This window comes from Salmonella sp. 32010601201800023SM (genome assembly GCF_017572235.1).
Taxonomy (GTDB): Bacteria; Pseudomonadota; Gammaproteobacteria; order Enterobacterales; family Enterobacteriaceae; genus Salmonella; species Salmonella enterica.
In genome coordinates this window covers 115082-172752 of the sequence record NZ_JAGEQS010000008.1, presented here as the reverse complement: position 1 = coordinate 172752, position 57671 = coordinate 115082, and the positions used below count along the sequence as shown (strand labels likewise).

General features: G+C 53.8%; 49 protein-coding genes and 1 pseudogene (2 of these 50 running past the window's edge). 26 read left to right on the top strand and 24 right to left on the bottom strand.

All coding sequences use genetic code 11. The features are described 5' to 3' along the window. From cydB to J4617_RS20600, 11 genes are all read right to left on the bottom strand, one after another. Positions 1-11, bottom strand: the beginning of a protein-coding gene (gene cydB, locus J4617_RS20650; RefSeq protein ID WP_000568258.1) for a cytochrome d ubiquinol oxidase subunit II. It extends 1129 nt beyond the left edge of the window; only the first 11 of its 1140 coding nucleotides appear in the window; its start codon is at positions 9-11; its stop codon lies off the left edge, out of view. Positions 12-26: 15 nt separating this feature from the next. After that, positions 27-1595, bottom strand: a complete 1569-nt coding sequence (cydA, locus tag J4617_RS20645) for a cytochrome ubiquinol oxidase subunit I (protein WP_000884369.1) — start codon at positions 1593-1595, stop codon at positions 27-29. Positions 1596-3177: 1582 nt separating this feature from the next. Further along, the gene (gene sucD, locus J4617_RS20640) at positions 3178-4047 is read right to left on the bottom strand and encodes a succinate--CoA ligase subunit alpha (protein ID WP_000114631.1); all 870 of its coding nucleotides are present in this window, start codon (positions 4045-4047) and stop codon (positions 3178-3180) included. After that, entirely contained in the window at positions 4047-5213 is a 1167-nt protein-coding gene (sucC, locus tag J4617_RS20635) for an ADP-forming succinate--CoA ligase subunit beta (protein WP_001048590.1), read from the bottom strand. The genes sucD and sucC overlap by 1 nt, the downstream gene beginning before the upstream one ends. Positions 5214-5354: 141 nt before the next feature. Next, positions 5355-6563, bottom strand: a complete 1209-nt coding sequence (gene odhB / locus J4617_RS20630) for a 2-oxoglutarate dehydrogenase complex dihydrolipoyllysine-residue succinyltransferase (RefSeq protein WP_000099858.1) — start codon at positions 6561-6563, stop codon at positions 5355-5357. Positions 6564-6577: 14 nt separating this feature from the next. Further along, positions 6578-9379, bottom strand: coding sequence for a 2-oxoglutarate dehydrogenase E1 component (gene sucA / locus J4617_RS20625; protein ID WP_001181500.1), 2802 nt, complete (start codon positions 9377-9379; stop codon positions 6578-6580). Between the two features lie 523 nt (positions 9380-9902). Further along, positions 9903-10619 (bottom strand): succinate dehydrogenase iron-sulfur subunit SdhB, encoded by a 717-nt coding sequence (sdhB, locus tag J4617_RS20620; RefSeq protein WP_001537859.1) that lies wholly within the window; start codon positions 10617-10619, stop codon positions 9903-9905. A gap of 16 nt (positions 10620-10635) precedes the next feature. Further along, positions 10636-12402, bottom strand: a complete 1767-nt coding sequence (gene sdhA / locus J4617_RS20615; RefSeq protein ID WP_000775561.1) for a succinate dehydrogenase flavoprotein subunit — start codon at positions 12400-12402, stop codon at positions 10636-10638. Continuing rightward, positions 12402-12749: a succinate dehydrogenase membrane anchor subunit gene (gene sdhD, locus J4617_RS20610; RefSeq protein WP_000254356.1), complete on the bottom strand. Its 348-nt coding sequence runs from the start codon at positions 12747-12749 to the stop codon at positions 12402-12404. The genes sdhA and sdhD overlap by 1 nt, the downstream gene beginning before the upstream one ends. Next, positions 12743-13147 carry a succinate dehydrogenase cytochrome b556 subunit gene (gene sdhC / locus J4617_RS20605; protein ID WP_000263340.1) on the bottom strand — a complete coding sequence of 135 codons (405 nt, stop codon included), beginning with the start codon at positions 13145-13147 and terminating at the stop codon, positions 12743-12745. The genes sdhD and sdhC overlap by 7 nt, the downstream gene beginning before the upstream one ends. 393 nt (positions 13148-13540) lie before the next feature. Then, on the bottom strand, positions 13541-13786 hold the full coding sequence (locus J4617_RS20600; protein WP_001539488.1) for a hypothetical protein: 246 nt from the start codon (positions 13784-13786) through the stop codon (positions 13541-13543). A gap of 100 nt (positions 13787-13886) precedes the next feature. Between J4617_RS20600 and J4617_RS20595 the strand changes: the two genes are divergently transcribed. Both J4617_RS20595 and J4617_RS20590 read left to right on the top strand, forming a co-directional pair. Next, positions 13887-15170: a citrate synthase gene (locus tag J4617_RS20595; RefSeq protein WP_000785811.1), complete on the top strand. Its 1284-nt coding sequence runs from the start codon at positions 13887-13889 to the stop codon at positions 15168-15170. A gap of 135 nt (positions 15171-15305) precedes the next feature. Then, a complete protein-coding gene (locus tag J4617_RS20590) occupies positions 15306-16352 on the top strand; it encodes an AbrB family transcriptional regulator (RefSeq protein WP_017465556.1) in 1047 nt (348 codons plus the stop codon). A 54-nt stretch (positions 16353-16406) separates the two neighbouring features. Here J4617_RS20590 and nei read toward each other — a convergent pair whose 3' ends face one another. From nei to ybgI, 5 genes are all read right to left on the bottom strand, one after another. After that, positions 16407-17198, bottom strand: coding sequence for an endonuclease VIII (gene nei / locus J4617_RS20585; protein ID WP_001113962.1), 792 nt, complete (start codon positions 17196-17198; stop codon positions 16407-16409). Between the two features lie 121 nt (positions 17199-17319). Further along, on the bottom strand, positions 17320-18054 hold the full coding sequence (gene pxpA / locus J4617_RS20580) for a 5-oxoprolinase subunit PxpA (protein ID WP_017465557.1): 735 nt from the start codon (positions 18052-18054) through the stop codon (positions 17320-17322). After that, positions 18044-18976, bottom strand: a complete 933-nt coding sequence (pxpC, locus tag J4617_RS20575; protein ID WP_000932044.1) for a 5-oxoprolinase subunit PxpC — start codon at positions 18974-18976, stop codon at positions 18044-18046. The genes pxpA and pxpC overlap by 11 nt, the downstream gene beginning before the upstream one ends. Continuing rightward, positions 18970-19626, bottom strand: coding sequence for a 5-oxoprolinase subunit PxpB (gene pxpB / locus J4617_RS20570; protein WP_001188371.1), 657 nt, complete (start codon positions 19624-19626; stop codon positions 18970-18972). Before pxpB ends, pxpC begins: the two co-directional genes overlap by 7 nt. 15 nt (positions 19627-19641) lie before the next feature. Continuing rightward, on the bottom strand, positions 19642-20385 hold the full coding sequence (gene ybgI / locus J4617_RS20565) for a radiation resistance protein YbgI (protein WP_000798844.1): 744 nt from the start codon (positions 20383-20385) through the stop codon (positions 19642-19644). A gap of 328 nt (positions 20386-20713) precedes the next feature. Between ybgI and J4617_RS20560 the strand changes: the two genes are divergently transcribed. Next, complete coding sequence (locus J4617_RS20560) at positions 20714-22195, top strand: MFS transporter (protein ID WP_017465558.1); 1482 nt, start codon at positions 20714-20716, stop codon at positions 22193-22195. Between the two features lie 38 nt (positions 22196-22233). Here the strand turns inward: J4617_RS20560 and phrB are convergent, their stop codons facing one another. Together phrB and J4617_RS20550 are read right to left on the bottom strand one after the other, a co-directional pair. Then, entirely contained in the window at positions 22234-23655 is a 1422-nt protein-coding gene (gene phrB, locus J4617_RS20555) for a deoxyribodipyrimidine photo-lyase (RefSeq protein WP_017465559.1), read from the bottom strand. Positions 23656-23765: 110 nt separating this feature from the next. Next, the gene (locus J4617_RS20550; RefSeq protein ID WP_000401437.1) at positions 23766-23972 is read right to left on the bottom strand and encodes a YbfA family protein; all 207 of its coding nucleotides are present in this window, start codon (positions 23970-23972) and stop codon (positions 23766-23768) included. A gap of 336 nt (positions 23973-24308) precedes the next feature. On the opposite strand from J4617_RS20550, the gene kdpF reads away from it, so the two are divergent. The 10 genes from kdpF (at position 24309) to J4617_RS20500 (ending at position 36920) form a co-directional block, all read left to right on the top strand. Further along, a complete protein-coding gene (gene kdpF / locus J4617_RS20545) occupies positions 24309-24398 on the top strand; it encodes a K(+)-transporting ATPase subunit F (protein ID WP_001670793.1) in 90 nt (29 codons plus the stop codon). After that, positions 24398-26077 carry a potassium-transporting ATPase subunit KdpA gene (gene kdpA / locus J4617_RS20540; protein WP_000730068.1) on the top strand — a complete coding sequence of 560 codons (1680 nt, stop codon included), beginning with the start codon at positions 24398-24400 and terminating at the stop codon, positions 26075-26077. Before kdpF ends, kdpA begins: the two co-directional genes overlap by 1 nt. 20 nt (positions 26078-26097) lie before the next feature. Continuing rightward, a complete protein-coding gene (gene kdpB / locus J4617_RS20535) occupies positions 26098-28146 on the top strand; it encodes a potassium-transporting ATPase subunit KdpB (protein WP_000088034.1) in 2049 nt (682 codons plus the stop codon). Between the two features lie 8 nt (positions 28147-28154). Then, a complete protein-coding gene (kdpC, locus tag J4617_RS20530) occupies positions 28155-28739 on the top strand; it encodes a potassium-transporting ATPase subunit KdpC (RefSeq protein ID WP_024137244.1) in 585 nt (194 codons plus the stop codon). Beyond that, positions 28736-31420 carry a two-component system sensor histidine kinase KdpD gene (kdpD, locus tag J4617_RS20525; RefSeq protein WP_000997472.1) on the top strand — a complete coding sequence of 895 codons (2685 nt, stop codon included), beginning with the start codon at positions 28736-28738 and terminating at the stop codon, positions 31418-31420. The genes kdpC and kdpD overlap by 4 nt, the downstream gene beginning before the upstream one ends. Then, entirely contained in the window at positions 31417-32094 is a 678-nt protein-coding gene (gene kdpE / locus J4617_RS20520) for a two-component system response regulator KdpE (RefSeq protein WP_001623149.1), read from the top strand. The genes kdpD and kdpE overlap by 4 nt, the downstream gene beginning before the upstream one ends. Before the next feature lie 277 nt (positions 32095-32371). Further along, a complete protein-coding gene (speFL, locus tag J4617_RS20515; protein WP_015632840.1) occupies positions 32372-32476 on the top strand; it encodes a leader peptide SpeFL in 105 nt (34 codons plus the stop codon). A 379-nt stretch (positions 32477-32855) separates the two neighbouring features. Further along, on the top strand, positions 32856-35054 hold the full coding sequence (gene speF / locus J4617_RS20510; RefSeq protein ID WP_001292402.1) for an ornithine decarboxylase SpeF: 2199 nt from the start codon (positions 32856-32858) through the stop codon (positions 35052-35054). After that, positions 35051-36370 carry a putrescine-ornithine antiporter gene (gene potE, locus J4617_RS20505; protein WP_000042658.1) on the top strand — a complete coding sequence of 440 codons (1320 nt, stop codon included), beginning with the start codon at positions 35051-35053 and terminating at the stop codon, positions 36368-36370. Before speF ends, potE begins: the two co-directional genes overlap by 4 nt. A 64-nt stretch (positions 36371-36434) precedes the next feature. Next, on the top strand, positions 36435-36920 hold the full coding sequence (locus J4617_RS20500) for a pyridoxamine 5'-phosphate oxidase family protein (protein WP_000070053.1): 486 nt from the start codon (positions 36435-36437) through the stop codon (positions 36918-36920). 114 nt (positions 36921-37034) lie between these two features. Here J4617_RS20500 and pgm read toward each other — a convergent pair whose 3' ends face one another. After that, complete coding sequence (gene pgm, locus J4617_RS20495) at positions 37035-38675, bottom strand: phosphoglucomutase (alpha-D-glucose-1,6-bisphosphate-dependent) (protein WP_000974387.1); 1641 nt, start codon at positions 38673-38675, stop codon at positions 37035-37037. Positions 38676-38699: 24 nt separating this feature from the next. Beyond that, on the bottom strand, positions 38700-39242 hold the full coding sequence (seqA, locus tag J4617_RS20490; protein ID WP_000848395.1) for a replication initiation negative regulator SeqA: 543 nt from the start codon (positions 39240-39242) through the stop codon (positions 38700-38702). A 184-nt stretch (positions 39243-39426) separates the two neighbouring features. Between seqA and ybfF the strand changes: the two genes are divergently transcribed. The 9 genes and pseudogenes from ybfF to tcuC all read left to right on the top strand — a co-directional run bounded on the left by ybfF (position 39427) and on the right by tcuC (position 47062). Beyond that, entirely contained in the window at positions 39427-40197 is a 771-nt protein-coding gene (gene ybfF, locus J4617_RS20485) for an esterase (RefSeq protein ID WP_000773245.1), read from the top strand. 133 nt (positions 40198-40330) lie between these two features. Continuing rightward, the gene (ybfE, locus tag J4617_RS20480; RefSeq protein WP_001040939.1) at positions 40331-40624 is read left to right on the top strand and encodes a LexA regulated protein; all 294 of its coding nucleotides are present in this window, start codon (positions 40331-40333) and stop codon (positions 40622-40624) included. 150 nt (positions 40625-40774) lie between these two features. Beyond that, the gene (gene fldA / locus J4617_RS20475; RefSeq protein WP_001018621.1) at positions 40775-41305 is read left to right on the top strand and encodes a flavodoxin FldA; all 531 of its coding nucleotides are present in this window, start codon (positions 40775-40777) and stop codon (positions 41303-41305) included. A gap of 203 nt (positions 41306-41508) precedes the next feature. Then, positions 41509-41594, top strand: a pseudogene (locus J4617_RS20470) (ryhB-regulated fur leader peptide). Continuing rightward, complete coding sequence (gene fur / locus J4617_RS20465; protein ID WP_000131699.1) at positions 41587-42039, top strand: ferric iron uptake transcriptional regulator; 453 nt, start codon at positions 41587-41589, stop codon at positions 42037-42039. The pseudogene J4617_RS20470 and the gene fur overlap by 8 nt, the downstream one beginning before the upstream one ends. A 114-nt stretch (positions 42040-42153) precedes the next feature. Then, the gene (gene tcuR, locus J4617_RS20460; RefSeq protein ID WP_000423371.1) at positions 42154-43080 is read left to right on the top strand and encodes a tricarballylate utilization LysR family transcriptional regulator TcuR; all 927 of its coding nucleotides are present in this window, start codon (positions 42154-42156) and stop codon (positions 43078-43080) included. A 97-nt stretch (positions 43081-43177) separates the two neighbouring features. Further along, a complete protein-coding gene (gene tcuA, locus J4617_RS20455) occupies positions 43178-44581 on the top strand; it encodes an FAD-dependent tricarballylate dehydrogenase TcuA (protein ID WP_000228709.1) in 1404 nt (467 codons plus the stop codon). After that, positions 44568-45707: a tricarballylate utilization protein TcuB gene (gene tcuB, locus J4617_RS20450; RefSeq protein WP_017465563.1), complete on the top strand. Its 1140-nt coding sequence runs from the start codon at positions 44568-44570 to the stop codon at positions 45705-45707. The genes tcuA and tcuB overlap by 14 nt, the downstream gene beginning before the upstream one ends. A gap of 50 nt (positions 45708-45757) precedes the next feature. After that, positions 45758-47062, top strand: a complete 1305-nt coding sequence (gene tcuC, locus J4617_RS20445) for a tricarballylate/proton symporter TcuC (RefSeq protein WP_000057014.1) — start codon at positions 45758-45760, stop codon at positions 47060-47062. Between the two features lie 48 nt (positions 47063-47110). On the opposite strand, the gene chiQ is transcribed toward tcuC, so the two are convergent. The 4 genes from chiQ to nagE all read right to left on the bottom strand — a co-directional run bounded on the left by chiQ (position 47111) and on the right by nagE (position 53390). Further along, complete coding sequence (gene chiQ, locus J4617_RS20440; protein WP_000722260.1) at positions 47111-47443, bottom strand: ChiQ/YbfN family lipoprotein; 333 nt, start codon at positions 47441-47443, stop codon at positions 47111-47113. A 49-nt stretch (positions 47444-47492) separates the two neighbouring features. Beyond that, positions 47493-48899: a chitoporin gene (chiP, locus tag J4617_RS20435; protein ID WP_001258803.1), complete on the bottom strand. Its 1407-nt coding sequence runs from the start codon at positions 48897-48899 to the stop codon at positions 47493-47495. Positions 48900-49559: 660 nt separating this feature from the next. After that, complete coding sequence (glnS, locus tag J4617_RS20430; RefSeq protein ID WP_001287181.1) at positions 49560-51227, bottom strand: glutamine--tRNA ligase; 1668 nt, start codon at positions 51225-51227, stop codon at positions 49560-49562. Positions 51228-51437: 210 nt separating this feature from the next. Beyond that, on the bottom strand, positions 51438-53390 hold the full coding sequence (nagE, locus tag J4617_RS20425; RefSeq protein WP_001023068.1) for a PTS N-acetyl glucosamine transporter subunit IIABC: 1953 nt from the start codon (positions 53388-53390) through the stop codon (positions 51438-51440). A 326-nt stretch (positions 53391-53716) separates the two neighbouring features. Between nagE and nagB the strand changes: the two genes are divergently transcribed. The 4 genes in view from nagB to nagD are tightly spaced (at most 59 nt apart) and all read left to right on the top strand, a layout consistent with a single transcriptional unit that may run on beyond the window. After that, positions 53717-54517 carry a glucosamine-6-phosphate deaminase gene (nagB, locus tag J4617_RS20420; RefSeq protein WP_001237059.1) on the top strand — a complete coding sequence of 267 codons (801 nt, stop codon included), beginning with the start codon at positions 53717-53719 and terminating at the stop codon, positions 54515-54517. Positions 54518-54576: 59 nt separating this feature from the next. After that, positions 54577-55731, top strand: coding sequence for an N-acetylglucosamine-6-phosphate deacetylase (nagA, locus tag J4617_RS20415; RefSeq protein ID WP_000271186.1), 1155 nt, complete (start codon positions 54577-54579; stop codon positions 55729-55731). Positions 55732-55735: 4 nt separating this feature from the next. Next, positions 55736-56956 (top strand): DNA-binding transcriptional regulator NagC, encoded by a 1221-nt coding sequence (gene nagC / locus J4617_RS20410; RefSeq protein WP_000187578.1) that lies wholly within the window; start codon positions 55736-55738, stop codon positions 56954-56956. Between the two features lie 46 nt (positions 56957-57002). After that, on the top strand, positions 57003-57671 hold the 5' portion of the coding sequence (gene nagD, locus J4617_RS20405) for a ribonucleotide monophosphatase NagD (protein ID WP_000153143.1). Its footprint extends 84 nt past the window's final position; the window shows 669 of its 753 coding nt (coding positions 1-669); it begins with the start codon at positions 57003-57005; its stop codon lies beyond the right edge, outside the window.

Here is a 57671-nt window from a genome sequence, read left to right as displayed (position 1 = left end):
TAATCGATCATTTGACGACTCCTGTCTTAGCGTGCCGGCTGAGAAGTCACGGTGGACTGCTCAAAGTGATAGCGACCGGTTTTCAGGCTGCTTGGGCCAAGGCGTGCAAATTTGAACATCAGGAACAATTCTGCCACCAGGAACAGGGTATACAGGCCGCAAATCAGGAACATGGAGAACAGCAGATCGCCCACGGTCAGCGATGAGTTCGCCACGGCTGTCGGCAACACTTCGCCGATCGCCCACGGCTGACGACCATACTCGGCGACGAACCAACCTGCTTCAACCGCAATCCACGGCAGTGGAATGCCGTACAGCGCCGCGCGCAGCAGCCATTTTTTCTCACCGATGCGGTTACGAATCACGCTCCAGAAGGAAAGTGCGATGATCGCCAGCAGCAGGAAGCCGCACGCCACCATGATACGGAAAGCGAAGTACAGCGGCGCAACGCGAGGAATGGAATCTTTCGTCGCTTGCTGGATCTGCGCTTCGGTCGCGTCAGTCACATTAGGCGTATAGCGTTTCAGCAGCAGGCCGTAACCGAGATCTTTCTTCATGCTGTTGAACTGGTCGCGAACGGCCTGGTCGGTAGAACCGGCGCGCAGCTGCTCCAGCAGTTCATAAGCTTTCATCCCGTTACGGATACGCTCTTCATGCTGAACCATGAGATCTTTCAGGCCAATAACCGGCGTGTCCACGGAACGCGTAGCGATAATGCCGAGCGCATAAGGAATCTGAATCGCCAGATGGTTTTCCTGTTTGTCCTGGTCAGGAATGCCGAACAGGGTAAAGGAGGCCGGAGCAGGTTGCGTTTCCCATTCTGCTTCAATCGCAGCGAGCTTGGTTTTCTGCACGTCGCCCATTTCGTAACCGGACTCGTCGCCGAGTACGATAACGGACAGTACGGCAGCCATACCGAAGCTGGCAGCAATAGCAAAGGAGCGTTTAGCAAAGGCGAAGTCACGACCTTTCAGCATGTAGTAAGCGCTGATACCGAGGATGAACATCGCGCCGGTGACATAGCCGGACGCCACAGTGTGAACAAATTTCACCTGTGCTACCGGGTTCAGTACCAGTTCAGAGAAGCTCACCATTTCCATACGCATGGTTTCGAAATTGAAATCCGCAGCGATTGGGTTTTGCATCCAGCCGTTCGCTACCAGAATCCACAACGCGGAGAGGTTGGACCCCAGAGCCACCAGCCAGGTGACGCACATATGCTGAACTTTACTCAGACGATCCCAGCCGAAGAAGAACAGACCTACAAAGGTGGATTCGAGGAAGAAGGCCATCAAACCTTCGATGGCCAGCGGCGCACCGAAGATGTCCCCAACATAGTGGGAGTAGTACGACCAGTTTGTCCCGAACTGGAACTCCATGGTCAAACCGGTAGCCACACCCAGAGCAAAGTTGATACCAAACAACTTGCCCCAGAACTTGGTCATATCTTTATAAATCTGTTTGCCGGAAAGGACGTATACCGTTTCCATAATGGCCAGCAGGAACGCCATACCGAGCGTTAGCGGCACAAACAGGAAGTGGTACATCGCGGTCAAGGCAAACTGTAAGCGCGACAGTTCGACTATATCTAACATCATGACTCCTTGCTCATCGCATGAAGACTCCGAGAGTGAACCCCGTTAGAAAGGGTCACACGCATGCCCCAATACAAATTTATTTGCGGCCTTCCATCGTACTATCCCCTCGGGAAGGAAACAGTAATGATGAAAAGTTACAAACATGTTAATAAAAAACCCAAATTGATCCCGCAAATATATTACGCCGTAAAACCCTTACAATAAACAGGTTTTTAGTGGGTCAGATTTGCTTTTTTCGACAGCGATCAATTTATGGCTAATCTATCGCTTTTCAGGGAATTTGATCACGGACAATTTAACCAGTTTTGATGCTCTTTTCCAACATTTAAATATTGATTAAAATCAATTTTTGAAGTTAATGTTAATAATGTTTATTCATTGAATGCATGGTGAATTTTTTGTTAACTTTTTGTTTTTGCAAAGAGTAATTTTAAACCCCCTGTAAAAAGAGGCTTATTCGATAAGGCTAAACATTTTGTGCGTTTTTTACTGCCCCGCATCCCGTAAAAAACATTCCACATTGATGTTCAATTATTGCTAAATAGCTCACAGATTTTTTCTGCAGGTTATCAATACTTATTATTTTATACATTTAGTCTATTTTTATTTTACTTATAATTAACACCGCAAAGAAACTATCTCATTGCACACGCGCCATCATCCCACCGGGATTACCCTGCCCCAACTTCCCTTTCCCGACGACTAACGGCCAGGATCATCTTGCCAGGTTATCGCCTTAATTATCGCTAATAAGCTTTCCAGATAGCCAGAAACAAACATTTTATTCGCTAATTTTTCTTTATTTCAATAACACCGTATTTGCCTCTCTATAATTATTATAGTGAAGATTCTGTTATCACCTTCACAGATTTACCCTCAATATCTACGTCACTCATAGTGATAATTCTGTTTATTCGCAGCCATAAATACCCTTTAAACATGATTAATCACGAACGAATAGTGTCAATAAGTTCTTAATAATTTTTAAAGTTAACCTCTTTTAACCAGCAAAAGTTCATATGATTTATTAAACGATATCTTTAATACTTCAGGGAAATAATGCTGGTACTCTTATGATTAAAATAGCTGTTTTATTCTGCCATTAAACAAGCAGTCTGTGTAAGCGCGATACATCTGAGGAGACGTGTAGTTCGCGCTCAGGCAAACATGCGCGGCCACAGAGTCAAGCGTCAATTTACTATAGAGGTTAGCGTCAACATAGTGTAATGCTGCAATGCGTTTTTTTCATGGCGGAAAGCGCATAATCCGTCTCCAGTGAGGTCGGCAGGTCTTTCACTAAGACAGCATCTGTATTTGCTGCAAAAGAGTTAACCGGCAAACTGAGTAAATTTACTGCCGCTGCCAGACGGTTATTATCAATTATTTTTAGACTCCACCATGTTTTTTTAATGAGGCATCATTTTCCTATAGCTCAATATTTACAAAGCCAATAATTTTATATCCCGGATGCTTCACCCGTACTTTGCCACAAACAATAAAGCCATAAAAAAGGCCACCGTAAAGGTGGCCAACCATGTCGAAAACGGACATTTATCTGTTCCCGCAGGAACAGCGAGTTTTATTTTATAATTGCTTTCAGCGCTTCGCCGATATCGGCCAGACTGCGAACCGTCTTCACGCCAGCAGCTTCCAGCGCGGCGAATTTTTCATCCGCGGTGCCTTTACCACCGGCAATGATGGCGCCAGCGTGGCCCATACGCTTGCCTTTCGGCGCGGTAACACCCGCGATATAGCCAACAACCGGCTTGGTCACGTGGTCTTTAATGTAAGCCGCCGCTTCTTCTTCTGCACTACCGCCGATCTCACCGATCATCACGATCGCTTCAGTCTGCGGATCTTCCTGGAACAGTTTCAGGATATCGATAAAGTTAGAGCCCGGAATCGGGTCGCCGCCGATACCCACGCAGGTGGACTGGCCGAAACCGTAGTCGGTGGTCTGCTTAACCGCTTCGTAGGTCAGCGTGCCGGAACGGGAAACGATACCCACTTTACCCGGCTTATGAATGTGACCCGGCATGATGCCGATTTTGCATTCGCCCGGGGTGATCACACCTGGGCAGTTCGGGCCGATCATGCGCACGCCTGCTTCGTCCAGCTTCACTTTCACGGTCAGCATATCCAGCGTCGGAATACCTTCGGTGATGGTGATAATCAGTTTGATGCCTGCGTCGATCGCTTCCAGAATGGAGTCTTTGCAGAACGGCGCCGGGACGTAGATAACGGATGCGGTCGCACCGGTAGCTTCTACTGCTTCGCGCACGGTGTTGAACACCGGCAGCCCCAGATGCGTGGTGCCGCCTTTGCCCGGCGTTACGCCGCCCACCATCTGCGTACCGTAAGCAATCGCCTGTTCGGAGTGGAAAGTCCCCTGGCTACCGGTGAAGCCCTGGCAGATAACCTTGGTATCTTTATTAATTAAAACGGACATTATTTCCCCTCCACTGCGGCAACAACCTGCTGAGCTGCATCCGTCAGACTTTTCGCTGCAATAATATTCAGGCCACTGTCAGCCAGTTTCTTCGCGCCGAGTTCGGCGTTGTTGCCTTCCAGACGCACCACCACCGGAACGTTCACGCCCACTTCTTCCACCGCGCCGATGATACCGTCGGCAATCAGGTCACAACGGACGATACCGCCGAAGATGTTAACCAGAACCGCTTTCACGTTGTCATCCGAGAGGATAATTTTAAACGCTTCGGTGACGCGCTCTTTGGTTGCGCCGCCGCCCACGTCAAGGAAGTTAGCCGGTTCGCCGCCATGCAGCTTAACGATGTCCATGGTGCCCATCGCCAGACCCGCGCCGTTCACCATGCAACCGATGTTGCCGTCCAGCGCGACGTAGTTCAGTTCCCACTGCGCTGCCTGCGCTTCACGCGGGTCTTCCTGAGACTGGTCACGCATTTCACGCAGATCCGGCTGGCGGAACAGCGCGTTGCCGTCAGCGCCCAGCTTGCCGTCGAGGCAAATCAGATCGCCCTGCTTAGTAATCACCAGCGGGTTGATTTCGATCAGCGCCAGGTCGCGCTCAAGGAAAATGGTTGCCAGACCCATAAAGATTTTGGTGAACTGCTGCACCAGTTTACCTTCCAGACCCAATTTGAACGCCAGTTCCCGTCCCTGATACGGCATCGGGCCGGTCAGCGGATCGAGCGCGACTTTATGGATCAGATGCGGGGTTTCCTCCGCAACTTTTTCGATCTCTACGCCACCTTCGGTAGACGCCATAAAGACCACGCGACGAGAACTACGGTCAACCACCGCGCCGAGGTACAGTTCTTTGCCGATGTCGGTCGCCGCTTCAACCAGAATCTGGTTTACCGGTTGGCCATTAGCGTCTGTTTGATAGGTCACCAGACGTTTGCCCAGCCAGTTTTCCGCGAAGGCGCGAATCTCTTCTTTGCTTTTTACTACCTTCACACCGCCCGCTTTGCCGCGGCCGCCAGCGTGAACCTGACATTTCACTACCCACGGGCCGGCACCGATTTTAGACGCGGCTTCTTCGGCTTCACGCGGAGTAGTACAGGCATAACCCACCGGCGCCGGTAAGCCATAGCGGGCAAAAAGTTGTTTTGCCTGATATTCATGTAAGTTCATGTGTTCTGTCCATCCTTCAGGTAATCGTTATCTTTAGACCTGTAGGCCTGAAAGCTGCGCGCCATCAGGCATTACACCATCGCCGGATGGCGGCGTGAACGCCTTATCCAGCCTACAGGTAGCAGGTGATGCTCTTGCTGACTACACGTCCAACAGCAGACGGGTCGGATCTTCCAGCAACTCTTTGATGGTGACCAGGAAGCCCACGGATTCGCGACCATCGATCAGGCGATGATCGTAAGAGAGCGCCAGGTACATCATCGGCAGGATTTCCACCTTGCCATCCACCGCCATCGGCCTGTCTTTAATAGCATGCATTCCCAGAATCGCGCTCTGCGGCGGGTTGATGATCGGGGTAGACATCAGCGAACCGAATACGCCGCCGTTGGTAATGGTAAAGTTACCACCGGTCAGGTCTTCTACGGTCAGCTTGCCGTCGCGGCCTTTGACAGCCAGTTCTTTAATTTTTTTCTCGATGTCAGCCATGCCCAGCGTATCCACGTCACGCAGGACCGGCGTGACCAGGCCGCGCGGCGTAGACACCGCCATGCTCACATCAAAGTAGTTGTGATACACCACGTCATCGCCGTCGATAGAGGCGTTCACTTCCGGATAACGCTTCAGCGCTTCCACTACCGCTTTCACGTAGAAGGACATAAAGCCCAGGCGGATACCATGACGTTTTTCAAACACTTCGCCATACTGCTTACGCAAATCCATAATCGGCTTCATGTTGACTTCATTGAAGGTCGTCAGCATGGCGGTGGAATTTTTCGCTTCCAGTAGACGCTCGGCCACGCGCTTGCGCAGGCGGGTCATTGGCACGCGTTTTTCGCCGCGCGCGCCCAGAGCGGGTTGTGCTGCAGGTTCAACAGCGGGTGCTTTAGACTCGCCTTTCGCCAGATGTTTTTCCACATCTTCACGGGTCAGACGCCCACCCACACCAGTGCCTTTAATGGCGCTGGCTTCCAGATTGTGTTCAGCCAGCAGGCGACGGATCGCCGGGCTGAGCGCATCGTTGTTTTGTTCTTCCAGCGACGCCTGCTGGCGCTGTGCCGGCGTAGACGCTTTCTCTTCAGATTTCGCGCTGGTCTCTTTACCCGCGCTGTTTCCTTCACGCAGGCGACCCAGGATCTGGCGAGAGGTGACAGTCGTCCCCTCCTCTTCCAGAACCGCATCCAGAATGCCGTCCGCTGATGCCGGTACTTCCAGTACCACTTTGTCAGTTTCGATTTCTACCAGCACTTCGTCACGAACAACCGCATCGCCCGGTTTTTTATGCCAGGTGGCGACGGTCGCGTCCGCTACGGACTCAGGCAGGTCGGGAACAAGAATATCTACGCTACTCATTATTTATCCTTTATTTAATCGACGTTCAGCGCGTCATTAACCAGATCTTGTTGCTGTTTCTGGTGAACGGACATATACCCTACCGCCGGAGAGGCGGAGGCCGGGCGACCTGCATAACGCAGAGCGGCCCCAAACGGAATCACTTCACGGAAATGATGCTGACTGCAGTACCATGCGCCCTGGTTGAGCGGCTCTTCCTGGCACCAGACAAAATCATGGACGTGAGCGTATGGTTGCAGCGCTTCCTGCACCGCTTTATGCGGGAACGGATAGAGCTGTTCGATGCGCACGATAGCGACATCTTTCTGGTCGTTTTTGCGACGTTGTTCCAGCAGGTCGTAATAAACTTTACCAGAACACATTACCACGCGTTTTACGGCTTTAGGGTCCAGCTCGTCAATTTCGCCAATGGCCGGCTGGAAGGAACCGTTCGCCAGTTCATCAAGCGTGGAAACCGCCAGCGGGTGACGCAGCAGCGATTTCGGCGACATCACCACCAGCGGACGACGCATCCCGCGCAGCGCCTGACGGCGCAGCATATGGTAGACCTGCGCCGGGGTGGACGGCACGCAAACCTGCATATTCTGCTCGGCGCAAAGTTGCAGATAACGTTCCAGACGCGCGGAAGAGTGCTCCGGGCCCTGCCCTTCATAGCCATGCGGCAACAGCATCACCAGACCGCACATCCGGCCCCATTTCTGCTCGCCGGAGGAGATGAACTGGTCAATCACTACCTGCGCGCCGTTGGCAAAATCGCCAAACTGCGCTTCCCAGATAGTCAGGGTACGTGGTTCCGCCGTGGCATAACCGTATTCAAAAGCCAGTACCGCTTCTTCAGACAGCACGGAGTCCCAGACTTTAAACTGTCCCTGACCGCTGTGAATATGCTGCAACGGCGTATACGTTGAGCCATTCGTCTGGTTGTGGATCACCGCATGACGATGGAAGAAGGTGCCGCGACCGGAGTCTTCCCCGGACAGGCGCACCGGAATGCCTTCATCGACCAGCGTGGCGTAAGCCAGATTTTCCGCACCGCCCCAGTCAAACAATTTCTCGCCTGCCGCCATTGCCTGACGGTCGCCATAAATTTTCGCCACGCGAGACTGCATTTCAATGGCTTCCGGCACGGTGCTGATACGTTTTGCCAGCTCCTGCAGACGCTTCATTTCTACCTTGTTCGGGTATGCTTCATCCCATTCGTGGTTTAGATACGGCGACCAGGTGAACGAGTGCATATTCATCGGACGCCACTCTTTCACCACGCATTCGCCTGCATCCAGCGCATCGCGATAGAGGTTAACCATTTCGGTGGCATCTTCCAGCGTCGCGACTTTGTCCGCTTCCAGCTTGTCGGCGTAGATTTTACGCGGCGTCGGATGCTTTTTAATTTTCTGGTACATCAGCGGCTGGGTTGCGCTTGGCTCGTCGGCTTCGTTGTGGCCGTGACGGCGGTAGCACACCAGATCGATGAACACATCGCGTTTAAAGGTGTTACGGAAGTCCAGCGCCAGACGGGTCACAAAAGCGACGGCTTCCGGATCGTCCGCGTTGACGTGGAAAATCGGCGCCTGGACCATTTTACCGATATCGGTGCAGTAAGGCGTTGAACGCGCATCCAGTGGGTTAGAGGTGGTGAAGCCCACCTGGTTGTTGATAACGATACGTACCGTACCGCCCACTTCGTAACCGCGCGCTTTCGACATGTTCAGGGTTTCCTGAACCACGCCCTGGCCGGTCACCGCGGCGTCGCCGTGAATAGTGATCGGCAACACTTTGTTGCTGCTCGGTTCGTCCAGTCGGTCCAGACGGGCACGCACGGAGCCCATCACCACCGGGCTCACAATTTCCAGGTGCGATGGGTTAAACGCCAGCGCCAGGTGAACCAGACCGCCTTCGGTTTCGATATCTGACGAGAAGCCCATGTGATACTTCACGTCGCCGGTACCCAGATGTTCTTTATGCTTACCGGCAAATTCGTCGAACAGATCCTGCGGTTTTTTACCCAGTACGTTGATCAGCACGTTCAGGCGACCGCGGTGCGCCATCCCCAGCACCACTTCGCGAGTGCCGCTGTTACCCGCATGGCGAACCATCTCTTTCAGCATGGGTATCAGCGCATCTCCCCCCTCAAGCGAGAAACGTTTCGCACCCGGGAATTTGGCGCCCAGATAACGTTCCAGCCCTTCAGCGGCGGTCAGTTCGTTCAGGAAGCGTTTTTTCTCGTCAGCGCTAAAGGCCGCACGACCGGATTCGATGCGCTGTTGGATCCAGCGTTTCTCTTCGGTGCTGGTGATGTGCATATACTCAGCGCCAATCGGGCCGCAGTAGGTCTGTTTGAGCGCGTCGAGCAGCTCGCCCAGCTTCATCGTCTCTTTGCCGCTGGCAAAGGAGCCGACATTGAAGGTTTCCTGGAAATCGGCCTCGGTCAAATCATGGAAAGAAGGATCCAGATCCGCCACGCGTTCTTGCTTCCACAGTCCCAGCGGATCGAGGTTTGCATGTTGATGGCCACGGAAACGATAAGCGTTGATAAGCTGCAGGACTTTAACCTGCTTCACATTGGTGTCAGGGTCAGAAATCGTAGAAGAGTGACGTGAGCCAGCCAACGCCTGCCGCCGGAAATATTCACGTGTTTTTGAATGGAGTTGATCCGGTTTGACTCCGGTACCAGGTAACTGCTGGAACGTCAAACGCCAGTTAGCGTCTACCGAGTCAGGATCGGTTAAGAAGTCTTCATAGAGCTGTTCTATCCAGCTCTGATTCGAACCAGAGAGGTAAGAAGAGTCCAACCAGGCTTTCAAAGCGCTGTTCTGCATCGTGATCCCTTAAGCATCTTTTCTGCTTATTTAATACTCTAAATAGGTCACGTTTCAGGAAGGCGGCAAGCTTGCGAATCCCTGGGAGCTTACATCCAGTAAGTGACCGGGGTGAGCAAGTGCAGCCAACGCACATGCAACGTGAACTATGACGAGTATTTCGCCGTGGATACTAACCACGCATACGCTGTATGCGTGCCGGGGTTCACTTGTTGCGGACTGTCGTGTCATCTGCGTCCGCTAAGGAACCTTTAAAAACTGTCTAATAATCTTCGCTGTTCAGGCTACGACTGCGTTGCGGCCTTCGCTCACTCCGGTCACATAGTTAACTATGCTCCCGAAGATTCGTTCAGACCGCGCCTTGTCTCGCTCTGAACATCTCGATTATTACTAATCATATGGCAGTTTTTAGAGGTTTCCTGCACTTCTATTGCCTGATGGCGCTGCGCTTATCAGGCCTACGGGGTTGCGCCTGTAGGCCGGATAAGACTGTACGTCGCCATCCGGCAACCACTACAACTACTTATGCGCTACGCTGCAACAGCATCGACTTAATATGGCCGATAGCGCGCGTCGGGTTTAGTCCCTTAGGACATACACTGACGCAGTTCATAATGCTGTGACAGCGGAATACGCTGAATGCATCGCTCATCCCTTCCAGACGACTGTCGGTCTCGGTATCACGACTATCGATCAGGAATCGATACGCCGCGAGCAGCCCCGCCGGACCGATAAACTTATCCGGGTTCCACCAGAATGACGGGCAGGATGTTGAGCAACAGGCGCAAAGAATACATTCATACAGCCCATCGAGTTTTTCACGCTGCTCCGGCATCTGCAGATGCTCACGAGCCGGTGGATTTTGCCCATTATTCAATAAGTAAGGCTTAATCTTCTCATATTGTGCGTAGAATTGCCCCATGTCTACCACCAAATCGCGGATCACCGGCAAACCGGGCAGCGGGCGAATCACAATCTTCTTACCCGGCTGAGTCAGCGCCGAAATAGGGGTAATACAGGCCAGACCATTCTTACCGTTCATATTCAAACCATCAGAACCGCACACACCTTCGCGGCAGGAACGGCGGAAAGAAAGGCTGGGATCTTTTTCTTTAAGCTGGATTAACGCATCCAGCAGCATCATGTCGCGCCCTTCTTCGCCTTCCAGGGTGTAATCCTGCATACGCGGAGCGTTATCGACATCCGGGTTATAACGATAAATCGAAAATTCGAGTTTCATCATCCTGTCTCCGCAATTAATAAGTACGAATCTTCGGCGGGAACGCCGGACGCAGTTTCGGCTCCATATTGACGCTTCGGCGCGTCATGGATTCCGTTTGCGGCTGATACAGGGTATGACACAACCAGTTGGCATCATCACGCTCCGGGAAATCGAAGCGGCTATGCGCGCCGCGGCTTTCCGTTCGGAAGTTGGCTGATACGGCAGTGGCGTAGGCGGTTTCCATCAGGTTATCCAGCTCCAGACACTCAACACGCTGGGTATTAAACTCGCTGGACGTGTCATCCAGACGGGCGTTTTTCAGACGCTCGCGGATCACTTTCAACTGCTCAAGCCCTTTCGCCATCGCGTCGCCTTCACGGAATACGGAGAAGTTATGCTGCATACACTCCTGCAACGCTTTGCGGATAGCCACCGGATCTTCGCCATTGCGGTTATTGTTCCAGCGATTCAGGCGCTCCAGAGAACCTTCAACGTCAGACTCGCTGGCGTCGCGCAGCACGCCCTGCTCGGCGATGGATTCCTGTAAATGCAGCCCCGCCGCGCGGCCAAAGACCACCAGATCCAGCAGTGAGTTACCGCCCAGACGGTTGGCGCCGTGAACCGATACACAGGCGATTTCGCCTACCGCAAACAGCCCCGGAATGACCACGTCTTCGCCCTGCTCGTTCACGGTCAGCGCCTGACCGGTCACTTTAGTCGGAATACCGCCCATCATGTAGTGGCAGGTCGGGATAACCGGAATCGGCTCTTTCACCGGGTCAACGTGGGCGAAAGTACGGGACAGCTCCAGGATACCCGGCAGGCGAGATTCCAGCACCTCTTTACCCAGGTGATCCAGTTTCAGTTTAGCGTGCGGCCCCCACGGACCATCACAGCCGCGGCCTTCACGGATTTCGATCATGATGGAACGCGCCACCACGTCACGACCCGCCAGGTCTTTGGCGTTCGGCGCATAACGCTCCATAAAGCGCTCGCCGTGTTTGTTCAGCAGGTAACCGCCTTCGCCGCGGCAGCCTTCTGTCACCAGCACGCCCGCCCCGGCGATGCCGGTCGGGTGGAACTGCCACATTTCCATGTCCTGCACCGGGACACCGGCACGCAGCGCCATACCGACACCGTCACCGGTGTTGATGTGAGCGTTGGTGGTGGACTGGTAGATACGGCCTGCGCCGCCGGTCGCCAGCACCGTCGCGCGGGCTTTGAAGTACACCACTTCACCGGTTTCGATGCACAGTGCGGTACACCCCACCACCGCGCCATCCTGGTTTTTCACCAGATCCAGCGCATACCATTCGGAGAAAATCGTGGTGTGGTTTTTCAAATTCTGTTGATACAACGTGTGCAGCAAGGCGTGACCGGTACGGTCAGCCGCCGCCGCGGTACGTGCCGCCTGCTCGCCGCCAAAGTTTTTCGACTGGCCACCGAACGGGCGCTGATAGATACGTCCATCATCAAGACGGGAGAACGGTAACCCCATGTGCTCCAGTTCCAGAATCGCTTCCGGTCCGGTCTTACACATATATTCGATGGCATCCTGGTCACCAATGTAGTCCGACCCTTTTACGGTGTCGTACATGTGCCATTCCCAGTTATCTTCATGGGTATTGCCGAGCGCCACGGTGATACCGCCCTGCGCGGAAACGGTATGGGAACGGGTCGGGAAGACTTTCGAGAGCAGCGCACAGGTTTGGCCGCTCTGGGAAATTTGCAGCGCCGCGCGCATACCTGCGCCACCGGCACCAATCACAACAGCATCAAATTCTCTGACTGGCAGTTTCATTACACACCCCACACCACAACAAATCCATAGATGACGTAAACCACCAGCGCAACAACAATAACGAGTTGCAGTATCAGACGCACTGCCAGTGGTTTAACGTAGTCGGTTAACACCTGCCACATGCCGATCCAGGCATGAATCAAGATGGAAAAAAGCGCCAGCAGGGTGAAGACTTTGGTGAAGGCCGATGAGAAGAAACCGGTCCAGGCTTCAAAGGTCAGTTCGCCGCTCGTGGCGAAAAAACCCACCATGTAGATGATGTATAACGTCAGAACGATAGCGGTAGCACGGACCAGGATGAAGTCATGTACGCCATTGCGTCCTAATGCGGAGGCGTTGCTTACCATACGAGGACTCCTGCGAGAAGTGAAAGCACGACAGTGATAACAAAAGAGATTTTGGCAGAGCGTTGACCCGCTTCGAATGTTTCTTCCAGATAGCCAAAATCCATTAACATGTGACGAATTCCCACGATGACGTGATACGCCAGCGCGGTAAGGATGCCCCACATGATAAATTTAACGATGAAGCCGTCCATGATGTCGGCGGCCTGCTGGAATCCTTCCGGAGAAGAGAGGCTGGTGCCCAGTAGCCACAGTAGTATGCCGACGGCGATGAAAGTAATCACACCGGATACGCGATGGAGAATGGACGCTATCGCTGTGATGGGGAACCGAATCGTTTGTAGATCCAGATTGACAGGTCTTTGTTTTTTCACATTTCTTATCATGAATAACGCCCACATGCTGTTCTTATTATTCCCTTAAGACTTCGGTTACAGAGGTGAATCTACCTGTAGCCAGAAAGACGACGGGATTTCCTTCCTCCGGTCTGCGTGCGGGTCAGACAGCGTCCTTTCTATAACTGCGCGTCATGTAAAACACTGCTTCCAGTAGCTAAAACGACACGTTACAACGCTGGGTGGCTCGGGATTGCAGGGTATTCCGGAGACCTGGCGGCAGTATAGGACGTTCACAAAATCATTACAATTAACCTACATATAGTTTGTCAGGTTTTATCCTGAACAGTGACACAGGTCACGATAACAACATTTTTTTAATTTTCAATCATCTGATTTGACAAACATTAAACAAAATTGTTACAAACGACACCAGAAAAAGCATATAATGCGTAAAAGTTATGGGGTCACTCTTTCACCTGTTAATAAGTTATGCAACAGTACAATGATATTGACCCATTCTTTCAGGACAGTTATTAGTGATAGACAGGTTACATTACTCGGATTGCTACGTTCCTGATTTGCTGCTAATTCGAAATTAATCAAGCCGTTACCTGCAAGCGCCCATTGCTCTGTACCCAGGTCATCCCCTCTTTCACAGAGCGGCGAGCCAAATAACAAACTGGTAACGGTTGATTGATGCATACACAGAATCTTCCCTGCACTAACGACGAGGAAGATGACGTGGAGAAGGCAAGTCTGAGTTCCGGCAGTCTTAAGCAATAAGGCGCTAAGGAGACCGTAAATGGCTGATACAAAGGCAAAAATCACCCTTACTGGTGACACTGCTATTGAACTGGATGTGCTAAAAGGTACACTCGGTCAAGATGTTATTGATATTCGTAGTCTCGGTTCAAAAGGAGTTTTTACTTTTGACCCTGGTTTCACCTCTACCGCATCCTGCGAATCTAAAATCACCTTCATCGACGGCGACGAAGGCATTTTGTTGCATCGCGGTTTCCCGATTGACCAGCTTGCTACCGATTCCAACTATCTGGAAGTCTGTTACATCCTGCTGTACGGCGAAAAACCGACGCAGGAAGAGTATGACGAGTTCAGAACGACAGTCACCCGCCATACGATGATCCATGAGCAAATCACTCGCCTGTTCCATGCTTTCCGTCGCGACTCACATCCGATGGCGGTAATGTGCGGGATCACTGGCGCGCTGGCAGCGTTCTACCACGACTCGCTGGATGTGAACAATCCGCGCCACCGTGAAATCGCGGCGTTCCGCCTGCTGTCCAAAATGCCGACCATGGCGGCGATGTGTTACAAATATTCCATCGGTCAGCCGTTTGTTTATCCGCGCAACGACCTTTCCTACGCCGGGAACTTCCTGAACATGATGTTCTCCACGCCGTGTGAAACCTATGAAGTAAATCCGGTACTGGAGCGCGCGATGGACCGTATTCTGATCCTGCACGCTGACCATGAGCAGAATGCCTCAACGTCAACGGTACGTACCGCAGGTTCAAGCGGCGCCAACCCGTTCGCCTGCATTGCCGCCGGGATCGCCTCCCTGTGGGGACCCGCGCACGGCGGCGCCAACGAAGCCGCGCTGAAAATGCTGGAAGAAATCAGCTCTGTTAAACACATTCCGGAATTTGTTCGCCGTGCGAAAGACAAGAATGATTCTTTCCGCCTGATGGGCTTCGGTCACCGTGTTTACAAAAACTACGATCCGCGCGCCACCGTGATGCGTGAAACCTGCCATGAAGTGCTGAAAGAGCTGGGCACCAAAGATGATCTGCTGGAAGTGGCGATGGAGCTTGAGCACATTGCGCTCAACGACCCGTACTTCATCGAGAAGAAACTGTACCCGAACGTAGACTTCTACTCCGGCATCATTCTGAAAGCGATGGGCATTCCGTCCTCCATGTTCACCGTGATCTTCGCCATGGCGCGTACCGTTGGCTGGATTGCACACTGGAATGAAATGCACACTGACGGCATGAAAATCGCCCGTCCTCGTCAGCTGTATACCGGCTACGATAAACGCGATTTTAAATCGGCGCTGAAGCGTTAATTGACAACCGGATGGCGACGCAACCCTCGCCATCCGGTACATTTTCCCTTTTTCTTATCCTCATTATTTTATTCTTATCCCGTTACTCTCTATGATTAATTAAGGTTTCGCTAAATATCATTCAGGGAGCATGGAATGCCGATTCTGCAGTGGTTTTTGTTGTTCCTGTTATCGCTGCTCATTTCCCTTATTTTTCTCTGGCTGCACCTTCCGGCGGCGATGCTGCTCGGTCCAATGATTGCGGGTATCGTGTTGAGTTTGCGAGGTAGTACGCTACAACTTCCGCGCGGTATTTTTCTCGCCGCGCAGGCAATTCTCGGCTGTATGATCGCCCAAAATCTAACCGGTTCGATATTGACCACCCTCGCCCTCTACTGGCCGGTCGTGCTTTTAGTGTTGCTGGTGACGCTGCTTTCCAGCGCGATAGTCGGCTGGCTGCTGGTACGCTACAGCTCGCTGCCCGGCAACACCGGCGCATGGGGGTCTTCGCCGGGCGGCGCGGCGGCAATGGTAGCGATGGCGCAAGATTACGGGGCGGATATCCGCCTGGTGGCGTTTATGCAGTATCTACGGGTACTGTTTGTGGCTGGCGCGGCGGTGCTGGTGACACGCCTGATACTCGGCGACAGCGCGGCAGCGGTCAGCCAACAGGTGATCTGGTTTCCGCCGCTTAGCGGTAATGTATTGACGACGCTGTTATTAGCGATCGTGGCGGGCATTGCCGGTCGCCTGATGCGTATCCCTTCCGGCACGATGCTGCTCCCCATGTTGGCAGGCGCGCTTCTCCATTCGCAAGGCATCATTGAGATTGAATTACCCGAATGGCTGCTGGCCGTGGCGTATATGGCGATAGGCTGGCGTATTGGGCTGGGTTTTGACAGACAGGTGTTTTTTATGGCGCTGCGGCCATTGCCGCAAATCTTATTGTCAATTTTCGCGCTGATGGCGATTTGCGCCGCGATGGCGTGGGGAATGGCTTACTACATGCAGATTGATTTTATGACGGCTTATCTTGCCACCAGTCCCGGTGGTCTGGATACGGTTGCCGCGATCGCGGCAGGAAGCAGTGCCGATATGGCGCTCATCATGGCAATGCAAACCCTACGGCTGTTCAGCATTCTGTTAACTGGGCCAGCAGTGGCCCGTTTTATATCAACCTATGCGCCCAAACAACCTTTGTAGGGCTGATAAGCGTCGCGCCATCAGGCAATAGCCGCTCGCCGATGGCGGTTCCGGCTATTTCTGGCAATGCGGGCACCAGTAAAACGGGCGTGAGGACAGTGTTGTCTTTTCAATAATGCCGCCGCACCGCTCGCACGCTTCGCCGTCACGGTGGAAAACCTTAAAGCGAAACAGTGCGCCATGATGCTTGTTCTCATCCGCCTGACCGCGAGTCGTGTAGGACAGGCGCGGAATATCCAACAGCGCGTGAGAAAGCGCATTCAGTTGCGCCTCGTTGAGATCTTTCGCTTTATGCTGTCCGGTTAACCCTACCTGCCAGAGGATTTCAACGCGCAGATAATTCCCCAATCCCGCCAGAAAGGCCTGATCCAGCAACAGTCCGGAAAATTGTCGGTTGCGAAAACGCGGCGACAGCAATCGAGCTTTAACCTCTTCCGGAGTGAGACGCGCGTCCAGCACATCCGGACCGACTCGCTGTAAAAAGGGGTGCGTCGTGAGCTGCTCTGCTGTCAGCATTTCGATATCAGACGCGCTATAAAGCAGAATAGTTTTATCCGCCGTTTGTAGCCTGACGCGCAATATACGCGTGGTCTGCGGTATTTCACCAGTATCGATCACCCGCCATACGCCATAGAGTTGGTTGTGGCTGTAGAGCGTCAGGCCATTTGAAAAGTGGGTCAATAACGCTTTTCCCCGCGTCTCTATCCGGGTAACAATTTGACCGGTAAGCTGCGATTCATACGGTTTTAACTGTGCAAAGGCAAACCAGACATCGGTTAAGGGTTTGCCTTTGATTGCCGCCTCCAGATTATCCGCCGCACGACGAATTTCCGGGCCTTCAGGCATGATAATATCCTTTGTTAACAGTTGATTAATGGACTACCCCGCCTCTGACTGTCTGGAATGCACATCGAACGCCATAATGAACATCCACAGCCGTAATATAATAGCTTCAATCGTCGGGCTCTCAGGCAATAACGTGTATATTACGCGCATTGAACGCGGCGCGTAACCTGCGAGCGAATGCAAGCGAATACTCGCCGTCGCCATGAATGCACACCGTTTGCGCCGTGACAGTCGTCCACACGCCAGTAACGCTTTTCACTCTCCCGGCTTGTACCATATCCAGCGTTTGCGCCAGCGCCTGCTCTTCGTCGTGAATCAGCGCGCCAGGTTGCATGCGCGGCACCAGGCTACCGTCGGCCTGATAGCCGCGATCGGCAAACACCTCCTGCCGCGTCACCAGGCGATGGCGCTCACCGGCCCGGATCAGCTCACTTCCCGCCAGTCCAACCAGTATCAGTGACGGATCATAGTCGTGTACCGCTTTCGCAATCGCCTGTGCCAGATGGGGATCTTTCGCCGCCTGGTTATAGAGCATACCGTGCGGTTTGACATGGCGCATCACGCCGCCTTGCGCCTGAACAATCGCCCCCAGCGCGCCGATTTGGTACAGCGTCTGGGCGTATACCGTTTCCGGCGGCAAAACCATCGCCGTCCGCCCAAAATTATCCCGATCCGGAAAGCTGGGATGCGCGCCGATCGCCACGCCGTTTTTCAGCGCCTCGCGCACGCAGGTCAGCATGGTTTGCGCATCACCGGCGTGAAAACCACAGGCGATATTGGCGGAGGAGACCAGCGTTAATAATTCGCTGTCGCTGGCGCAACCTTCGCCCACATCCGCATTTAAATCAATGTTCATGCTGAAGTCGCCAGGTAAGCTGTTCCAGATAGCGCTGACGCTCGCGTCGCGCGTTGAGCGCCTCTTCCAGCGAACATTGCACAAAATGGATCGGTTGCCCTAGCGGGATCTGCGCCAGATGGTACATATCTGCCTCGATGATGCAGGCAATGCGCGGATAGCCGCCAGTTGTCTGGGCATCATTCATTAACACAATAGGTTGGCCGTTGTAAGGCACCTGCACGACACCGGGCAGCAAACCGTGCGACAGCAGTTCGCGATCCGTTGTCCGCGTTAACGATTGTCCCTGCAAACGATAGCCCATGCGATTACTTTGCGGACTGAGCTGCCACGGCGAACGCCAGAACGCTTCTTGCGAGGCGCGATCGAACTCACGGTATTCCGGCCCCGGTAGCGCACGGATGCGATTCCCCCACAGTAACTGCTTCACGCCCTGCGGCCCGCTAAACTGTCGCGATGGTTTACCCGTCGCCAGCCGATCGCCATCTTTTAGCAGCCGTCCTTCCAGCCCACCGATGCCGGACTTCAGATCGGTACTACACGATCCCATCACCTCCGGCACAGCAATACCGCCCGCCACCGCCAGATAGCTACGCATCCCGTGAAGCGGTCGATGCAGCGTAAGACGCTGACCCGCTTTTACCGGCAATCGCCAGCCGGTCCAGACCGGTTGATCATCCAACTGCGCCTCGCAGCCTGCGCCGGTAAGAGCGAACCAGGTCTCATTTTCAAATTCGACAACCAGTTGACCGAGAGTGATTTCCAGCGCCGGGGCATTCGCATCGTTCCCGACCAGGAGATTAGCGGTCTGAAAGGCGGGTTTATCCAGCGCACCGCAGTGACTCAGCCCCGACTGACGAAAGCCGTGACGCCCGCTATCCTGCACGGAGGTATAAATCCCCGCGCGAATAATATTCAGCATATTCCCTCCTTTTGCGGCACAAAGCGTACGCTATCGCCAGGGCGTAGCAGAACCGGGGGCTCCCGCATCGGATCGAATAACTTCAACGGCGTGAGGCCGATCAGCTGCCAGCCGCCCGGCGTGGATAATGGATAAATACCCGTCTGCGCGCCGCCGATGCCGACAGAACCGGCCGGAACCTGCAGGCGCGGCTCCGCGCGTCTGGGCATATGGAGCGGCTCTGGTAAATTCCCAAGATAGGGAAAGCCAGGCTGAAAGCCTAAAAACCAGACGACATACTCAACGGAGGCATGTAGCTCCACGACCTGCTTTTCACTCAAACCGCTGTGCCGTGCCACCGCCGCCAGATCCGGCCCGCCTGCGCCGCCATAGATCACCGGGATCTCAACCGAACGCGAGTCCGGCTCCAGCGCCTCGCTCTCTTCCCACCAGCGCTGCAGACGCTCAATCGCATCCAGCGCCAGGGTTTGCGGTTCCCGCAAGATCACGGTGATATTGTTCATCCCGGGAATGGCTTCCACCACGTTCGGCATATCGACCAGACGCTGCGTCAGACGCCAGATGCGTTTCTGGCTCGCCAGCGTAATCGGCGGTTCAAGTTCCAGGACGACCGCCGTTTCGCCTAACAGATAACAACGCGCTCGCTGCACTTTATTACCTCTCAGTTATGCCGGGTTAGGGATATCAATAAACGTCACATCCAACGCCGTGTTTTCGTTCAACCATTCGCTCAGGGCGCGAATACCGCCGCGTTCAGTGGCATGGTGCCCGGCGGCATAAAAATGCAGCCCCTGTTCGCGCGCGGAATGAATGGTCTGTTCGGAAACCTCGCCGGTAATAAAAGCATCCACGCCGAAGCGGGCGGCGCTATCAATAAAACTTTGCCCGCCGCCGGTACACCAGGCGACACGCTGAACATTCTCTGGCCCGGTATCGCCGCACCATAGCGGTTTACGCCCCAGACGCGCTTCAATCCATGAGGCCAGTTCCAGCCCTGGCACCGGCATTGAGAGCTCTCCCCACGGCACCAGCGGCTCAATTTCTCCTTTCACGGTAATGCCCAATAGCGCCGCCAACTGCGCATTGTTGCCCAGCTCAGGGTGCGCATCCAGCGGCAGATGCCAACCGTAAAGGTTAATATCATTTGCCAGTAACGTTTTTAAGCGACGGCGTTTCATACCGCGAATAACCGGAGACTCGCCTTTCCAGAAGTAACCATGATGAACAATAACCGCATCGGCCTGCAAACGCACCGCTTCATCGAGCAGCGCCTGACTTGCGGTCACGCCGGTAACGATTTTCTGTACCGTCTCTTTTCCTTCGACCTGTAAACCATTCGGCGCATAATCGCTTATTGCCGCACTGTTCAGCTTGTCGTTAATCAGTTGTTCCAGCTCGGTGTTTTTCATCATCGCTCCCTTTAACCCACGTTCTACTTTCCCGTTACGGGTTCAGCCTCCGTTAACATAGCCTCCCGTTAGCCGTTCGTCGATAAACATTTGTTTGACACATCAAGAAACAATCACCCCCGGGTTTGGCGCAAATTACTTAGCAAAACACGATCGGTTTCATGTATATTTATGCAATCAGAACGCATATTGCAGAAAAAATCAGTTCTGTATCATGTTGGTAACTTTAAGGAAACACGGCGATGCGGCAGGCTTAATAAGCCCACAAAGAAAGGCATTATCTGAGATGCCCGCTTTCTTGCCGCAGTGCCTCTATCCCGGAAACACGATGAATAAACAAGCATCTCAACCCCGCGCTATTTACTACGTTGTCGCCCTGCAAATTTGGGAGTACTTCAGCTTTTATGGTATGCGCGCCCTACTGATTCTTTATCTCACCAATCAGCTAAAATACGACGATAACCACGCCTATGAGTTATTCAGCGCTTATTGTTCGCTGGTCTACGTAACGCCGATTCTTGGCGGCTATCTGGCGGATAAGGTGCTTGGCAACCGAATGGCAGTCATGCTGGGCGCATTTTTAATGGCTATAGGTCATTTAGTGCTGGGCGCCAGTGAGATCGCGCCGACATTCCTTTATCTGTCGCTGGCGATCATTGTCTGCGGCTACGGCCTGTTTAAATCGAATATTAGCTGCCTGCTGGGCGAACTGTACCAGCCGGAAGATCCGCGCCGCGACGGCGGGTTCTCGCTGCTTTACGCAGCGGGTAATATTGGTTCGATCGTGGCGCCTATCGCCTGCGGCTATGTGCAAGAGGAGTACAGTTGGGCGATGGGCTTTGCGCTCGCTGCCATTGGTATGCTTGCGGGGTTAGTGATCTTCCTGTGTGGAAATCGTCATTTCACCCACACCACCGGCGTTAATAAAGCCGTGTTGTGCGCCAGAAACTACCTGCTGCCGAACTGGGGCTGGCTGTTAATTTTGCTGGTAGCGGCGCCGTTGCTGATTACCGTTCTGTTCTGGAAAGAATGGTCTGTCTATGCCTTAATCGTGGCGACCGCGATCGGCCTGGTCGTGCTGGCAAAAATTTATCGTCAGGCGCAAACGGCCAAACAGCGCAAAGAACTGGGGCTGATTGTCACCCTGACCCTGTTCAGTATGCTGTTCTGGGCGTTTGCCCAGCAGGGCGGCAGTTCTATCAGCCTGTATATCGACCGCTTTGTGAACCGCGATATTCTGGGCTATTCCGTTCCTACCGCCATGTTCCAGTCGGTGAACGCCTTTGCCGTGATGCTGTGTGGGGTCGTCCTGGCCTGGCTGGTTAAAGAGAGCGTAAGCGGTAATCGCACCGTGCGTATCTGGGGCAAATTCGCGCTGGGTCTCGGTCTGATGAGCGCCGGATTCTGTATTCTGACCCTGAGCGCACGCTGGTCCGCCGCTTACGGACACTCTTCAATGCCGCTAATGGTGCTGGGACTGGCGGTGATGGGCTTTGCCGAGCTGTTTATCGACCCGGTCGCCATGTCGCAAATTACGCGCATTGATATCCCCGGCGTCACCGGCGTATTAACCGGAATTTATATGCTGCTGTCCGGCGCGATAGCTAACTATCTGGCAGGCGTCATCGCTGACCAGACCTCGCAAAGCGCCTTCGACGCCAGCGGCGCGGTTAATTACGCCATCAACGCCTATGTGGGTGTTTTTGAACAGATCACCTGGGGCGCGTTAGCCTGCGTAGGGGTTGTCCTGCTGATTTGGCTGTATCAGTCCTTCAAATTCAAAAGCCGCGCGCTGGCCGTCGAATCCTGATAGCAGAATGCCCGGTAGTTTGCGCTACCGGGCCTGTATCACACCCCTTTTCTCGCCGCCTCATAGGCGGAAAGCGTCGCTATTCTCGCCTGTTTGTGCTCCACAATAGGCCGAGGATAATCAAGCACGACTCCCGCTTTTTCCGCCCACCGCCACGGCTCGTGAATCGCTTTTCCAGGGATATCGCGTAATGCCGGTAGCCACTGGCGGATAAATTCGCCGTCGCGATCGAACCTCTCTCCCTGAGTCGTGGGATTAAAAATACGAAAATAAGGCGCGGCATCAGTACCGGTTGAAGCGGCCCACTGCCAGCCGCCATTGTTGGCGGCAAGATCGCCGTCAATAAGCTGCGACATGAAATAGCGCTCCCCCAACCGCCAGTCAATCAGCAGATCTTTTACCAGAAAGCTGGCGGTAATCATGCGTAAACGGTTATGCATCCAGCCCGTCGCATTAAGCTGGCGCATCGCCGCATCGACAATGGGATAACCGGTTTCGCCTTTCTGCCATGCCTGAAAATAGTGCGGGTTTTCCTGCCACGCGACGCGTTTTGTCCAGCGGATAAACGGCTGGTGTTTGCATAATGCCGGATACCAGGTCATTAAATGACGGTAAAATTCCCGCCAGATGAGCTCATTCAACCAGACGCTTCCCGGCCCGCCGTCCAGCGCCTGCGGCTGCTCCGCCAGTAATCGGTGCAGGCACTGTCGCGGCGACAGGCCGCCCGTCGCCAGGCTGGCGGAAAGCCGACTGGTGCCGTCAACCGCAGGGAAATCGCGCCGTAACGCGTACTCGTCTGCACCCTGCGCGCAAAACTGACGTAGCTGCGCGATGACCGCGTTTTCTTCCACCGGGAAAAGCGCGGCGTCAAACGCCTGTTGCGGGTAGTTAAGCGAGACTGGCGTTAAGGGTGTAGAAAGCGCGCCGCTCACCCGGATCTTCGGGGCCGGAACGCACGGCGGGATATCTTCTTTTAGCCGTTTCAACCAGGCATTTTTAAACGGCGTAAAAACTTTATACATTTCATGATTGCCGGTCATCACCGCGCCGGGCGCCAGAATCACGCTATCGTCAAAGCCTTCGCAGATGACAGAGGGCAGCGTTTTTTCCACCGCCGCATCACGCTGACGCTCGTTAAACTCATACTGATAGTTATAAAACAGATGGCTGACGTCATGCTGTCGGCAAACGTTTTTGACCGTTTCAATACTGGCGTTAAAATCCGCCACTTCATGAAACAGCAGCGGAATGCCTTTCTCTGCAAGGGCCGCCTGTAGCGCATTGAGCTGCGCGCTGATGAATGCCGCCTGCCGCGGCGCCATATCATGGGCCTGCCACTGCGCGGGGGTGGAAATATAAAGCGCCAGCACCCGCGCGGATGCATCGCGGCAGGCGGCGGCCAGCGCAAGGTTATCCTGTAAACGCAGATCGCGCCTGAACCAGACTAAATGGGTGGGCATACAACTCCTGAAAGATGAAACGTCACGGCGAATAGCGTTAAACAGTGTAGACCCTGGCGCATAAAAAAACCGCCAGCGTGGCGGCTGACGGTTTTTCAGGCTGGTCGCGATTAATAAAAGTCGCAGGTGGCTTTTTCAGCCTGCGCCATCCATACCGGTTTATCACTGGTTTTCGACCAGACACGGTGCAGATAACTATAAAAACGCGCGCGGTCTTTCCAGAAGAGCATCACCGGCAGCGCCAGCACGCCTGCGATCACCGCGAAAGCACGACGGACAAAAATGACATGCGCCGGATAGTCTTTATAGTGTTCCATACGTTTCCCCCCTTTATACCGACGCTACCCGCCCCGGTATAGATTGAATCGGTGAATAGCACCGAAAAATTGAACCTCGTTACCTGATTAAAATAGTACCGCTTTCGGTGTAATTTTACTACTCATCCGACCACTTATTTTCACGCTTTTCCAGCAGATTTACATTCAAAGCGTAAATTAGTTACAAAAAGGTTAAATTAATACTAATCATTAGTTAAATAATGGTCTTTGCCATTTTTATACTTTTTTTACACTCCGCCCGCCAATTTTTGCGAAATCTTTGCAGCCAAAAAATTACCTTTCTCAGAAGTAAAACAATGCCACTGGAGGTGCTCTGTGAGTGCAGGCGTGATAACCGGCATCGTGCTGGTTTTCTTACTTTTAGGTTATCTGGTCTATGCCCTGATTAATGCGGAGGCGTTCTGATGGCCGCGCAAGGATTTTTACTGATCGCCAGTTTTTTACTGATTTTATTGGTACTGGCGAAACCATTGGGTTCGGGCCTGGCAAGGCTCATCGCCGCCGTTCCGTTGCCGGGCGTGGCTGGCATTGAGCGTATCCTCTGGCGGACTCTTGGCATTACCGACCACGAAATGAACTGGCGTCAGTATTTACTGGCGCTACTGACGCTCAATCTGCTGGGACTGGGCATCCTGTTTTGCCTGCTGTTCTGGCAGGAGTGGCTGCCCTTAAATCCGCAGCGGCTACCGGGGCTGTCCTGGGATCTGGCGCTGAATACCGCCGTCAGCTTTGTCACCAATACCAACTGGCAAGCCTACAGCGGCGAAAGCACGCTGAGCTACTTTAGCCAGATGGCCGGGCTGACGGTGCAAAATTTCCTGTCGGCGGCGACCGGGATTGCGGTGGTTTTTGCGCTTATCCGCGCCTTTACGCGCCAGAATGTGCACACGCTGGGTAATGCCTGGCAGGATCTGGTACGCATTACGCTATGGATATTATTTCCTGTCGCGTTAATTATCGCGCTGTTTTTTATCCAACAAGGCGTACCGCAAAACCTGTCGGCTTATCAGCCCATCACCACCCTTGAAGGCGCTAAACAACTCTTGCCGATGGGGCCGGTTGCTTCGCAGGAGGCGATCAAAATGCTTGGCACCAACGGCGGCGGTTTCTTTAACGCCAACTCTTCGCATCCGTTCGAAAACCCCACCGCGCTCACTAATCTGGCGCAGATGCTGGCGATATTTTTGATTCCAGCCGCGCTCTGTTTCGCCTTTGGCGAAGCGGCGGGCGATCGCCGTCAGGGACGCGCGCTACTGTGGGCAATGTCATTCATTTTTGTGGTCTGCGTAGCGGTAGTGATGTGGGCGGAAGTTCAGGGAAATCCACATCTGTTGGCGGCGGGTGCGGACAGTAGCGTCAACATGGAGGGTAAAGAAACACGCTTTGGCGTGCTGGCCAGCAGCCTGTTTGCCGTCGTCACGACCGCGGCGTCCTGCGGGGCGGTAAATGCCATGCACGACTCGTTTACCGCTCTGGGCGGTATGGTGCCGATGTGGCTGATGCAAATTGGCGAAGTGGTCTTTGGCGGCGTCGGTTCAGGCCTGTATGGCATGTTGCTGTTTGTCCTGCTGGCGGTGTTTATCGCGGGGCTGATGATCGGTCGCACGCCGGAATATCTGGGGAAAAAAATCGACGTGCGCGAAATGAAAATGACCGCGCTGGCGATTCTGGTCACGCCGATGTTGGTCTTGTTGGGTTCGGCGCTGGCGATGATGACGGATGCCGGACGCAGCGCAATGCTGAACCCTGGCCCGCACGGTTTTAGCGAAGTGCTATATGCCGTCTCCTCTGCCGCCAACAACAACGGTAGCGCCTTTGCGGGTCTGAGCGCTAACTCGCCTTTCTGGAACTGTTTGCTGGCGTTCTGCATGTTCGTCGGACGTTTCGGCGTGATTATTCCTGTCATGGCCATCGCCGGATCGCTGGTCAGTAAAAAAGTACAGCCGGCCAGTCAGGGAACGCTGGCGACACACGGCGCGCTATTTATTGGCCTGCTCATCGGCACGGTACTGCTGGTCGGCGCGCTGACGTTTATTCCTGCCCTGGCGCTTGGCCCGGTAGCGGAACATTTCTCTTTACCTTGAGCGATGTGGAGTACATTGATATGAGTCGCAAGCAACTGGCGCTGTTTGAACCTGTTTTACTCGTACAGGCGCTAACGGATGCCGTAAAAAAATTAAGCCCACGCGCCCAGTGGCGTAACCCGGTGATGTTTGTGGTCTGGGCCGGCAGCGTGCTAACCACTCTGTTAACGCTCGCTATGGTAACAGGACAAATAGCGGGAAGCGCCTTGTTTACAGGGGTGATCAGCCTGTGGTTATGGTTCACCGTACTGTTCGCCAATTTTGCCGAAGCGCTGGCGGAAGGCCGCAGCAAAGCCCAGGCAAACAGTCTGAAAGGGGTGAAAAAGACCGCGTTCGCTCGTCGGCTGCGCGCCCCGCGCCATGATGCGCAGGCCGATAACGTGCCCGCCGCTGAACTGCGGAAAGGCGACATTGTCCTGGTCAAAGCGGGCGATATTATTCCCTGCGACGGCGAGGTCATCGAAGGCGGCGCCTCGGTGGATGAAAGTGCGATTACCGGCGAATCCGCGCCCGTGATCCGCGAGTCCGGCGGCGATTTCGCCTCTGTCACCGGCGGCACGCGAATTCTTTCCGACTGGCTGGTGATTGCCTGTAGCGTCAATCCTGGCGAAACCTTTCTTGACCGGATGATCGCGATGGTGGAAGGCGCACAGCGGCGGAAAACGCCTAACGAGATTGCCCTGACGATTTTGCTCATCGCCCTGACCATTGTCTTTTTACTGGCGACCGCCACCCTGTGGCCCTTCTCCGCCTGGGGCGGTAACGCGGTCAGCGTCACCGTGTTGGTGGCGTTGCTGGTGTGCCTGATCCCCACCACCATCGGCGGGCTACTCTCCGCCATTGGCGTAGCCGGAATGAGCCGAATGTTGGGCGCGAACGTCATCGCCACCAGCGGCCGCGCCGTAGAAGCCGCGGGCGATGTCGACGTGCTGCTGCTGGATAAAACCGGCACTATCACGCTCGGCAACCGCCAGGCGTCCGATTTTATACCCGCCCGAGGGGTGGACGAACGCACGTTGGCTGACGCCGCGCAGCTCGCTTCGCTGGCCGACGAAACGCCGGAAGGCCGCAGCATTGTGATCCTCGCCAAACAGCGCTTTAACCTGCGTGAACGCGATGTGCAGTCGCTTCATGCCACCTTTGTTCCGTTTACCGCGCAAAGCCGCATGAGCGGGATTAATATCGATAACCGGATGATCCGTAAAGGCTCGGTGGACGCGATTCGGCGTCATGTCGAGAGCAATGGCGGCCATTTTCCCGCCGATGTCGAGCAAAACGTCGAGAACGTGGCGCGTCTGGGCGCGACGCCGCTGGTAGTCGTGGAAGGCGCGCGCGTACTGGGTGTTATCGCCCTCAAGGATATCGTTAAAGGCGGAATTAAAGAACGTTTCGCCCAGCTACGAAAGATGGGCATTAAAACGGTGATGATCACTGGCGATAACCGCCTGACGGCGGCAGCGATTGCCGCCGAAGCCGGTGTGGACGATTTTCTTGCCGAAGCCACGCCGGAAGCCAAGCTGGCGCTGATCCGTCAATATCAGGCGGAAGGACGGCTGGTCGCCATGACCGGCGACGGCACTAACGATGCCCCGGCGCTGGCGCAGGCTGACGTCGCGGTGGCGATGAACTCCGGCACCCAGGCGGCGAAAGAAGCCGGTAATATGGTGGATCTGGACTCTAACCCGACCAAGTTGATTGAAGTGGTGCATATCGGTAAGCAGATGCTGATGACGCGCGGCTCGCTCACCACCTTCAGTATCGCGAATGATGTAGCGAAATATTTCGCCATTATTCCCGCCGCGTTTGCCGCTACCTATCCGCAGCTAAACGCGCTCAACGTGATGGGGCTGCATTCGCCGAACTCCGCCATTCTGAGCGCGGTGATCTTTAACGCCCTGATTATTATTTTTCTGATCCCGCTGGCATTAAAAGGCGTGAGTTATAAGCCGCTTTCCGCATCGGCCATGCTGCGCCGTAATTTATGGATCTATGGTCTGGGTGGTCTGGTGGTGCCGTTTATTGGTATCAAAGTGATTGATGTGCTGCTGACCCTGCTGGGTCTGGCGTGAGGTGTATGATGATCGGTTTACGTCCTGCTTTTTCGACAATGTTATTTCTGCTGTTATTGACCGGCGGCGTGTATCCGCTTCTGACCACGGCGCTGGGGCAGTGGTGGTTTCCCTGGCAGGCTAATGGCTCGCTGATTCATAAAGACAATGTGATACGCGGCTCAGCGCTTATCGGACAATCGTTTACCGCCGCGGGCTATTTTCATGGCCGGCCCTCCGCCACCGCCGATACGCCTTATAATCCACTGGCGTCGGGCGGAAGCAACCTGGCCGCCAGCAATCCCGAACTGGATGCGCAAATACAGGCCCGCGTCGCCTCGCTACGCGCCGCTAACCCCCAGGCGAGTTCCGCGGTTCCGGTTGAGCTGGCGACGGCCTCGGCAAGCGGGCTGGATAATAATCTGACGCCCGGCGCCGCGGCATGGCAAATCCCCCGCGTGGCGGCGGCTCGCCAGCTTCCCGTTGAACAGGTCGCGCAACTGGTTGCAGAATATACGCACAGGCCGCTGGCGCGCTTTCTTGGGCAACCGGTGGTGAATATTGTTGAGCTTAATCTGGCGCTGGATGCGCTACAGGGACACAGAGCGAAATGAACGACGAACCCTTGCGTCCTGATCCGGATCGCTTGTTGGAACAAACGCCCCCGCCCCACCGGGGGAAGTTGAAAATTTTCTTCGGCGCCTGCGCAGGCGTCGGAAAAACCTGGGCGATGCTGGCGCAAGCGCAGCGGCTGCGAGCGCAGGGGCTGGATGTGGTGATCGGCGTGGTAGAGACGCACGGCCGTGAAGAGACCGCCGCACTACTTGACGGGCTGACCATTCTGCCGCCAAAACGTCACTCGCACCGGGGGCGGCAAATTCGCGAATTTGACCTGGATGCCGCCCTCGCCCGGCGTCCGGCGCTGATTTTAATGGATGAGCTGGCGCACAGTAACGCGCCTGGCTCACGCCATCCTAAGCGCTGGCAGGATATTGAAGAGCTGCTGGAAGCGGGAATAGACGTTTTCACCACCGTGAACGTACAACATCTGGAAAGTCTGAACGATGTGGTGAGCGGCGTCACGGGGATTCAGGTGCGCGAAACCGTCCCCGATCCCTTTTTTGATGCCGCCGATGAAGTCGTACTGGTCGATCTGCCGCCCGACGATCTGCGCCAACGGCTCAACGAAGGTAAAGTGTATATCGCCGGCCAGGCGGAACGCGCTATTGAACATTTTTTCCGCAAGGGCAATCTGATCGCCCTCCGCGAGCTGGCGCTACGCCGGACAGCCGATCGCGTGGACGATCAGATGCGCGCCTGGCGCGCGCATCCGGGCGAAGAAAAAGTATGGCATACCCGCGATGCGATTTTACTGTGTATCGGGCATAACACCGGCAGCGAAAAACTGGTGCGTACCGCGGCGCGTCTGGCCTCCCGGCTCGGCAGCGTCTGGCACGCCGTCTATGTCGAAACGCCAACGTTACACCGCTTACCGGAAAAGCAACGACGGGCCATTTTAAGCGCGCTGCGCCTGGCGCAGGAGCTTGGCGCGGAAACCGCCACCCTGTCCGATCCCGCCGAAGAGAAAGCGGTCGTGCGCTATGCCCGCGAGCATAATCTGGGGAAAATCGTCATGGGCCGCCCGGCGTCGCGACGCTGGTGGCGACGTGACGCTTTCGCCGACCGTCTTGCCAGGCGCGCGCCGGATCTCGATCAGGTGATCGTCGCGCTGGAAGAGCCGCCAGCCCGCGCATTGGCGCAAACGCCTGATAACCGACCTTTTAAAGAGAAATGGCGTGGGCAGATTCAGGGCTGTCTGGTCGCCGTGGCGCTTTGCGCCATCACCACGCTTATCGCTATGCAGTGGCTTGTCACCTTCGACGCCGCCAATCTGGTGATGCTCTATTTGCTGGGCGTAGTGGTGATTGCGCTGCTTTACGGACGCTGGCCGTCGGTGGTGGCGACGGTGATTAACGTGGCGAGTTTCGATCTCTTTTTTATCGCGCCACGCGGTACGCTCGCCGTTTCGGACGTGCAGTATTTGCTGACCTTTGCCGTGATGCTGACGGTAGGTCTGGTGATTGGCAATCTTACTGCCGGGGTGCGCTATCAGGCGCGCGTCGCCCGTTATCGGGAACAGCGTACCCGTCATTTATATGAAATGTCTAAAGCGCTGGCCGTCGGGCGTAGCGAACATGATATCGCCGCGACCAGCGAGCGGTTTATCGCCTCGACGTTTCAGGCGCGCAGCCAAATTTTATTACCTGATACTAACGGTAAGTTGCTGCCTCTCACCCACCAGCAAGGCATGACGCCGTGGGACGACGCAATTGCGCGCTGGAGTTTTGATAAAGGCCAGCCTGCCGGCGCAGGCACCGATACCCTCCCTGGCGTGCCTTATCAAATCCTGCCGCTGAAAAGCGCCGATAAAACGTACGGTCTGGCTATCGTCGAACCGGGTAATTTGCGTCAGTTAATGGTGCCGGAGCAGCAACGCCTGCTGGAAACATTCACTCTGCTTGTCGCCAACGCGCTGGAACGACTGACGCTGACCGCCAGCGAAGAACAGGCGCGTCTCGCCAGCGAGCGAGAAAGTATTCGCAACGCTCTGCTGGCGGCGCTGTCGCATGATTTACGCACGCCACTGACGGTATTGTTCGGCCAGGCGGAAATTTTGACGCTGGATTTAGCCAGCGCAGGATCGCCCCACGCGCGTCAGGCCAGTGAAATCCGCCAGCATATTCTCAACACCACCCGGCTGGTGAATAATTTGCTGGATATGGCGCGTATTCAGTCCGGCGGGTTTAATCTTAAAAAAGAGTGGCTGACGCTGGAAGAGGTCGTCGGTAGCGCGTTACAGATGTTAGAGCCGGGTTTATTGCATCCGATTACATTGTCGCTGCCGCAACAGTTAACGCTTATCCATGTCGATGGCCCCTTATTTGAGCGTGTCCTGATCAACTTGCTGGAAAACGCCGTTAAGTACGCCGGGCCGCAGGCCAGTATCGGCATTGATGCTGCGGTTAAGGACGATCGTTTACAACTGGATGTCTGGGATAACGGGCCGGGTATTCCTGCGGGGCAAGAACAGAAGATTTTCGATAAGTTCGCCCGCGGCAACAAAGAGTCCGCCGTCCCCGGCGTGGGGCTGGGGCTGGCGATTTGCCATGCTATCGTAGAGGTACACGGCGGCACGCTTACCGCCTATAATCGACCGCAGGGCGGCGCCTGTTTCCGTGTGACGCTGCCGCAAGGAAAGCCACCTGCACTTGATGATTTTCATGAGGATATGTGACAAACGTTCTGATTGTTGAAGATGAACAGGCCATCCGCCGCTTTCTGCGCACCGCGCTGGAAGGCGACGGCCTGCGCGTGTATGAAGCTGAAACATTACAACGTGGTTTACTGGAAGCCGCCACGCGAAAGCCCGATCTGATTATTCTCGATCTCGGCCTGCCGGACGGCGACGGAATCGATTTCATTCGCGACCTGCGTCAGTGGAGCGCAATACCGGTGATTGTCCTTTCCGCCCGCAGCGAAGAAAGCGATAAGATTGCCGCGCTTGACGCCGGAGCTGATGATTACCTGAGCAAGCCATTCGGCATTGGCGAGTTGCAGGCGCGTTTGCGTGTCGCGCTGCGACGGCACGCCGCCAGCCCTAGCGCCGATCCGATCGTCCGTTTTTCCGGCGTGACGGTCGATCTCGCCGCACGGTTGATCCACCGTGGCGACGAAGAAATCCATCTGACGCCGATTGAGTTCCGCCTGCTGGCGGTATTACTCAATAATACCGGCAAAGTATTAACCCAACGGCAGTTATTAAACCAGGTCTGGGGGCCTAACGCCGTGGAGCATAGCCACTATTTGCGCATCTATATGGGACATTTACGCCAGAAACTGGAACAAGATCCCACCCGCCCACGCCATTTTATTACCGAAACCGGAATTGGCTATCGCTTTATGCCGTGAATAGCTATTCATTATTTTTAAATAACTTTTAATTTTTATGTCATTTATTTTCGGCGTCGCGAATAATTATTTTCGCGGCGATATTATATTTTATGGAGGATATAAAAAACATATAATTAACATTTAAGAAACAATCCGTTATTTCACAGCACGATATGCATAATCGCCGACTAATTATTTTTCAAATGATCGTTTTTTGTTGATCTGGTTCACAGATTGCTGGCGCTTCCTGGATAAAATATCCATGCTTTCAATAAATCAATGAAAGGACCTCAAAATGGAAAATAATAATCGTTTTATGCCCCATATAAGGCGGACAACGCATATTATGATGTTTGCCCACCGTAATAGTTTCGACTTTCATTTCTTTAATGCCCGGTAGTTTTTCTGCTACGGGTACTTCAGCATACAGGTCTTTCCGACCCTTATGTCATTCAGGTCTATTGCCTAAATAACTCGAATTGTTAAAAGCGACAGTACGGTAATTCCTTTACGCCCAGCCAGCTAACTATGTGGTTTGACAGAAGAAATTCCGACTCGGCGCAATTTTAGTTATCGCGGTTTCTGCCTGTATATCGTAGTACTCAACTCCTTAAATCCTGAATTTCCTGCAACCGGACGGGTTGGGATTTATTACATCTAAAATAAAGCTAATTTACTGATTTTTTTATCAGCGGGATAGCTTTGATTTTTTCCGGAAGAATCAGTTTCTCATGCGAGAAATTGAGGGCCTGCTATTACCTGAAATAAAGAGATGAAAAATGTCAGAATTAAAAATTGCCGTTAGCCGTCATTGCCCGGATTGTTTTTCTACACACCGTAATATTGTAAATGTTGATGAGAGTCGTTTCATCGACGTGGCTGCCATCGTGTTATCCATCGACGACATTGAACACGGAAAACTCGATGAAATCGACGCAACGGGTTACGGTATTCCCGTGTTTGTCGCGACTCATGACGAAGGGCGCGTACCGCCTGAGTATTTGCCGCGTATCTCTGGTGTATTCGAATATAATGAATCCCGTACTGCCTTCTATGGTCGCCAGTTGGAAACCGCAGCAAGCCACTACGAAACGCAGTTACGCCCGCCGTTTTTCCGCGCGCTGGTGGATTATGTCAACCAGGGCAACAGCGCATTTGACTGCCCGGGGCATCAGGGCGGCGAATTCTTCCGCCGTCATCCTGCCGGTAATCAGTTCGTGGAATACTTTGGCGAAACGCTCTTCCGCTCCGACCTATGCAACGCGGACGTGGCGATGGGCGATCTGCTGATTCACGAAGGCGCGCCTTGCATTGCGCAGCAACATGCGGCGAAAGTCTTTAACGCCGATAAGACCTACTTTGTGCTGAACGGGACCTCCTCCTCTAACAAAGTCGTACTCAACGCGCTGTTAACGCCGGGCGATCTGGTACTGTTTGACCGTAATAACCACAAATCTAACCACCACGGCGCATTATTGCAGGCGGGCGCAACGCCAGTTTATCTGGAAACCGCGCGTAACCCGTATGGTTTTATCGGCGGGATCGACGCTCACTGCTTCGAAGAAGATTACCTGCGCGAGCTGATTAGCGAAGTCGCGCCGCAGCGCGCCCGCGAAGCACGTCCATTCCGTCTGGCCGTCATCCAGTTAGGCACCTACGACGGTACCATTTATAACGCCCGTCAGGTCGTCGATAAAATTGGTCATCTGTGCGACTACATCCTGTTTGACTCCGCCTGGGTCGGCTATGAACAATTTATTCCGATGATGGCCGATTGTTCGCCGCTGCTGCTGGAACTGAACGAAAACGATCCGGGTATTCTGGTGACGCAGTCCGTTCACAAACAACAAGCCGGTTTCTCCCAGACCTCGCAGATCCATAAAAAAGATAGCCATATCAAAGGGCAATCGCGCTACGTTCCGCATAAGCGCATGAACAACGCCTTTATGATGCACGCCTCCACCAGCCCGTTCTATCCGCTGTTCGCCGCGCTGGACGTTAACGCCAAAATGCACGAAGGCGTCAGCGGTCGCAATATGTGGATGGATTGCGTGGTTAACGGCATCGATGCCCGTAAATTGATCCTCGAAAACTGTCATCACATCCGTCCGTTCGTACCGGAACTGATTGATGGTAAGCCGTGGCAGTCATACCCGACGTCAGAGATCGCCAGCGATCTGCGCTTCTTCCACTTCGTTCCGGGAGAACACTGGCATGCGTTTGAAGGCTATGCCGAACATCAGTACTTTGTCGACCCTTGCAAACTGCTGCTCACCACACCGGGCATTAATGCAGCGAGCGGCGAATATGAAGACTTTGGCGTTCCTGCCACGATCCTCGCCAACTTCCTGCGCGAGAACGGCGTTGTGCCGGAAAAATGCGACCTCAACTCCATTCTGTTCCTGCTGACGCCGGCAGAAGACATGGCGAAGTTACAACAGCTTGTCGCCCTGCTGGCTCGTTTCGAAAAACTGCTGGAAGCTGATGCGCCGTTAGCGGAAGTATTACCGTCCATCTACAAACAGCATGAAGCGCGTTATGCCGGCTATACCCTGCGTCAGCTTTGCCAGGAGATGCACGATCTCTATGCGCGGCACAACGTGAAACAGCTGCAAAAAGAGATGTTCCGTAAATCGCATTTCCCGAAAGTCAGTATGAATCCGCAAGAGGCCAACTATGCCTATCTGCGCGGCGAGGTCGAACTGGTTCGCCTGCCGGAAGCGGAAGGTCGTATCGCGGCTGAAGGCGCTCTGCCTTACCCGCCGGGAGTGCTGTGTGTAGTTCCGGGTGAAATCTGGGGCGGTTCTGTCCTGCGTTACTTCAGCGCCCTGGAAGAAGGGATCAACCTGCTGCCGGGCTTTGCGCCTGAACTGCAGGGCGTTTATATCGAAGAACACGACGGCCGTAAGCAGGTCTGGTGCTACGTCATTAAACCTCGTGACGCACAGCGCTCCCTGCTGAAGGAGGAAAAATTATGAGTAAACCTAAATCCAATAAAATGGGTGTCGTGCAGCTCACAATTCTGACTATGGTCAACATGATGGGCTCCGGGATCATCATGCTACCGACCAAACTGTCTGAAGTCGGCACGATATCCATTATCTCCTGGCTGGTCACCGCCGTCGGCTCGATGGCGCTGGCCTGGGCGTTTGCGAAATGCGGTATGTTTAGCCGTAAATCCGGCGGCATGGGCGGTTACGCCGAATATGCCTTCGGTAAATCCGGCAACTTTATGGCGAACTATACCTACGGCGTCTCGCTGCTGATAGCCAACGTGGCTATCGCCATCTCCGCTGTCGGCTATGGCACCGAACTGTTCGGCGCCGCGCTGACGCCGCTCCAGATCGGTCTGGCGACTATCGCCGTATTGTGGGTTTGTACTATCGCAAACTTTGGCGGCGCGCGTATTACCGGACAGATCAGTAGCGTTACCGTTTGGGGCGTCATCATTCCGGTTGTCGGCCTGTGCATCATTGGCTGGTTCTGGTTTAGCCCCAGCATGTACGTAGCGTCATGGAACCCGCACCATGTTCCGTTCTTTAGCGCGGTCGGTTCTTCCATCGCCATGACGTTGTGGGCATTTCTTGGACTGGAATCCGCCTGCGCCAACGCAGACGTGGTCGAGAATCCGGAAAAGAACGTCCCCATTGCGGTACTGGGCGGTACGCTGGGCGCGGCGGTCATCTATATCGTTTCGACTAACGTGATTGCCGGGATTGTGCCGAACATGGATCTGGCGAACTCCACGGCGCCGTTTGGTCTGGCGTTTGCACAGATGTTCACGCCTGCGGTAGGTAAAGTGATCATGGCGCTGATGGTAATGTCCTGCTGCGGCTCGCTGCTGGGCTGGCAGTTCACTATCGCTCAGGTCTTTAAATCCTCCGCTGACGAAGGCTATTTCCCGAAAGTCTTCTCTCGTGTAACGAAAGTCGACGCGCCGGTACAGGGGATGTTGATTATTGTGATTATTCAGACTGGCCTGTCGCTGATGACCATTAGCCCGTCGCTGAATAGTCAGTTTAACGTCCTGGTTAACCTGGCGGTGGTGACGAACATTATTCCGTATATTCTGTCGATGGCCGCGCTGGTTATCATTCAGAAAATGGCGAATGTGCCGTCATCAAAAGCGAAAGTCGCTAACTTCGTGGCCTTCGTTGGCGCCATGTATAGCTTCTACGCGCTATATTCCTCCGGTGAAGAAGCCATGCTGTACGGCTCAATTGTGACCTTCCTCGGCTGGACGTTATACGGCCTGGTCTCACCGCGTTTTGAATTGAAAAATAAACACGGCTGATGGCGCGCCCGGGCTGCGGTAACGGTAGTCCGGGCATTTTCACTCTTTGAATAAGATAATAGAAATGAGTAATCCAGAACGGGAAGTCACTGATATAGCAGAAATACTGGCTATTCTCAGTAAACACGAAGTGTGTCGGATAGGGTTTAACGACAATCTCTGTCCGTATGTTGTCCCCGTAAATTTTGGCTACGAGTATCAGAACGGACGCTGGATATTTTATTTTCACGGCGCACGCACCGGGAAAAAGATGCGTCTGTTACGTAAGAACCCGGCAGTATGCATTGAAATGGACGGCGACCATGCATTACTACGTGCCGATGACCCCTGTGATTATAGCTACGCCTACACCAGCGTTTTCGCCACCGGACTGGCATCGATATTGCAAACGCGCGAGGAGATGCGCCACGGCCTGGACGTCATTATGCGCCAGACCGATCCGGGAAAAACCTTCAGTTATCGGGAAGATATGATGAAAGCGGTTTGCGTGGTGCGTATCGAATGCGACGCCCTCACCTGCCGCCGACATCTGGCGACTCAGAGCGAATAAGTCAGATATCACAAGCGCCTTATCCGGCCTGGAGGCGATTTACAGGCCTGATAAGCGCAGCGCCGTTAATATAAAAAAGGAGCCTTACGGCTCCTTTTTCTTCCATATCGCCCATCAGGCGTTTTTCAATACTTCGCTAACGATTTCAACGGCTTCTTTCTCAATCTGCTTGCGATGTTCTTCCCCCAGGAAGCTTTCGCAATAGATCTTGTAAGCGTCTTCCGTACCGGATGGACGCGCGGCGAACCAGCCGTTATCGGTCATTACCTTCAGGCCGCCAATCGATGCGCCATTACCCGGCGCTGCGGTAAGACGCGCGGTGATCGGGTCGCCTGCCAGCGTGCTGGCGCTCACCATTTCCGGAGACAGTTTAGACAATGCCGCTTTCTGCGCGGAGGTCGCGCTCGCCTGCAGACGGTTATAGCTCGGCGCGCCAAAACGCGCTGCCAGTTCATTGTAATGCTCTTGCGGGTTTTTCCCGGTAACGGCGGTGATTTCCGCCGCCAGCAGGCACATGATGATACCGTCTTTATCGGTAGACCACGGCGTACCGTCGAAACGCAGGAACGAAGCGCCCGCGCTCTCTTCCCCGCCGAAACCAAAGCTGCCGTCGAACAAACCGTCAACAAACCATTTGAAGCCAACCGGCACTTCTACCAGCTTGCGTCCCAAGTCATTCACCACGCGGTCAATCATCGCGGAAGAGACCAGCGTTTTACCGACAGCCACGTCTTTGCCCCACAGCGGACGATGCTGGAACAGATAGTTAATGGCGACCGCCAGATAATGGTTCGGGTTCATCAGCCCTGCAGGCGTCACGATGCCATGACGGTCGTAGTCCGGGTCGTTGGCGAAGGCCAGGTCAAACTTGTCACGCAGCGCCAGCAAACCCGCCATCGCACATTCGGAGGAGCAATCCATACGGATCGCGCCATCTTTATCAAGGTGCATAAAGCGGAAGGTTTGATCAACCTGATCGTTAACTAACGTCAGGTTAAGTTTGTAATGCTCAGCGATACGTTTCCAGTATTCAATACCGGAGCCGCCCAGCGGATCGACACCCAGCGTCAGACCGGCTTTCTGAATCGCCGCCATATCAACGATATCCGCCAGCCCTTCGACAAACGGCTGTACCAGATCTACCGCTTTAACGTGGCCCGAGGCCATTGCCGCATCCAGAGAGATGCGCTTAACGCCTTGCAGGCCGCCCGCCAGCAGCGCATTGGCACGATCTTCTACCACTTTAGTGACGTTGGTATCCGCCGGGCCGCCATTGGGCGGATTATATTTAATACCGCCATCTTCCGGCGGGTTGTGCGACGGCGTAATGACAATACCATCAGCCAGCGGGCCGCCTTTTTTGTTATGGACCAGGATAGCATTTGACACGGCAGGCGTTGGCGTAAAGCCATTATTTTCCTGCACGATAACGTCTACGCCGTTTGCCGCCAGCACTTCCAGCACGGAAATGAAGGCCGGTTCCGAGAGCGCATGGGTATCTTTCCCCACATAGCAGGGGCCGGTAATGCCGTTTTTCGCCCGCTCTTCAGCAATCGCCTGGGCGATCGCCAGAATATGCGGTTCGTTGAAACTGTGACGACCTGCGCTGCCGCGATGGCCGGAAGTGCCAAATTTCACGGCATGTTCTGCATTCCCTGCCTCCGGTTTCAGTACATAATACTGCGCCGTCAGTTGGGCGACGTTAATCAAATCACTCTGTTGCGCGGGTTGTCCTGCGCGGTTGTGGATTGCCATTGCCTGGTCCTTCTAATGCAAGGATTAAATTGTTCCGCAAACCTTTTCAATCAATTCCGCCGGGAATTGCATTGACTGCATGATGTGTTCGATCATGCTGCATTTACGGCCGGTGTTGGTGTTGGTGATCACCCAGTACGGCGTGCCGGGAACGTGCTTAGGTTTAGTTTGATTCCCATTTTTCAGCAGCGTTTGTTCATCCGCCGCAAAATAGACGCGCGTGCGGCCATGCAACGACTCCGTCGCCTCCGCAAACGCGTGGTGATCCAGTGAATAGAGTGTAGTCAGAATCAGCATAAAGCGGTTGACCGCTTTTTTCTGCTCGGCATATTCGTCAGACAACAGCAGCTCACGCATCGCGCGAACTTTGTCTTTTACCGGGTTAACCGGTTTCGCTTCGGCAACGGGTTGCGCCGCAGGCGTCCCCTTCACCGCTGAAGCCGTTGGCTGTGTCGTGGCGGAAAACTTCAACATACGCCGTAAAATGTCGGATGCGCTCTCGCCGATATGCTTGGTGTGGCTGGCAATATAGCTATAGAGTTCATCATCAACTTCAATCGTTTTCATCTTAATCCAGTGCGATGTCTTTGCTGAATACAAGTCATTGGGATTATAGGAACAAATCCCAACAGCGGATAGCGTTAAGCCCGGCTGACAAAAAAACTCGGAGTAAACCTTAGAGGTTGCAGCCCAGTGGCAGAATGGTCAACATAATACCCTAACCCGACAGAGCGAAAAAAAGAACTTTGCCATGAAATTAAACATCCGAGCGCAATCTGCACAAAACCTGCACAATAATTCCCCCATCGTTCTCGTTCATGGTCTGTTTGGCAGCCTGGACAACCTCGGCGTACTGGCGCGCGATCTGGTGACCGATCACGACATTATTCAGGTCGATATGCGCAATCATGGTTTATCGCCGCGCGATCCGGTCATGGATTATCCGGCAATGGCCCAGGATCTTCTGGATACGCTTGACGCGCAGCAGATTGAAAAAGCGACGTTTATTGGTCATTCCATGGGCGGAAAAGCGGTAATGGCGCTGACGGCGCTGGCGCCCGATCGCATCGATCGTCTGGTCGCGATTGATATCGCCCCCGTGGATTATCACGTTCGCCGCCACGATCGCATTTTCGCGGCCATTAACGCCGTCAGCGAATCCGACGCGACATCCCGCCAACAGGCGGCAGGGATTATGCGCCAGCACCTCAACGAAGAAGGCGTGATCCAGTTTCTGTTAAAATCCTGGGCTGAAGGCGAATGGCGTTTTAATGTTCCGGTATTATGGGAGCAGTATCCGCATATCGTCGGCTGGGAAACCATTCCGCCCTGGGAACATCCGGCGCTGTTTATTCCAGGCGGTAACTCGCCGTACGTCACCGAAGCGTACCGCGACGCGCTGCTGGCGCAATTCCCTTTGGCGCGCGCGCATGTGATCGCCGGCGCGGGCCACTGGGTACATGCCGAAAAACCAGAGGCGGTTCTGCGCGCCATCCGCCGTTATCTGCACGATAAACGCTAACTGATTAAAAACTCATCGCCTGTGCGCGATTACGCGCGCGGGCGTTGGCGTCGCTTCCTCGCTGATGTATGATGGCGCGCTATCCATCCGGGCATAAGCCTGGCTGATTGTTTCCCCCGAAGTCACCAAAATCATGGCCAAAGAACAAACGGACCGTACGACATTAGATCTGTTCGCGCACGAGCGTCGCCCGGGACGACCTAAAACGAATCCGCTTTCGCGCGATGAACAGTTACGCATCAACAAGCGCAACCAGTTAAAACGCGACAAAGTTCGTGGCCTCAAGCGTGTCGAATTAAAACTCAACGCACAAGCGGTTGACGCGCTGAATGAGCTGGCCGAAGCGCGCAACATTAGCCGCAGCGAGCTCATTGAAGAAATATTAATGAAGCAGCTTATGGCGCTGCGCGGCCAGGGTTTAGTCTGAAAATAAGTTTTGTTTCATATTTCGTGTAGCAGAGCGTGCAGTCCCGCGTGATTGCTGTTTCCGCATATCTGCCTGTTCTGCTATGATTGCCCTTATCCGTGGGCAATTCGCCACCACCATTTCAATAAGTTTCAAGAGGTTATTTTACTCATGGCAATCACTGGCATCTTTTTCGGCAGCGACACCGGTAATACCGAAAATATCGCAAAAATGATTCAAAAACAGCTTGGTAAAGACGTTGCCGATGTGCATGACATTGCAAAAAGCAGTAAAGAAGACCTGGAAGGGTATGACATTCTGCTGCTGGGCATCCCAACCTGGTACTATGGCGAAGCGCAATGTGACTGGGATGACTTCTTCCCGACTCTCGAAGAGATTGACTTTAACGGTAAGCTGGTGGCGCTGTTTGGCTGTGGAGATCAGGAAGACTACGCGGAATACTTCTGTGATGCGCTGGGCACGATTCGCGACATTATTGAGCCGCGCGGCGCCACGATTGTGGGTCACTGGCCAACTGCAGGCTATCATTTTGAAGCCTCTAAAGGTCTGGCTGACGACGATCATTTTGTCGGTCTGGCGATTGACGAAGACCGTCAGCCTGAACTGACCGCCGAGCGTGTTGAAAAATGGGTTAAGCAAGTTTCGGCCGAATTGCACCTCGACGACATCCTCAACGCCTAATCTTATGCGGCGCAGCGTTATATCTGCGCCGCATCAATAGACAAGACCAATCAAAATAATTGCTACAAATTTGTAACTTTCGCACCCATCCCTGTACAATGTCCGGGTGTAATCAGGTGGCGCCAGAATTTGCAGGCAAAACCACAGTTTTATTAACATCTGCGAGAGACTTGCGGTTTTCATTTCGGCATGGCAGTCCTATAATGATACGCATTATCTTGAGTGCAATTTCTGTCACTTCTCTAATGAAGTGAATCGTTTAGCAACAGGACAGATTCCGCATGACTGACAACAATACCGCATTAAAGAAGGCTGGCCTGAAAGTAACGCTTCCTCGTTTAAAAATTCTGGAAGTTCTTCAGGAACCAGATAACCATCACGTCAGTGCGGAAGATTTATACAAACGCCTGATCGACATGGGTGAAGAAATCGGTCTGGCAACCGTATACCGTGTGCTGAACCAGTTTGACGATGCCGGTATCGTGACCCGCCATAATTTTGAAGGCGGTAAATCCGTTTTTGAACTGACGCAACAGCATCATCACGACCATCTTATCTGCCTTGACTGCGGAAAAGTGATTGAATTTAGTGATGACTCTATTGAAGCACGCCAGCGTGAAATTGCGGCGAAACACGGTATTCGTTTAACTAATCACAGCCTCTATCTTTACGGCCACTGCGCTGAAGGCGACTGCCGCGAAGACGAGCACGCGCACGATGACGCGACTAAATAAGTGTAAATCTTTCGAAGAGCCAACCGCCCGGTTGGCTTTTTTATATCCTCCTCTTTCCTGCCGCTTGATGTTGATTTAATGTAAAAAACGCTATCGCATCTCAGGAGAGCAGGAATGGAGCTTCGCCAGTTACGCTATTTCGTGCGTATTATTGAAACCGGCAGTATGGGCAGCGCCGCACAGGATCTTGATATTGGCGTTTCAGCCTTAAGTCAACAGATGTCCCGTCTGGAAAACGAGCTTGCCATCCGTCTGCTGCAGCGCACTTCGCGCGGCGTAACGCCAACCAACGCCGGGCTGGCCTTTTATTCGCAGGCGCAACTCGCCCTGCGTCATGCCGACGACGCAATTCTCGCCGCCAGAGAAGCGCGCCTTTCCGGTCATGTGAGCGTAGGAATGGCCCCCAGTACCGCCTCCATACTGGGTATACCGTTTATCCATGCCATGCAGGAAAACTATGCCGATGTCCGACTGCATGTGGTGGAAAGCTTGTCCGGTAATCTGGAAAGAATGATCAATACCCGCCAGATTGATTTAGCCGTTGTCTTTCAAAAAGATAAAATCCTGCGCTGGAGCGCCAGACCGATCCTTGAAGAACAGCTTTTTCTGATTGGCTCCCATGCCCTGCTGGCGGCGCTTCCTGATAACCCGATCACACCTGAACAACTGGCAGGCATTCCGCTCATTATGCCAAGCCAGGGACACGGGCTGCGCGGCAGGCTGGACGCTGTCTGCCAGGAACATGCGCTTAACGTTGAAATCGTCGCGGAAATTGACGGCCTGGCGTTGTTGATGCGCGCCGTGCGCGACGGTCTTGGCGCCACGTTGCAGCCCGGCGCGGCGATTTCTCATCTGGATAACGACGCGCTACGCGTGATCGGCGTCCATAATCCGGTACTCAGCCGCCCCAATTTTTTAGTCAGCCTGTCGGATGATGAACTGACGCCCGCCGGCCTTGCCGCCAGAGTAGTCCTTACCAAAGTTATGCGTCAGTTAGTCGACGCCGGCGAATGGCCAGGCGCAACTCTTTACGCTTACTAAACCCCTGTTTAGCGCTACCTGATAGCGCGCCGCTTATTTATCCGTATACATTTCAATTACAAATTTAACAAATAGTTAAATGGTACGGGAGTATAAGATGGTTGATGTACTGGTGATAGGCGGAGGCAATGCCGCATTATGCGCCGCCCTGACCGCACGGGAAGCGGGCGCATCGGTTCTGCTGCTGGAGGCAGCCCCGCGGGAATGGCGCGGCGGAAATTCTCAGCACACACGAAACCTGCGCTGTATGCATGATGCGCCGCAGGATGTGCTGGTAGAAAGCTATCCTGAAGAGGAATTCTGGCAGGATCTGTGGCGAGTCACCGACGGCAACACCAACGAAGCGCTGGCGCGACTGGTCATTCGCACCTCTTCGCAATGCCGCGACTGGATGCGCAAACATGGCGTTAACTTTCAACCGCCGCTATCTGGGGCGCTCCACGTTGCGCGCACCAATGCGTTTTTTATGGGCGGCGGGAAAGCGCTCGTCAATGCCTATTACCGTAGCGCCGAACGGCTGGGCGTACAGGTTCGCTATAACACGCCGGTTCACGCGCTTGAACTTCATGACGGCGAATTCGTGGCGGCGCTGGCGGGTAGCGAACGTATTACCGCCAAAGCCTGCGTATTAGCGGCTGGCGGTTTCGAATCAAACCGTGAATGGCTGCGGGAGGCCTGGGGAGAAAACGCCCGCGGCGAATGGCCCGCGGATAATTTCCTGATTCGCGGCACGCGTTTTAACCAGGGCGTATTACTCAAATTTATGATGGATGCCGGCGCGGATATCATTGGCGATCCGTCCCAGTCGCACTGCGTAGCGATTGATGCCAGGGCGCCGCTGTACGACGGCGGTATTTGTACTCGCGTGGATTGCGTATCGCTGGGTATTGTCGTGAATCGCGACGCCGAACGTTTTTATGATGAAGGCGAAGATTTCTGGCCGAAGCGTTACGCCATTTGGGGGCGGCTGGTGGCTCAACAGCCAGGACAAATTGGCTATTCGATTATTGACAGCAAAGCCATCGGCCACTTTATGCCGCCGGTTTTTCCTGGCGCGCAGGCCAATACGCTGGCTGAGCTGGCCTGCCAGTTGGGGCTGGACGCGGAAAAATTTACCCATACCGTCACGCAGTATAACCAGGCCTGCCAACCCGGTCATTTTGATCATACCTTGCTTGATGACTGCGCTACTAAAAACCTGACGCCGGCGAAAACCCACTGGGCGCGCCCGCTTGATGCGCCGCCCTACTACGGTTATGCGCTGCGACCCGGCATCACGTTTACCTACCTGGGTCTGAAAGTCAATGAACGTGCCGCGGTGCATTTTGCCGGTCATCCAAGCCGCAACCTGTTTGTTGCCGGCGAGATGATGGCAGGAAATGTTCTGGGCAAGGGGTATACCGCAGGCGTAGGCATGTCTATCGGCACAACCTTTGGCCGCATTGCGGGAATAGAAGCCGCCCGCGCGGCGCACAAGGAGGCGCAGCATGAAACAGCTTGAAAAATTAATCATTGAGGCCACCGTGCTTACCGAACCGGAAGCCGAGGTCGAACGCGTTATGCAAGTGTGTAACGCGTGTCGCTACTGCGAAGGTTTTTGCGCGGTATTTCCGGCGATGACCCAGCGGCTCGAATTCGGTAAAGCCGATATTCATTATCTGGCGAATTTATGTCATAACTGTGGCGCTTGCCTGCACGCGTGCCAGTATGCGCCGCCCCATGAATTTGCCATTAACGTGCCGAAAGCGATGGCGCAAGCCCGCCTGGAGACATATCAACAGTATGCCCAGCCCGCCGCTTTTGGCGCGTTATACCGTCGGGCGGGGATCACCGTCGCGCTGGCGCTGATAGTCGGTCTGACGCTCTTTTTATTACTGACGATGGCGCTGAAAGGGTCGCTGATTCATCCGCCGCTGGCCGGTGACTTCTATCAAATTTTTCCGCATAGCCTGCTGGCATGGATGTTTGGCTCAGTTTTTGTGCTGGCAATCGGTTTGCTTATGGCGGGCGTAATCCGCTTCTGGCGTGAGATCTCGCCGGGTGTACCGCGTTCGGCGGAGATTGCAGAAGCGTCGCACAATGCGTTAACGCTGAAATATCTCGACGGCGGTCACGGCAAAGGCTGTAACGAAGCGGACGATGCGTTCACGCTGCTGCGCCGTCGCTTTCATCACTTTACCTTCTACGGTTTTATGCTCTGTTTTGCCGCCACGGTCGTGGCGACGGGCTATCACTACGTCGCCGGTTGGGAAGCGCCCTACCCGTTCTTTAGCCTGCCGGTCATGCTCGGCACGCTGGGCGGTATCGGTCTGCTTATCGGCCCGGCCGGGCTACTGTGGCTCAATCTGCGGCGGTCGCCGTTACATGGCGATGTGCGCCAGAAACCCATGGATCGCGGCTTTATTCTGCTGCTGTTCTTAACCAGTCTTACCGGGCTGGCGCTGCTGGCAGGCAGAGACACCAGCGGAATGGGCATACTGCTGGCGCTCCATTTAGGCGTGGTGATGGCGCTCTTTCTCACCCTTCCCTACGGAAAATTCGCCCACGGATTTTTCCGCTGCGCGGCCTTACTCAAATGGGCAGTTGAGAAGCGACGCGGAAAACATGCGGGGGATACAGGCAACTGACCCGCAACATCTTACCCATAAAACAATAAAGACAGTGGAGAGCAAACCCTATGGCACAACACACACCTGCAACATCGCGCGCCGGCACGTTCGGCGCAATACTGCGCGTGACAAGCGGCAATTTTCTTGAACAGTTTGATTTTTTCTTGTTCGGATTTTACGCCACCTATATCGCCAGAACGTTTTTTCCGGCGGAAAGCGAATTTGCCTCATTAATGTTGACCTTTGCCGTCTTTGGCTCCGGTTTTTTAATGCGCCCCGTCGGAGCGATTGTGCTTGGCGCCTATATTGACAGAATCGGACGCCGTAAAGGGCTGATGGTGACGCTGGCGATTATGGGCTGCGGTACGTTGCTCATCGCCCTCGTCCCCGGCTACCAAACGATCGGCCTGGCAGCGCCTGCGTTGGTGCTGTTGGGCCGGTTATTACAAGGATTTTCTGCGGGCGTTGAGTTAGGCGGCGTCTCAGTCTATCTGTCCGAAATCGCAACGCCAGGCAATAAAGGGTTTTATACCAGCTGGCAATCTGCCAGTCAGCAGGTCGCGATCGTTGTCGCCGCGTTGATTGGTTATAGCCTGAATATCACGCTGGGACACGACGCGATATCGGAGTGGGGCTGGCGGATTCCGTTCTTTATCGGCTGTATGATCATTCCGCTGATTTTTGTTTTACGTCGTTCATTACAAGAAACAGAAGCGTTTTTACAACGCAAGCATCGCCCCGACACCAGGGAAATTTTTGCAACTATCGCCAAAAACTGGCGCATTATTACGGCCGGAACGCTGCTGGTGGCGATGACCACCACAACGTTTTATTTTATCACCGTTTATACGCCGACCTATGGCAGAACCGTGCTTAATCTCAGCGCGCGGGACAGTTTGATCGTCACCATGTTAGTGGGGGTGTCCAATTTTATCTGGTTACCCATTGGCGGCGCGATTTCCGACCGGATTGGCCGTCGCGCCGTGTTAATGGGCATTACGTTGCTGGCGCTGATCACCACCTGGCCCGTCATGCAGTGGCTGACCGCCGCGCCCGACTTTACCCGCATGACGCTGGTACTGCTGTGGTTCTCTTTCTTTTTTGGCATGTATAACGGCGCAATGGTCGCGGCGTTAACCGAAGTGATGCCAGTCTATGTGCGTACCGTTGGTTTCTCGCTGGCCTTTAGCCTGGCGACGGCGATTTTTGGCGGCCTGACGCCGGCCATCTCTACCGCGCTGGTAAAGTTAACCGGCGATAAAAGCTCGCCCGGCTGGTGGCTGATGTGCGCAGCGTTATGTGGACTTGCCGCGACGGCGATGCTGTTTGTACGTCTGAGTCGCGGCTATATCGCAGCAGAAAATAAAGCCTGAAAAAACCACGGGCGGAAAACATTCGCCCGTGGGTGGCAAGGCAGGGTTTTATTGCACGTTATTATGACTGCGAATTTCCTGCCAGACCTTATCGCAGTCAGCCTTGACCGCCTGATCGTTACCCGTGCGCGTCGCCTGAATGCACTGCTGATAGTCCAGTACCCGCACGCTTTCTTCGTTAGCAAATTGCTGATGTTTACGCTCTTTTTTAAGGACATTCAGCACGCTTTGGCAGGCCTCTATCTTCTCAGGCGAGCCCTGTGCGGTATTGATACAGGCGCTGTACGCCTCTTTCAGCCGACTATCTTCTTCCGGCGCGGGTGATGACGCGCAGGCCGTCAAACCGGCGGTCATGCTGGCGATGAGTAAAATTTTTTTCATAGGTCGTTCCTCAACAGCGCGGCAGACCGGCAGCCTGCCGCATCTGACATCAGAAAATAGTGAATGGCGCAATAACGATAAATTTCACGTCACGCTCATCCTGGAAGATGTTGCCGTAACCACCGCCCCAGCTTGGAATATTGGAGTGGTTGTCATATTCGGTGAAGTGCAGTTTGAACATGGTGCCTTTGGCACGCCCCTCCTGCAGGGTATAAACCGCATCCAGACTGTATGAGGACTCTTCGATAGTGCGGTTTTTGTCGTAGTAAGCATCCGGGTTACTTTGCCAGGTTGCCGGTTTAGCATCCCAGGCGTAAACATAAGACGCGCCCACAGCCCAGCCCGGCAGATTCCAGTTTTTCAGGTCATACATCGCGCCGAAGAAAACCGCCTTTTCACCGTTAGCGTTAAAGTCGGAGCGGTTATCCCACCAGATATCCAGACGACCGTTTGAAGAGGCGTAGGTTGGCGTCATACGTTGCAGAAAATAGCCCTGCTGACCGTCCGCTTTCACCCAAGTGCCTTCCAGACGCAGGTCAACCACTTCTGCGACTTTGTAGCCGAAGGTCAACGCCTGCAGCCAGGCCGTACCGTCGTAAATATCATTCACGCTGCGATCGTCTACTTTGTCGCGCGCGCCGTAGAACTGGTAACTGGTGGTGAACGGATTGCCGCCTAAATCAAATTTATAGCTGGCCTTCGCGAAATATTGATCGACATAGCCTTCGGACTGACCAAACGCCGCTTCCAGCACCAGATCATTTTTGAAGTCGTACTTCGCGCCGATGGAGTGGAGATAATCCACATTGGTTTTTTTATCCGCCTGATAAAACTTATCCATTTCGGTATGCCACGGCGCTTTATATTCGTTAGTCCACATGTAGGAAAAACTTAACGCGCCCGCATCGCCATAGTCAAAACTGGCGCCGGCTTCCGCACCCTGATAAGTACCCGGCATAAAACTCCAGTGCGGCGCTAACAGCGTCTGACCGGTAGGCTGAATATAACCGGCGCGCGCCCAGACCGGGCCATATTTAAATTTCGCTGCGGCTTTATAAAGACTGATACCGCTCTTATCGCCGGAATAGTCTTCGTCGTAGCCTTTATTCTTTTTCGAGAAGGCAATTTCGTTTGGATGACCGCTGTCGCCGTTTTCTGCCATTTCAATCGCGGTAAACGCCGCGATATCCAGACCGAACATATCCGCAGCGTAACCAGACTGAAAATCCAGGTTAGCGTTCCAGGTCGCATGAGAAAGGTTAGTTTTATATTTGTCGCCGTCGGTCACATCTTTGCGATCGCGTTCACGCTGCCAATAATAGATGCCGCCCGTTAACGTGGAGTCGTCGAAAAAGCCGGAGGCTTGCGCCTGCGGAACAACGATCCACCCCGACATTGCTGTGATACCGGCGATAGCCAGAGCCAGCGTACTACGTTTGCCACTAAACGTACGCATAAGTTAATCCTCTTTGACGTATAAATTGCTGCCGACAAAAGCGAACAGCGAAAAAATAAAAATAAAAAGTAGCGCTGAGAAATCTCATTTACTACGTTAAATAGACTATTTTTCGCGATGCGAATTATCAATCTCTTTCTGTAACCAGTATGTAATAATATGAGCAACCGCACATATTTAATTGCTTTCTGTTACATTCGACTGCTGGTGGGGGAAGCAGACCGCCAGAAAGAAAATTGACTTGTTTTCCATAGGTATGAAAATAATTGTCTCCTGTTGACCTGACGCTTATAACATTTAGATTAATAATCATTTATCAGATCAATAATTTTCAGAAAATAATTAATTCGCCTCGCAAAAAAGAGAATCGACTTAGAGCCTATCCCACCAGGCGTTATTGGCGCAGCCAGTTTGGACACGGACAGCGCGCAAAAACCGGAGCGTACACGTAGTACGTGAGGTTTGACTCGCTACGCTCGCCCTTCGGGCCGCCGCAAGCGGCGTTCAAAACGCTAACGCGTTTTGGCGAGCACTGCCCAGGTCCAAAATGGCAAGTAAAATAGCCCTAATGGGATAGGCTCTTGGAAATGCAGAGAAAAAACGCCGCAAAACGCGGCGTTGACAAGGTATTTTTACAGCATTCGCCTGTTGGCGCAGTGCTTACTCGCCCGCTTTCGCCCAGGTATCACGCAGGCCCACGGTGCGGTTAAAGACCAGCTTATCGGCCGTTGCATAGCGGCTGTCGAGGCAGAAGTAGCCTTCACGTTCAAACTGGAAAGCTTTCCCTGCTACCGCCGCTTTCAGCGACGGCTCGCCATACCCCTGCTTAATCACTAATGATTCGGGGTTGATAACAGACAGGAAGTCCTCCGCGGCGCCCGGGTTCGGCACGCTGAACAGACGGTCGTAGAGACGAATTTCAATCGGCAACGCATGTGCTGCGCTAACCCAGTGGATTACGCCTTTCACTTTACGCCCGTCAGCCGGATCTTTACTCAGCGTATCGGCATCATAGGTACAGAAGATGGTGGTGATATTCCCTTCGGCATCCTTCTCTACGCGCTCCGCTTTAATGACGTAGGCATTACGCAGACGCACTTCTTTGCCCATCACCAGACGCTTGTACTGCTTGTTCGCTTCTTCGCGGAAATCTGCGCGATCGATCCAGATCTCACCGCTAAACGGCACTTCACGGCTGCCCATCTCCGGTTTATTCGGATGGTTAGGCATGGTAACCATTTCGCTCTCGCCCTGCGGGTAGTTTTCGATAACCAGTTTTACCGGATCGATTACCGCCATCGCGCGCGGCGCGTTTTCGTTCAGATCTTCGCGAATGCAGGATTCCAGCGACGCCATCTCAATGGTGTTGTCCTGCTTGGTGACGCCGATGCGTTTGCAGAACTCACGAATAGAAGCCGCGGTATAGCCGCGACGGCGCAGACCGGAAATAGTCGGCATACGCGGATCATCCCAGCCTTCGACGTGTTTGTCGGTCACCAGCAGGTTCAGCTTACGCTTGGACATCACGGTGTATTCCAGATTCAGCCGCGAGAATTCGTACTGGCGCGGGTGAACCGGAATGGTGATGTTGTCCAGCACCCAGTCGTACAGACGACGGTTATCCTGGAACTCCAGCGTACACAGAGAATGAGTAATGCCTTCCAGCGCATCGCTGATGCAATGAGTAAAGTCGTACATCGGATAGATGCACCACTTGTTGCCAGTCTGATGATGCTCGGCGAATTTAATGCGATACAGCACCGGATCGCGCATCACGATAAACGGCGACGCCATGTCGATTTTAGCGCGCAGACAGGCTTTACCCTCTTCAAAACCGCCGGTACGCATTTTTTCAAATAGCGCGAGGTTCTCTTCGACGCTGCGATCGCGGAACGGGCTGTTTTTACCCGGCGCGGTCAGCGTACCGCGGTATTCGCGGATCTGCTCCGGCGTCAGCTCATCAACGTAGGCCAGGCCTTTATTGATCAGCTCGACCGCATAGGCGTGCAGTTGGTCAAAGTAATCAGAGGAGTAGCGAATATCGCCAGACCAGTGAAAGCCTAACCACTCGACGTCATTTTTGATCGAATCAACGTACTCGATATCTTCTTTTACCGGGTTGGTGTCATCGAAACGCAGGTTGCACTGGCCCTGATAATCTTGCGCGATGCCAAAGTTCAGGCAGATAGATTTCGCGTGGCCGATGTGCAGATAGCCATTCGGCTCCGGCGGAAAACGGGTATGGACAGTGGTATGTTTACCACTCGCCAGATCTTCATCAATAATCTGACGAATAAAGTTAGTCGGGCGGGCTTCAGCCTCACTCATCGTGGATTCCTCAAAGCGTAAACAACGTATAACGGCATATGATCTTATAAGCCGGACAGACTGACAACCTTTAGTTACTTAAAAAGTGGCTTTGCAGAAAATATTGGGGCTAATTGCGGTAAAAAAAAGCGGCGAAGGTTTCCCTCTGCCGCTTATGTTTCCTGTGATATCGCCGGATGGCGTCTTACGCCTTATCCGGCCAGGAAGCGATTATTTGCTCTTGATCTCGTACAGTGGCGTTTTACCCGCTACCACGTGACCATCCGCTTTGATGACCAGAGCGCTGAAGTCATCGCTGTTGCTGCAAACAACCGGGCTTATCATGGAACGCGCATTGGCATTCAGGAAGTCCAGATCCAGTTCCAGCACCGGCTGACCCGCCGTGACTTCCGCACCCTCTTCTACCAGACGCTTAAAGCCCTGACCGTTCAGCGCGACGGTATCGATACCCATATGGACAACGATCTCCGCGCCTTTTTCGGTTTCCAGACAGAACGCGTGGTTAGTGTTGAAGATTTTCACGATAGTACCCGCCGCCGGAGAAACCACGGTTTTATCGGTGGGTTTCACCGCCACGCCGTCGCCGACCGCTTTGCTGGCGAAAGCTTCATCCGGTACCTGATCCAGCGCCACTACCTCACCGGTAATCGGAGAGACCAGTTCAGCGATAGTCACCGCATTCGGCACCGCCTGGGGTTTGGCCGCCGGAGCAGGTGTCGCAACGTGAGCCGCATCAGCAGACGCTGCCGCGACCGGCCCCCGCGCCACCACTTTCTTCATTTCATCGCCAATCGATTCCGCTTTCGCGCCGACAATAACCTGAATGGTCTGTTTGTTCAGTTTAACCACCCCGGAAGCGCCGAGGCGTTTGCAGGCCGCATCGTTAACGCGAGCAGAGTCGTTCACGGTCAGGCGCAGACGGGTAATACACGCATCGATCGCTTTCAGGTTGTCCGTACCGCCAACCGCAGCAATATAGCTGGTCGCCAGTTGCGTTAACCCTTCTTCGGTGTTGCTGTTGGCTTCTTCCGTTACCATCTCATCAACTTTATCTTCGCGGCCCGGCGTTTTCAGGTTAAACATACGAATAACCGCGCTGAACAGCAGGAAGTAGATGATAAAGAATACAACGCCCATCACCAGCAACATCCAGACGTTATTGCTGGCCGCTGGCAGGTTATACATCAGAACATAGTCGATCGCGCCTGCCGAGAAAGAGAAGCCCGCATGGATACCCAGCAGCGTCGCGACGAACAGGCTGATACCGGTCAAAATGGCGTGCAGGAGGTACAGCAGCGGCGCCAGGAACATAAACAGGAATTCCAGCGGCTCGGTTACGCCGGTCAGAAACGCGGTGATCGCGACAGACAGCAGCATACCGCCCACCATCGGACGACGTTCTTTCGGCGCGGCGAAATACATCGCCAGAGCGGCGCCCGGCAGGCCAAACATCATGATCGGGAAGAAGCCGGACATAAACATCCCCGCCGTGCCGTCGCCAGCATAGAAGCGGTTGATGTCGCCGTGGAATACAGTGCCTGCGGCATTGGTGAATTCGCCAATCTGGAACCAGGCGATGGTGTTCAGTACCTGATGCAGACCGGTGGGGATCAGCAGACGGTTGATGAAGCCAAAGATACCGGAACCCAGCGCGCCTGCGGAAACGATCCATTCACCGCCCGCATGGATGCCATGCTGTACCGGCGGCCAGACGTAACCGAAAATAGCGGCCAGCACCAGACAGAAAAAGCCCGTTGCGATCGGCACAAAACGTTTTCCACCGAAGAAACTGAGAAAATCAGGCAGTTTGATACCAGACCAGCGATTATAAACCGCGCCGCCGACCAGACCGGTAATAATCCCCGCCAGCACGCCCATGTTGATTTCCGGGTTAATCGTCACCATCGCTTTGGTCATGACGAAGTAACCCACGGCTCCCGCCAGCGCTGCCGCGCCTGCGCTATCTTTAGACCAACTGGAGGCCACGCCGATAGCGAAAACCAACGCCAGGTTATCGAAAATAGACCCGCCCGCTTGCGCGATAAACGGCATATTCAGCAAATCTGGTTGGCCGAATCGCAGCAACAACGCTGCCACCGGCAACACGGCGATAGGGAGCTGCAACGCCCTACCCAGCCGCTGGAAAAAACCTAAAATATTCATCTTATTCCCCCTACGAGACGCCGATATGGCTTCTTTGAAGCCGTTTTTTATTGTGCTGCAAACGTTAAAAACGTGATGTTCTGTAATCGAACGGTGAGATCATCTTCTGCAGAGTGTGTGGAAAATTAATTCGCCTCGCAAATTAAACGGGTGTTTTTTGTGATTATAATCACTAAATATCGTAATCACCCCCACCATCCACTGGCTAACACGGAAAACTTATTTTATGATTCAAAAAATCAGGACGGATTGAACACGAACCCTGGATATCCAGGTTACGCTTAATACGATCCGCCAAATTTTGACATTGATTATCGAGGTGAAGAATGAGACTGATCCCCCTGAGTACCGCAGAACAGGTTGGCAAATGGGCCGCTCGCCATATCGTTAACCGTATTAATGCGTTCAAACCGACCGCCGATCGTCCGTTTGTCCTTGGACTGCCTACCGGCGGCACGCCGCTAACGGCGTACAAAGCGCTGGTTGAGATGCACAAAGCGGGCGAGGTCAGCTTTAAGCATGTGGTCACCTTTAATATGGACGAATATGTTGGCCTGCCGAAAGAGCACCCGGAAAGCTACCACAGCTTTATGCATCGTAACTTTTTCGATCACGTTGATATTCCAGCAGAAAACATCAATCTTCTCAACGGTAACGCACCGGATATCGATGCGGAATGCCGTCAATATGAAGAAAAAATTCGTTCTTACGGTAAAATCCATCTGTTTATGGGCGGCGTCGGCAACGACGGTCACATCGCCTTTAACGAACCGGCGTCTTCCCTGGCTTCCCGTACCCGTATCAAAACGTTAACCCATGATACTCGCGTAGCGAACTCCCGCTTCTTTGACGGTGACGTAAACCAAGTGCCGAAATACGCGCTGACGGTAGGTGTAGGCACGCTGCTGGATGCGGAAGAAGTGATGATTCTGGTGCTGGGCCATCAGAAAGCCCAGGCGCTGCAGGCGGCGGTTGAAGGCAACGTCAACCACATGTGGACCATTAGCTGCCTGCAACTCCATCCGAAAGCGGTTGTGGTATGCGATGAGCCGTCCACAATGGAACTTAAAGTTAAAACATTGAAATATTTCAATGAATTAGAAGCAGAAAATATTAAAGGTCTGTAATGTTGTCTCCGCCCCGCCAGTCAATGCGGGGCGGTAAATTTTTGATATCGGGGGTCGGAATGTATGCTTTAACCCAGGGCCGGATCTTTACCGGTCACGAAATTCTTGATGACCATGCGCTTGTTGTCGCTAATGGCCTGATTGACCGCGTTTGTCCGATGGCCGAACTGCCGCCGGGAATAGAACAACGCTCATTGAATGGGGCCATTCTCTCCCCCGGTTTTATTGATGTGCAGCTAAACGGCTGCGGCGGCGTGCAGTTTAACGATACCGCAGAAGCCGTCAGCGTTGAAACGCTGGAAATTATGCAGAAAGCCAATGAAAAATCGGGCTGTACTAACTTTCTGCCAACGCTTATCACTACCAGCGACGAATTGATGAAACAGGGCATTCGCGTCATGCGCGAATACCTGGAAAAACATCCGCACCAGGCGCTGGGTCTCCACCTGGAAGGCCCCTGGCTTAATCTGGTAAAAAAAGGCACCCATAATCCTGATTTCGTGCGTAAACCAGACGCTGCGCTGGTCGATTTCTTATGCGATAATGCCGACGTCATCACCAAAGTCACACTCGCGCCGGAAATGGTGCCTGCTGACGTAATCGCTAAACTGGCGAATGCGGGCATTGTGGTTTCCGCAGGTCACTCCAACGCGACGTTAAAAGAGGCGAAAGCGGGCTTCCGCGCCGGGATTACCTTTGCGACTCACCTGTTTAACGCGATGCCGTACATTACAGGGCGTGAGCCGGGCCTTGCTGGCGCTGTTCTGGACGAAGCGGATATTTATTGCGGCGTTATCGCCGATGGTCTGCATGTCGACTACGCCAACATTCGCAATGCCAAACGCCTGAAAGGCGACAAACTTTGTCTGGTGACAGACGCCACCGCACCGGCGGGGGCCAATATTGAGCAGTTCATTTTCGCAGGTAAAACAATATACTACCGCAATGGACTGTGTGTGGATGAAAACGGTACGTTGAGCGGTTCGTCCTTAACCATGATTGAAGGCGTACGCAACCTGGTCGCGCATTGCGGCATCGCGCTGGATGAAGTGCTGCGCATGGCAACGCTCTATCCGGCTCGCGCTATCGGCGTTGATAAACATCTCGGTAGCATTGCGCCGGGTAAAGTCGCCAACCTGACCGCGTTCACCCACGATTTTAAAATTATCAAGACCATCGTTAATGGTGACGAGGTCGTTGACTTGAGTAAGTGAGAATATGACACCAGGCGGACAAGCTCAGATAGGTAACGTTGATCTCGTAAAACAGCTTAACAGCGCGGCCGTTTACCGCCTGATTGACCAGCATGGTCCTATCTCGCGCATACAAATTGCCGAGCAAAGCCAGCTTGCCCCCGCCAGCGTAACGAAAATTACGCGTCAACTCATTGAACGCGGGCTGATCAAAGAAGTCGATCAGCAGGCCTCTACCGGAGGCCGCCGCGCTATCTCTATCGTCACGGAAACCCGTAACTTCCATGCCATTGGCGTTCGCCTGGGCCGTCATGACACCACTTTAACGCTCTACGATCTGAGCAGTAAAGTGGTCGCTGAGGAGCATTATCCGCTACCGGAGCGCACCCAGGAGACGCTGGAACATGCGCTGCTCAACACCATCGCCGTCTTTATTGATAGCTGTCAGCGTAAAATTCGTGAATTGATCGCTATCTCGGTGATCCTGCCAGGGCTTGTCGATCCGGAAAGCGGCGTGATTCGTTACATGCCGCACATTCAGGTTGAAAACTGGGGACTGGTCGAAGCGCTGGAAAAACGGTTTCACGTTACCTGTTTCGTGGGACACGATATCCGTAGCCTGGCGCTGGCGGAACACTACTTCGGCGCCAGTCAGGATTGCGAGGACTCGATTCTGGTGCGCGTTCATCGTGGTACAGGCGCCGGGATTATCTCCAACGGACGCATCTTCATTGGCCGTAACGGCAACGTCGGCGAAATTGGGCATATTCAGGTGGAGCCGTTGGGCGAGCGCTGCCACTGCGGTAATTTCGGCTGTCTGGAAACCATTGCCGCCAATGCGGCGATTGAACAACGGGTGCTGAATTTGCTTAAACAAGGGTATCAAAGCCGTGTTCCGCTTGACGACTGCACGATTAAAACCATCTGTAAGGCGGCAAACCGGGGCGACAGCCTGGCCTCGGAAGTCATTGAGCATGTTGGTCGCCATTTGGGCAAAACGATCGCCATTGCTATCAACCTGTTTAATCCGCAAAAAATCGTCATTGCCGGCGAGATCATTGAAGCCGATAAAGTCCTGTTGCCCGCTATCGAAAGCTGTATCAATACGCAGGCGTTAAAGGCCTTTCGCAAAAATTTGCCGGTGGTACGCTCCACGCTGGATCACCGTTCTGCTATCGGCGCATTTGCCTTAGTTAAACGCGCCATGCTCAACGGAACATTGCTGCAACGTTTGCTGGAAAGTTGATGCGCTCTTATAGTATCGGATTATTCACAAATTCCCTGGGTAGTTCATGACCATCAAGAATGTAATCTGCGATATCGACGGCGTGCTGATGCACGACAACGTAGCCGTACCCGGTGCGGCGGAATTTCTGACGGGGATTCTGGAAAAAGGTCTGCCGCTGGTGCTGCTGACCAATTACCCGTCGCAAACCGGCCAGGATCTGGCGAACCGTTTTGCTACCGCTGGCGTTAACGTGCCGGACAGCGTGTTTTATACGTCAGCAATGGCGACAGCCGATTTTCTGCGCCGTCAGGAAGGTAAGAAAGCGTATGTCGTGGGCGAAGGCGCGCTTATTCACGAGCTCTATAAAGCGGGTTTTACCATTACCGATGTGAACCCTGATTTTGTCATCGTTGGAGAAACCCGCTCCTACAACTGGGACATGATGCATAAAGCAGCATTTTTCGTCGCCAATGGCGCGCGCTTTATCGCTACCAACCCGGATACTCACGGTCGCGGCTTTTATCCGGCCTGCGGCGCGCTGTGCGCAGGCATTGAAAAAATTTCCGGCCGGAAGCCATTTTATGTCGGCAAACCCAGCCCGTGGATCATCCGCGCGGCGTTAAACAAAATGCAGGCGCACTCGGAAGAGACCGTTATCGTCGGCGACAACCTGCGCACCGACATTCTGGCGGGGTTCCAGGCCGGTCTGGAGACCATTCTGGTGCTTTCAGGC

What these genes read in the sequence shown, in the direction of transcription:
- sucC (WP_001048590.1), bottom strand. Translation starts at nt 5,213, where the DNA reads ATGAACTTACATGAATATCAGGCAAAACAACTTTTTGCCCGCTATGGC.
- kdpA (WP_000730068.1), top strand. Translation starts at nt 24,398, where the DNA reads ATGGCCGCGCAAGGATTTTTACTGATCGCCAGTTTTTTACTGATTTTA.
- pxpC (WP_000932044.1), bottom strand. Translation starts at nt 18,976, where the DNA reads ATGCTGAATATTATTCGCGCGGGGATTTATACCTCCGTGCAGGATAGC.
- sucA (WP_001181500.1), bottom strand. Translation starts at nt 9,379, where the DNA reads ATGCAGAACAGCGCTTTGAAAGCCTGGTTGGACTCTTCTTACCTCTCT.
- J4617_RS20595 (WP_000785811.1), top strand. Translation starts at nt 13,887, where the DNA reads ATGGCTGATACAAAGGCAAAAATCACCCTTACTGGTGACACTGCTATT.
- ybgI (WP_000798844.1), bottom strand. Translation starts at nt 20,385, where the DNA reads ATGAAAAACACCGAGCTGGAACAACTGATTAACGACAAGCTGAACAGT.
- kdpD (WP_000997472.1), top strand. Translation starts at nt 28,736, where the DNA reads ATGAACGACGAACCCTTGCGTCCTGATCCGGATCGCTTGTTGGAACAA.
- speF (WP_001292402.1), top strand. Translation starts at nt 32,856, where the DNA reads ATGTCAGAATTAAAAATTGCCGTTAGCCGTCATTGCCCGGATTGTTTT.
- potE (WP_000042658.1), top strand. Translation starts at nt 35,051, where the DNA reads ATGAGTAAACCTAAATCCAATAAAATGGGTGTCGTGCAGCTCACAATT.
- chiQ (WP_000722260.1), bottom strand. Translation starts at nt 47,443, where the DNA reads ATGAAAAAAATTTTACTCATCGCCAGCATGACCGCCGGTTTGACGGCC.
- nei (WP_001113962.1), bottom strand. Translation starts at nt 17,198, where the DNA reads ATGCCTGAAGGCCCGGAAATTCGTCGTGCGGCGGATAATCTGGAGGCG.
- J4617_RS20500 (WP_000070053.1), top strand. Translation starts at nt 36,435, where the DNA reads ATGAGTAATCCAGAACGGGAAGTCACTGATATAGCAGAAATACTGGCT.
- J4617_RS20560 (WP_017465558.1), top strand. Translation starts at nt 20,714, where the DNA reads ATGAATAAACAAGCATCTCAACCCCGCGCTATTTACTACGTTGTCGCC.
- nagB (WP_001237059.1), top strand. Translation starts at nt 53,717, where the DNA reads ATGAGACTGATCCCCCTGAGTACCGCAGAACAGGTTGGCAAATGGGCC.
- nagA (WP_000271186.1), top strand. Translation starts at nt 54,577, where the DNA reads ATGTATGCTTTAACCCAGGGCCGGATCTTTACCGGTCACGAAATTCTT.
- glnS (WP_001287181.1), bottom strand. Translation starts at nt 51,227, where the DNA reads ATGAGTGAGGCTGAAGCCCGCCCGACTAACTTTATTCGTCAGATTATT.
- pgm (WP_000974387.1), bottom strand. Translation starts at nt 38,675, where the DNA reads ATGGCAATCCACAACCGCGCAGGACAACCCGCGCAACAGAGTGATTTG.
- fldA (WP_001018621.1), top strand. Translation starts at nt 40,775, where the DNA reads ATGGCAATCACTGGCATCTTTTTCGGCAGCGACACCGGTAATACCGAA.
- tcuA (WP_000228709.1), top strand. Translation starts at nt 43,178, where the DNA reads ATGGTTGATGTACTGGTGATAGGCGGAGGCAATGCCGCATTATGCGCC.
- tcuB (WP_017465563.1), top strand. Translation starts at nt 44,568, where the DNA reads ATGAAACAGCTTGAAAAATTAATCATTGAGGCCACCGTGCTTACCGAA.
- speFL (WP_015632840.1), top strand. Translation starts at nt 32,372, where the DNA reads ATGGAAAATAATAATCGTTTTATGCCCCATATAAGGCGGACAACGCAT.
- J4617_RS20550 (WP_000401437.1), bottom strand. Translation starts at nt 23,972, where the DNA reads ATGGAACACTATAAAGACTATCCGGCGCATGTCATTTTTGTCCGTCGT.
- fur (WP_000131699.1), top strand. Translation starts at nt 41,587, where the DNA reads ATGACTGACAACAATACCGCATTAAAGAAGGCTGGCCTGAAAGTAACG.
- sdhC (WP_000263340.1), bottom strand. Translation starts at nt 13,147, where the DNA reads ATGTGGGCGTTATTCATGATAAGAAATGTGAAAAAACAAAGACCTGTC.
- tcuC (WP_000057014.1), top strand. Translation starts at nt 45,758, where the DNA reads ATGGCACAACACACACCTGCAACATCGCGCGCCGGCACGTTCGGCGCA.
- tcuR (WP_000423371.1), top strand. Translation starts at nt 42,154, where the DNA reads ATGGAGCTTCGCCAGTTACGCTATTTCGTGCGTATTATTGAAACCGGC.
- odhB (WP_000099858.1), bottom strand. Translation starts at nt 6,563, where the DNA reads ATGAGTAGCGTAGATATTCTTGTTCCCGACCTGCCTGAGTCCGTAGCG.
- cydA (WP_000884369.1), bottom strand. Translation starts at nt 1,595, where the DNA reads ATGTTAGATATAGTCGAACTGTCGCGCTTACAGTTTGCCTTGACCGCG.
- kdpC (WP_024137244.1), top strand. Translation starts at nt 28,155, where the DNA reads ATGATCGGTTTACGTCCTGCTTTTTCGACAATGTTATTTCTGCTGTTA.
- sdhD (WP_000254356.1), bottom strand. Translation starts at nt 12,749, where the DNA reads ATGGTAAGCAACGCCTCCGCATTAGGACGCAATGGCGTACATGACTTC.
- J4617_RS20590 (WP_017465556.1), top strand. Translation starts at nt 15,306, where the DNA reads ATGCCGATTCTGCAGTGGTTTTTGTTGTTCCTGTTATCGCTGCTCATT.
- nagC (WP_000187578.1), top strand. Translation starts at nt 55,736, where the DNA reads ATGACACCAGGCGGACAAGCTCAGATAGGTAACGTTGATCTCGTAAAA.
- nagE (WP_001023068.1), bottom strand. Translation starts at nt 53,390, where the DNA reads ATGAATATTTTAGGTTTTTTCCAGCGGCTGGGTAGGGCGTTGCAGCTC.
- phrB (WP_017465559.1), bottom strand. Translation starts at nt 23,655, where the DNA reads ATGCCCACCCATTTAGTCTGGTTCAGGCGCGATCTGCGTTTACAGGAT.
- sdhB (WP_001537859.1), bottom strand. Translation starts at nt 10,619, where the DNA reads ATGAAACTCGAATTTTCGATTTATCGTTATAACCCGGATGTCGATAAC.
- J4617_RS20600 (WP_001539488.1), bottom strand. Translation starts at nt 13,786, where the DNA reads ATGCATCAATCAACCGTTACCAGTTTGTTATTTGGCTCGCCGCTCTGT.
- seqA (WP_000848395.1), bottom strand. Translation starts at nt 39,242, where the DNA reads ATGAAAACGATTGAAGTTGATGATGAACTCTATAGCTATATTGCCAGC.
- kdpB (WP_000088034.1), top strand. Translation starts at nt 26,098, where the DNA reads ATGAGTCGCAAGCAACTGGCGCTGTTTGAACCTGTTTTACTCGTACAG.
- chiP (WP_001258803.1), bottom strand. Translation starts at nt 48,899, where the DNA reads ATGCGTACGTTTAGTGGCAAACGTAGTACGCTGGCTCTGGCTATCGCC.
- ybfE (WP_001040939.1), top strand. Translation starts at nt 40,331, where the DNA reads ATGGCCAAAGAACAAACGGACCGTACGACATTAGATCTGTTCGCGCAC.
- sdhA (WP_000775561.1), bottom strand. Translation starts at nt 12,402, where the DNA reads ATGAAACTGCCAGTCAGAGAATTTGATGCTGTTGTGATTGGTGCCGGT.
- pxpA (WP_017465557.1), bottom strand. Translation starts at nt 18,054, where the DNA reads ATGAACATTGATTTAAATGCGGATGTGGGCGAAGGTTGCGCCAGCGAC.
- ybfF (WP_000773245.1), top strand. Translation starts at nt 39,427, where the DNA reads ATGAAATTAAACATCCGAGCGCAATCTGCACAAAACCTGCACAATAAT.
- sucD (WP_000114631.1), bottom strand. Translation starts at nt 4,047, where the DNA reads ATGTCCGTTTTAATTAATAAAGATACCAAGGTTATCTGCCAGGGCTTC.